Here is a 46,841-nt window from a genome sequence, read left to right on the forward strand (position 1 = left end):
GGCGTCCGGGACATTCGCATCGACACCGAAACCGTGCAGCGCCGCCTCGGCGTGTTCGGCGAGCCCATCGTCATGGGGCTGGCGATCGGCCTCGTGCTGGGCCTTGCCGCCTATGCCGGCAGCGGAGACTGGGGCGCTGTGCTCACCCGCTCGCTCCAGACGGGCGTCAATCTCGCCGCCGTCATGCTGCTTCTGCCGCGCATGGTGAAGATCCTGATGGAGGGACTGATCCCCGTATCGGAAGCGGCGCGCAGCTTCGTGCAGAAGCGCGCGGGCGATCGGGAAATCCATGTCGGCCTCGACTCCGCCATCCTGATCGGCCATCCGGCCGCCATCGCCTCGTCGCTGATCCTCGTGCCGGTCGCCATTCTCCTGTCGCTGATCCTGCCCGGCAACCGCATCATTCTCTTCGCCGATCTCGCCGTCATTCCCTTCGTGGTCGCCATGGCCGCGCCCATCGTCAACGGCAATGTCTTCCGCATGGTGGTGATCGGCACGGTGACGCTGATCCTCGGCTTCTATGTCGGCATGGCGCTTTCGCCGCTGATGACCGCGACGGCCCAGGCGTCGGGCTTCGCCATTCCGCCCGAGGCCAGCGCCATCACCAGCGTCGTCGACGGGTTCCTCTACATCCCCTATCTCGTGATCGAGGCGGCGGAAGGTCTGGGGCTTCTCGGGCTGGGTCTCGTGTTGCTGGCCATTCTGGCGCTTCTCTTCGCCTATCGCGCCGCGCCTCGCGCCTTCGAAAAACTGGCTGGCGCCGATGATCCTGCCGAAGCCTCGAGCGTTTCGGATCGTGTCGCGCCCTCGGTTGCCGCGCGCCGCTAAGGGAGAACCCATGCTGACATCCACACTCGACGCCTCGCTGATCGTTCTGAACGCCAAGGCTGCTTCGGCCGAAGAGGCGATCGGGCTTCTGGCCGCCCGGCTGGAAGCGGCGGGGCGCGTGCGGCCGAGCTACGGCCGGGCCGTGATCGAACGCGAGCGCACCATGCCGACCGGCCTGCCGCTGGGGGCCATCAATGCTGCGATCCCGCATACGGATCGCGAACATGTGCTGGCCCCGGCCGTGGCGCTGGCGGTGCTGGACGAGCCCGTTCCCTTCGCCAGCATGGACGACCCGGACGAGAGGATTCCCGTTCGGCTCGTCTTCGCCCTCGCGCTGACCGACAAGGACGCGCAGATCACCATGCTCCAGTCGATCATGGGCCTTCTTCAGGACCAGAGCGTTCTGGAGGGCATCGCCGCCGCCCACTCGCCGGACGAGGTTCTCTCCCTGATTTCGGCGTAACGCCGGCCTCTCACGAAGGACGACCATCCATGAAGAAGAAGACGGTTCTCATCGCCTGCGGAACGGCTGTCGCGACCTCCACAGTGGTCGCGGTCGCGATCGAAGAAGCCATGCAGGAGCGCGGCATTCCCGTCGACGTGCGCCAGTGCAAGGCGACGGAAGTCAGGAGTCTGGTGGACGACGCCGACATCGTGGTCGCCACGACCCCGGTGCCGGACGATCTGGGCAAGCCGACCTTCAAGGGCCTGCCCTTTCTGACGGGCATCGGCCGCGACAAGCTTCTGGACGATATCGAGGCGGCGCTCAGGGCCTGACGGCGCTCAGGAACGATGCCGGCTCCGGTTCGGCCGGGACCGGGCCAGTGGCGCGTCGATCCGTGAGGCTCGGCCTTGCCGGACCCGGACGTCATCATCCGGCGGATCGGTCACCGTCCCGCAAACGGATCGCGAGCGGCAAACCGATCGGCCTATCGAAGGAGGCCCGACCCGGCCCGGCCTTCGCCTTTACAGCGGCTTGCTGACGGGCCGGCAGGCGAGAGGATTGGGTTCCGTTCCGCACCGCGCCCAGCGCGCTCGATGCGGGTGGGCAGGCTCAAAGTCCGGGGCCGGAGAATTCTCGGGCTCCGCCTTTCGCAACGAAACGTGGCGAACGGGACCCGCCGAACCGGCCCGGTCGAGTTTCCGGTCGAGGCCGGTGCTTGGCCTGATCTCACCTTGTTCAGGTGCGGTCAGAGGGTGTTCGCCCGCAGCCATCGCCCGGCCGGCGAACCGATCCTTTCGGAAAAAAGATCGGTTGGGCCGGGATGATGGCGGGTGGAACAGGCGATCTGGCATCGGAGCAGACCGCCGGACGGCTGGTTCCCAGCCGATCAGTTCTTGCGGGCTTGACGCGCGGCATAGCGCGAGTCGCGCTTGGCCTTCTGCGCGGCCTGATCCGCCAGAGCCTGCGCAATCAGACGCTCGCGCTCGGAGGACGCCGACTGCGCGGCCAATTCTTCGGCAGCGATACGCTGGGCCTCGGCTTCGCGCTGGCGCTCGGCCTGCTCTTCTTCACGCTGGCGACGCTTGGCAGCTTCCCGCTCCTCGCGCGCGGCGGCAACGGCAGCCCGCTCCGCGCGGCGCGCCTGAACCTCGGGATCGTTCTGACGAGCCTTCGCCTTCTCCAGAAGAGCCGCCTTGGCGTCCTTGGTGGTCTGCCTGCGGGTGGTGAAATCCATGTCTGTCTTCATCATTGGTCCTTGTTCAATGGAAATGGCCCGGGCGCGAGGCGTCCGGGCGGTGTCACAGGTTTTTGCCGTATCATCCGATGGCAAAGTTTACACGCTTTGCCGGGGCGGGTTCCAGAGCCTTTCCAGACAAAGCCGCGTTGGCTTTCGCGCCCGGACAAGGCGGGACACGCTCAGATGAGCAAATCCCGCTCAGGCGTTGCGAGCCGCCATATAGGTGTCCAGCTTGCGGCGCGACGGGCCGTAGCGCTTGATGATCGTCTTCGCCTCGCCAGGCGGAATGCCGTATTTCTTGGCGAAGGCTTCCGGCTCGTAGGGCTCCTCGTGAGGAGCGGTCTTGCCGGATTTGGCAGGCGTCTTGGTAGGGGTCGACATGGCAGCGTGTGCCTTTCTCCGCGTCAACTCGCGGAAGAGGAGGAAGTCTCCGGCAGCGTCTCGGACTCGTCGTTCAGGTTGGCCGCAGAGCCGCTCTTGGCCTTCTTGGCGGCGGCCTTCTCGGCCTTCTTGGCGGCCTTGGCCTTATCGCGTTCCTGGCGCTCGAAATTGTAGTTCGGTGTCCGCATCGCGATGGGTCCTTCCGTGCCGAAGACAATCATATGGGGACGATCCGGCGGCTTTGCCCGGGTGATCCCCTTTGTAAATGCTCGAACTCGCCCGGCCACGCCGCCCGAATGGCTTCGAGCGGTGGCGCTTCCGGCCCGCCACGATCTGGCGTCGAGTCTGGACGGAGCCGGTCTTTTGATCCGAGTTCGTTCGCGACCATCCCGGAATGCCGAACGCGGGAAGCGTCCTGCGCATCGCTTGGGCCAAAGACCCCAGGCGGCGGATCGCGGAAAACTCGTTGGAGCCGTGGAGAACCGGGGAACGACGTCGTTCGGGACGCGAGGTCGTTTATTCCGGGTCTAGAATACGGGTCCCCCGCCGGAGTTGCAAGGGCGCGTGGACGGCTCGCCGAAATCCGTCCGGCGATAGCGTTCACCGACCTTGTGACATCGCAGGTCGAGGCGGCGTCACCCTTTCACCGGATACGGCGGCGCCTGATGGATGCGGCGCTCAGAACGGGCGAGGGGGGGACACGGATGCCCGGATGTTCACCGGGTGTCGGGGAGGGGGACGATGCCTCGCGGGTTGGCCCGCTCGAAACGGTGTGACGTCCATGCGCCCCAAAACGACCGCCAACCCGCCGTGCCGCAATGACGCACCGTCCGCCCTTGCGGGATGGTCTCGACGCCCCCATTCTCTTGTCATGTTCAACGGGACGAAAGGAGGTGATCCAATGTCGAGTGATTGTTTGAAGCCGGTTGGGTCTTTGTATCTCACGGGTTCGCTGGAGCAGCCTCTTTCGAACGCCTAAGCGATATGTCGATCCGGCAAGGGTTTGACGACCTGCCGGCATCATCCCACATCACGGAAGGCCGCTCCCCATGGGGAGCGGCCTTTTTTCGTTGAGCCCAACCCGCTTCCGGACGGTCTTTTCGAAAAGTTTCGACCGTCTCCTTTTTTCAGCTCACGCAGACTTGACCAAAAGGGGCGACAGGTTCATGTCCCCTCACGCGCCCCGCCGTTTCGGCCCGGCGCTCCCTTCATCAACTGGTCCCCAAGGATCATGCCCAGTAACGATCCCAGTCGATCGCGCGTGCCGCAGAGCCTGTCGCTGAGCTGATCCCTTCGGCTCGCTGCGCGACGGGTTTTGCGGCCCGTCGTGACAAGTGAGTGAGCCATGAACACGGCCATCCGCCTCATTGCCTATCAGCTCCGCCGCGCCTCCCGGATGCGCGATCCGAACGAGATGTTCAACGATGGGATGACCTTCGGTGATCGTCTGGCCGATCGGGTCGCCAGCGTCGGCGGCTCCTGGAGCTTCATCATCGGTTTCACCGTGTTTCTGGTCGGCTGGGCCGTCCTCAACACGGTGGTTCTGGCCGAGAACGCCTTCGACCCGTTCCCCTTCATCTTTCTGAATCTGGTTTTGTCGATGGTGGCCGCGCTCCAGGCTCCCGTCATCATGATGAGCCAGAACCGGCAGGCTGCGAAGGATCGGCTGGAAGTGCGCCTCGACTACGAGACCAACCTGCGCACGGAAGCCCAGATCAACCAGCTGAGCGAAGAGATCACGAGCCTGCAGGAGCAGATCCGCTTTCTCGTCGCCGCCGAGACCCGGCGCATGGCCCAAAGCGGCCTCGTCGAGGATGACGACACCGCCCTGCCGGCGCTGCGCCATCCGATCCATGCCTGACAGGAAAAGGCCCCGCCGAGCGGGGCTTTTTCATATTTGAGGAACTGCCGGCGTCGGCCAGCCGAACGGGCCTGAAACGGCGACTATCGGTAAAGATCGGCTCGGGTCGGCGGCAGGCCGGACGGGCCTTTGTCGCGCTTCGAAGCCAGCGTCTGGTTGATCATCACCGTGCCGCGCTCGAAGGCCAGCGCGCAGCCTGCCAGATACAAAAGCCAGAGCCGTGCCTGCGGCTCGCCGACCTCGGCCACGGCCTCGTCCATCCGCGCCTGGAGCCGCAGCGCCCAGAGGCGGCAGGTGCGCCCGTAATGCTCGCGCCAATTCTCGACGTCGTGCACCTCGAAGCGGTTGGCCTCCAGCTTCTGGAGCGAATGGCCGATCCAGTCGAGTTCGCCGCCGGGGAAGATGTAGCGGGTCAGCGCACGATACTCGCGCGAGCCTTTCATGAAGGTCTTGACGTCCTTCTTGGCGGGGCGGGCGATCGTGTGATGAAGGTAGAGCCCGCGCGGGCGCAGCAGGCGCTTCACCGCGCCGAAATAGGCGTCATGGTTGGCAAAGCCGACATGCTCGAACATGCCGATGGACGAGATCTTGTCGAATGTGCCGGTCAGCTCCTGAAAGGGCTTCAGCTCGATCGTGATGCGGTCCTCCAGCCCGGCGGCGCGCACGCGGGCGGTGGCGAGATCGAACTGCGCCTGGCTCAGCGTCACGCCATGGCCGGACACGCCATAGGTCTGCGCCGCGTGGATCAGCAGCGCGCCCCATCCGCAGCCGATGTCGAGCATCCGCTCGCCGGGCTGGAGGCGCAGCTTGCGGCAGATCATATCGAGCTTGTCGCGCTGGGCGCGGTCGATATCGTCGTGCCACTCGGTGAAATAGGCGCAGGAATAGACCATGCGCTCGTCCAGGAAGAGGCCGTAGAACTGGTTCGAGACATCGTAGTGGAACTGGATCGCAGCCTTGGTGGAGCCGCTGGCGCCCGCATCCGCGCCGACCTTGGCTTCGTCGGCCTCCGCCTTCGCCGCCTTGCGCAGCGCCAGGAGCGAGGGCAGCGCCTTGGCGATGCGCCATTTGTCGAGCCGCTTCAGGAGCCCGCGCGAGGAGGTCTTGGAGCGCCCTTCCGCAATGTCGAAGATCGTCCCGTTTTCGACGTCGAGGCTCTTGTCCATCCAGAGCGCGACCAGCGTATCGATGCGCGGGCGGAACACGAGGCGCGCCAGCGTGGTGGCGCTGCGGATCGTCAGCACCGGGCCGCTTGCGGGGCCGATGCGCTCGCCCGTCCAGAGGCGCACGGCAAAGCCGGGGGCGAGCGCGGCGACGGCGTCCTTCACGACCTCGGCCAGTTTGCTTTCGGCCAAGGCCATGCGGGAAGAGGAAGAGGTCATGCAGGCTCCCGGTGTTTCACGTGAAACCTTCTAGTCCCCCAATCGGGGCGCGGCCAGTCCCGACGCGTGCCTTATGATGAGGAAGAGAGTTTCATCAGGACGAGTCCGCCGAGGATCAGTGCGGCCGCCAGAAGGCGCATGGGACTGGCGCTTTCGCCCAGTATCAGGATGCCGACCAGAAAGGCCCCGAGCGCGCCGATGCCGGTCCAGATCGCATAGGCCGTGCCGAGCGGCAGCGAGCGCATGGCGAGCGACAGGAGCGCGAAGCTCGCCGCCATCAACGCGAAGGTCAGGATCGTCGGCCCGAGACGCGAGAACCCGTCCGACAGTTTCATGGAAAACGCCCAGCCGACTTCGAGCAGGCCGGCGACGAGGAGAAGGAGATAGGCCATGGGAACACCCCTGGAAAAAGACCGGGTCGTCCCGAAAGCCGAACAGCGCCATCAGCGCGCAAGAGGTCGTCCCCTTGCAGGCCAGAACATAATCGTTTGGGGCAGGGGGACAAGGGTTGGTTGGAACCCGGCTCGTGCTCCCCTGACCGGAAAGGAAGTAACCCCGGATCTTGCCCGCACGCGGGGACGCACCGTCTCACCAGGCCGATGCTCCCCAACCGCAACGGCATTCGGATGCGGCGCGGTCAGCCCTTACCGAGCGGCTGGCCGGGTTTCAGCGCGCCGATCGTGGCGCACCAGTTCCGCCGACGGCCGCCGTCATAGGCATCCACCAGCCCTTCGCGCAGCAGTCGCTGGCCGATATCGGGCTCCGTGGGGCTCGCCAGATCGGCGAGGACGCGGCCGAAATATTTGTCGCCCGAGATGCGGCGCAGCTGCACGAACCCATCGCCCACCAGCTCGCTCATGCGATCGCGCGCATGGCGGGCGGCGGCGCGCTCGGCCTCGCATTCGCCTTTGAGTTCCGGCGCATCGACGCCGCGCAGGCGTACCGCGACGGTCACCGTCTGAAGCGGCCAGATGAAGGCCTCGACCTCCACCGTGTCGCCGTCGCGCACTTTCAGAACGCGCGCATTGACCGGGCCGAGGATTTCGCGAGGCGGCGCCTCTTCATCCGCCGCCAAGGCGGGCGAGAGGCCGAGAAGAAGGAAAAGGCAGAACAGTCGCATGGCAGCGTTCCTACTCCGCAAAGATTAAATTCCTATTCCGCGCTTATGGCAAGAGTCTGGTCACGGAACGCAGACCGAGGGGGGCAAGGCCATCGTCGCCTCCAGGCAACGGTTGGGCGCGCAAAGGGATGCGACGTCGGCAGCGAGCGCGAGCCTGCGGCTGCCTTGGCCGCGATCCAAGGACGGGCGTGCGGCGGCTGGGCAAACCCGCCGCCTCAAACCCGTGCGGTCAGAAGTCGGAGATGATGCCGTTCTTTTCCCAGTCGCCGTAGCGGGCAGGCTCGGGGCCGTTGCGCCCGTTCACCTCGGGCGGCAGGTCGCCCTGCGCCAGCTTTTCCGCCTCGCCGGCCGCGCGGCGCGCTTGCGCCTCCGCCAGGGCGCGCTGGGCGGCCGGCGATAGAATGCGGGTCTCTTTCGGTGCTCCGTTTTCCGCTTCGCTCATGGCAGGGTCCTTTCCGGTCTTGCGAGTGGCGGCGTGTCAGCCGGCCCGCTTTGTTGACGCGAGGGGGTGCGCGCCCACATCTTCTACGGCAGATCGGTCGAAACGGCGCCGACCGCAAGCCCTCCCACGTGTCGCCCGCGCCGAGCAAGGACGCATCGACCCATGAACCAGATCAAGACGGCCATGCTGCTTGCCGGGATGACCGCCCTTTTCATGGGGGTCGGTTTTCTCTTGGGCGGGCGCGGCGGCATGATGATCGCCTTCCTCTTCGCCCTCGGCACCAATCTCTTCTCCTACTGGAACGCCGACAGGCTGGTCCTGCGCATGTACAACGCGCATGAGGTGGACGAGCGCACGGCGCCCGACTTCTACCATATGGTGGCCTCGCTCGCCGCCCGCGCCGGCCTGCCCATGCCGCGTGTCTACCTCATCGAGAACGACCAGCCGAACGCGTTTGCCACGGGCCGCAACCCGCAGAACGCGGCCGTCGCCGCGACCACCGGCCTTCTCAACCGCCTGACGCCGGACGAGGTTGCTGGCGTCATGGCCCATGAACTCGCCCATGTGCAGAACCGCGACACGCTGACCATGACGATCACCGCGACGCTGGCCGGCGCGATCTCCATGCTCGGCAATTTCGCGTTCTTCTTCGGCGGCCACCGCGAGAACAACAATCCGCTCGGGCTGATCGGCATTCTGGTCGCGACGCTGGTCGCGCCCTTTGCGGCGATGATCGTGCAGATGGCGATCTCGCGCACGCGCGAATATTCGGCCGACCGGCGCGGCGCGGAAATCTGCGGCGACCCGCGCGCTCTCGCCTCCGCGCTCGCCAAGATCGCAGGCTCGGCCGGCCATACGGTGAACATGGAGGCCGAGCGCAATCCCGCGACCGCGCATATGTTCATCATCAACCCGCTGAACGGCCAGCGGATGGACAGTCTCTTCTCGACGCATCCCGACACGCAGAACCGCATCGACGCGCTTCTGTCGATGGAAGGCGAGGGCGGGGGCTCTTTCCTTCCTCCTCACATGGGTGTGCCCCCTCGCATGGGCGCGCAGCCGCCTCGCCAAGGCCCCTGGGGCGGTGGTTCCGTACCGCCGAGCGGGCCGGGGCGATCGGATCGAGGCAAGCGCGGGCCGTGGGGATAGGCGGCGCACCGGCTCCCATCGACGCATGGACAGTTCCAACCGAGCGAAGGAGCCGTCATGCGGATCAACCGCCGCCATCTGATCCTCGGCGCGACGGGCCTTCTATGCTCGCCTATGGTCGCGCGGGCGCGGGACCGGATGGAACCAAGCGAGGCCTCTGACATCCTCCCGCTCTGGCCGGATCTCCCGCCGGGCGGCGGCGGGCCGAGCGGCCCCGTCGAGGTGAGCGACAAGGGTGCGATCCGCAACATCGCGGTGCCGGCGCTCGAACTCTATCGGCCGGAGCGGGCGAACGGCATGGCCGTGCTGGTCGCGGCGGGCGGCGGCTACAAGCGCATTCAGATGGAAGGCGAGGCGCGGCCGGCGGCACGCTGGCTGGCGGCGCGCGGTGTCACGGCTTTCGTCCTGCGCTATCGCCTGCCCGGTGAGGGCTGGACCAACGGGCCGCTTGCGCCCTTGCAGGACGCGCAGCGCGCCCTGCGTCTTGTCGCGGGCTCGGCCGGGCGGCTGAAACTCGATGTCGCCAGGATCGGCGTCCTCGGCTTTTCGGCCGGCGGGCATCTCATGGGGCTTGCCGCCACGCGCTCGGCCTTCGCCTCCTATGCGCCCGTGGATGGGCTGGACAGCGGCTCGGCGTGGCCGGCACGCGCGGCGCTGATCTATCCCGTGGTGACGCTGCTGCCGCCCTATGATCACACGTCCACGCGTGTCCAACTGGTCGGGCATCATCCATCGCGCGCCATGAGCGCGGACTGGTCGGTCGAGACGCATGTGCGCGCCCGCTGCCCGCGTTTGTTTCTGGTTCAGGCCGAGGACGATCCGATCTCCGACATCGCCAACACGGCGCTTCTGGAGCGGGCCGCCCGAGAGGCCGATGTTCCGGTGGAGCGGCATGTTCTGCCGAGCGGCGGCCATGGGTTCGGCCTGGGGCGACCCGGCGCACCGAGCGCCGAGTGGCCGGATTGGTACGCCGCCTGGGCGGGGTTCGCTTGAGGGCTCAAGCCTCCGGCTGGCGCGTGGGCGCGAGGCGCAAGACCAGCGCGCCCAGAAGACCGGAGAGGAGCGAGCCCATGAGCACGCCGAGCTTCACCTCGTCCTGCAGGAGAGGCGAGGTCGGGAAGGCGAGAAGGCCGATGAAGAGGCTCATGGTGAAGCCGATGCCGCACAGGAGCGACACGCCATAGACCTGCCTCCAGCTCGCCCGCTCCGGCAGGCTCGCCCAGCGCAGGCGGATGGCGAGGAGCGCCATGCCGAAGACGCCGATCTGCTTGCCGAAGAACAAACCCGCCGCGATGCCGAGCGGCACCGGGTCGCTGAGCGCCGACAGCGAGAAGCCGGCAAAGGACACGCCGGCATTGGCGAAACCGAAGACCGGCACGATCAGGAAGGCGACCCAGGGCTGGATGGCATGTTCCAGCTTCAGGAGCGGGGGCTCCGCCTCCTGCAGGCCGGGCTCGGGCACGACGAGGGGAATGGTGAGCGCCAGCACGACGCCGGCCAGCGTCGCATGGATGCCGGACAGGAAGACCAGAACCCAGAGCACGAGGCCGAGCGTGAGATAGGGCCAGAGCGCCAGGACGCCGCGCCGGTTGAGAAGCGCCAGCACGAGAACCACGAGCGCCGCCCCGGCGAGCGCCAGGAGGTTGAGGCCGGACGTGTAGAAGAACGCGATGATGAGCACGGCGCCGAGATCGTCGATGATCGCGAGCGCGGCGAGAAACACCTTCAGCGACACGGGCACGCGCGGTCCCAGCAGCGACAGGACGCCGAGCGCGAAGGCGATGTCGGTGGCCGAGGGGATGGCCCAGCCGCCCCGGCTTTCGGGCGAGGCGATGTTGAAGGCAAGATAGAAGAGCGCCGGCACGGCCATGCCGCCGAGCGCCGCCAGGCCCGGCAGGATGCGCGCCTGCCAGCTGGCGAGCTGCCCGCCCATGACCTCGCGCTTGATCTCCAGCCCGACCATCAGGAAGAAGACCGCCATCAGCGCGTCGTTGATCCAGTGCAGGAGAGAGAGCGGGCCGACATAGGCATGGAGCGCGGCGAAATAGCCGGGCGCGAGCGGCGAATTGGCGACGATCAGCGCGAGCGCGGCGGCCGCCATCAGCACCAGCCCGCCCGAGGCTTCGCTGGCGATGAAACGGCGCAGAAAGCCCGAGGGGCGCTGGCTGCGGATCGAGATGGGATCGTGCGATGACATGGCTTCGCCCTCCCTCCTTTTCGAAAAGGTTTCGCTTTTCTCCGTCGGTTTAGGGAAGCCCCAGGGCGCACGCAGCACACGCCCTCGATGGGCAAGATAGGCAATCGGGTGCCGGAAGGCGAGACCTGCGCGGTGGCCTGCCTCGTCACGCTCCGGTGTTCCGGTGCGGGCACGGCGATGGCGTCGGCGGCCTAGAACCGGGTGTCGAACCTGCCGGGTCGGCTCGTCGCCGGTGTTTTCTGCGGGGCGTCGTTGCCCGCCGCTGGACTCCACGCGGCATTGGCTTGGCTCTCCGGGCAAGCCACGGGTCGCGCCCGTTCTGCCGGACCTTCGCCGGCAACGGAAAATCCTCGGTCGCTCCTTTGCCGCGAGGTTATGTCCCGGCTCTTGGATAAGGCTGGTGCGGGATGACGCATCGCAAGCGGATGTCGGGGCCTTGGCTCGACTCCCCGCTCGTCCTGAAACCGGGTAAGCGGCTTCGGCGACGCTTGGACTCCGAACCGGTCCGCCGCCCTTTTCCGTAGCGGCGGCAAGCGCGGAAGCAGGGAGATGACGGGACATAGGGTCCAAGGCCAAAGTCTGCCACACCGTCCGATGGTTCGGGGGCGAGCAGCCCGAAACGGGAGATGAGCGCTGCGACCCGCAGTGTCGATCAGCCTCAGTGCGACGAACCGCCGTGACCTTGACCGACATCGGCAGTCTTGGCCGATCGTCCCGTTTCAGAGCCTTTTTCTCGGCCGGCCCGGTACAAGACGGCTTTCCCGTCCGTCGCAACCATCAGTCGGCCTCGCCCAGAAGCGCCGGCGTATCGGCCGCGCCCATGGCCTTGGCGGCACCCAGCGCGGTGAGACCTTCGGGGGTGCGGCGGGCGGGGTCGGCGCCGTGGTCGAGGAAAAGGCGCACCATGTCGGTGCGGTTGAACATGGCGGCCATCATCAGGGCCGTGCGCCCGTCCGGCCCGGCCGCATCCACCGCCGCGCCGCCGGCGAGCAGCGCGCGCGCCGTCGCCGTGTCGCCCTTGAAGGCGGTGCCGGCGAGCGGCGTCTGGCCGCGATCGTTGACGCGGTCGGGATCGGCCCCGTGTTTCAGGAGAAGCTCGCTCGCTTCCGTGTGCCCGTGATAGCTCGCCAGCATCAGGAGCGTGTCGCCCTTGTCGTTGGAGAGGTTGGGCGGCAGGCCGCGCTCCAGCGCCATCTGGAGAAAGCTCGTGTCACCCTCGCGCGCGGCTTGGAAGACCCGCGCCGCCAGCGCCAGCGTGTCCTCGTCGAACGACTGATCCATGCCTATTCTTTCCGATGGTTGGATGCCCGGCTTGCGCCTGCGCGGCCGAGCGGTTTCCGGGAGATAGCGCGCCTTTGGAACCGGGGACAGAACCCTTCGGGTCGGCGGACCGGGTCTTGTTCCCGCCGGGCATCGTTGCCGGTGCTCGTCCATGCGCTGCAGGACCTGCGCTCGGCCCCTTGCCGACGGACACAATCCCGCGCTCGCCCTCCACTGAGTGGTTCTGTTCCCGGTTCTCAGCCGCGTTTCATGCCCAAGGCTAAGGCAGGGAGCAAGGCGCACTTGCTCACCGCGTCCCTCTTGGCCCATATCATGCCCGGATGGATAAGCCCCAGAAGCCCGCCCGCCCCGCCGCCCGCCGCCCCGAGGGCCGCACCCCTCGCCCCCCCCAAAGCCCGGAGCCCGAGCGCGCCGGCCTGCCCGCCCGCCGCACGGCGGCCCGGCTGCTCGCCGCCGTGGTGGACACCAAGACCTCGGCCGACGGGCTGACCGATCGCAAGGGCGGCCATCCCGACTTTCTGAAGCTTCCCGCGCGCGATCAGGGCCTGGTGCGCGCCATTCTTCTGACGGCGCTGCGTCGGCGCGGCTCGATCGAGGCGATCGTCTCCTCCTGCCTCGACCGGCCGCTGCCGAGCCGCGCGGCGCATCTGCGCCATATCCTGCATGTGGGCGCGGCGCAGATCCTGCATCTCGACGTGCCCGATTCCGCCGCCGTCGATCTCGCCGTCGCCCATGCCTCCGTCGATCCGCGCACCGAGCGCTTCAGCGGGCTCGTGAATGCCGTGCTGCGGCGCATCGCGCGCGAGAAGGACGCCTTTGCCGCCCGCTTCGACGATCCGCGCCTCGACTGCCCGCCCTGGCTCTGGGCGCGGCTGGAGGCGGCCTATGGCGAGGCCGTGGCGCTCGACATCGTGTCCATGCATCGCCTGCCCGCACCGCTCGACTTCACCGCCAAGAGCGACCCCGCCGCCGTTGGCGCCATGCTGGGCGGCGAGCTTCTGCCCTTCGGCACGATCCGCCGCGCGCCGGGCGAGGAGGCGGTGAGCGATCTCCCCGGTTTCGAAACGGGCGAATGGTGGGTGCAGGACGCCGCCGCCAGCCTGCCGGCACGTCTAATGGGCGATGTCAGGGCCAAGCGCGTCGCCGATCTCTGCGCCGCGCCGGGCGGCAAGACGGCGCAGCTCGCGGCGGCCGGCGCCCATGTGACAGCGGTCGAGATTTCGCCCTCGCGCCTGCGCCGGTTGAAGGAGAATTTCGCGCGGCTGAAGCTGGAGGCGGAGTTCGTCGGCAGCGATCTCATGCGCTTCGAGCCCGAGACGCCCTTCGACGCGGTGCTGCTCGACGCGCCTTGCTCGTCCACCGGCACGATCCGCCGCCATCCCGACGTCGCCTATACCAAGGATGACGAAGAAGTGCGCAAGCTCGCCGAGGTGCAGGCGCGGCTTCTCGGCCGGGCCGCCGATCTCGTGGCGCGCGGCGGAATGCTCCTGTTTTCCAACTGCTCGCTCGACCCGATCGAGGGCGAAGAGTTGATGCGGGCCTTCCTGGTTTCGCGCACGGACTTCCATGTCGAGCCCGTGCGCCCCGAAGAGGTGCCGGGCTTGGAGGATGCCGTGTCGCCGGAGGGCTATCTGCGCACGACGCCCGCCATGCTCCGGCGCGAAACGCCTGAGCATTCCGGCCTCGACGGCTTCTTCGCCGCTCGGCTGCGCCGCGCGAGCTGACGTCCGGCGGCGTCAGCGCTTGGGAAGAGCCCGGTCCCGGCGGGCTCCCGAACCCGTCTCCAGACGGCTGAAACGGCGTCTTGCGGCGCAAGCCGACGCCGAGCGGCTCGGGCTGGCCTTTGCGCGGGCCAGCCGATCCCCGCGATCGCACCCGGCGCTGCGTCCGCTGGCCCGAAGGACCGATCCCCATGGCGGGCCTGTCTTGGGATGCGCGGCTGCTTTCGGAGCGCGCAAGCTGGCTCCGGCCTGACCCGATCCTGACACCGGGTGGGGAAAAACGGCGGCCGATCGCCGGCGAACAGGCATGGGCGGACCGGCCCGTCCCAGTTTGCAGATCGACGCTCAGGCGCCATTAGCGCCCTGTTAACCCTGATTGCGGAAAACTCGTGGCAAGAGGGGCTGCGAGAGGAACCGATCCGGTTTCGCCTCGCGCGTCCCGGATCGGTGCACAGGGCCGGCTTTGTCGGTCGGGGGACTTGCGATGACGACGGGATTTGTCGATGAGCCACGCCTTGCGGGGCTGATGGTCCGCGAGACGCTTCGCCGCCTGCGCGGCGTGGCTCCGGCCATGACGGCGTTTTCGCCCGTCGCGCGCCGCGCCGGGCGGCTGGTCGCGGTGCCGGCGGACCTGCGCCGGGGCGAGGCCTCGCTGGTCGAGAGCTTCTATATCGGGCGTCTGCCGCTGGCCGGGCATATCGTGGATTTCGGCACGACCTCGCCCTTCGTTCTGCGCACCGCGCCCCGGAGCTGGACTGGGGACCTGCACGGTTTCGGCTGGCTGCGCCATTTCACAGAGGCGGGGGATGCGCTCGCGGCCGAGCAGGCGCGCGTTCTGGTCGGCGACTGGATGCGCTTCGAGCGCAGCCTCCTGCCGCGTCAGGCCTTCGACCATGACGTGGTGGCGCGCCGTATCATCAGCTGGCTGTCGCATGCGCCGATCATCCTGGCGCAGGCCGACACCGCCTTCGTCCAGCGCTTCGAAACCTCGCTGGCGCGCCAGACGCGCCGCCTCGCCCGCGCCGCCTCCGCCGCGCCTGACGGCTTGCCGCGCCTTCGCGCACGCATCGCGCTGGCCTTCGCCGCCCTGTGCCAGCCGAGCCGGCGCTACCATGTGCGCTGGGCCGCCAAGTTCCTGGGCGAAGAGCTGGATCGCCAGCTTTATGCCGATGGCGGCCATATCTCGCGCAACCCGGCGGCAATCCCGGCGCTGCTGGCCGATCTCCTGCCGCTGCGCCAGCTCTTCGCCCATCGCAACCAAGCCATGCCGCGCGCCTTGTTCAGCGCGATGGACCGCCTGTTCCTGGCGCTGCGCTTCTTCCAGCATGGCGACGGGGCGCTGGCGCTGTTCAACGGTATGGGCCTGTCGGATCGGGCCATGGCGCTGGCGCTCCTGCGTTATGACGAAACGCTGGGCGAGCCGGTTTCGGCGCTGCGCCAGTCCGGCTACCACCGACTCTCGGCCGGCGGCACCACGCTTCTGGCCGATACCGGCGTGCCGCCCGCGCCCGCCGTCGCGGGCGAGGCCCATGCCGGCACGCTGGCCTTCGAATTCTCGTCCGGCCGCCATCGCATGGTGATCAATTGCGGCGCGACGGCGCGCGCCGAAGACGCTGGCCGTCGCCTGTCGCGCAACACGGCGGCGCATTCGACCCTCGTTCTCGCCGACCATTCCTCCTCGCGCTTCGCCAAGTCGCCCGTGGTGGATCGCTATCTCGGCGTACCGCTTCTGCCGGGGCCGACCCGCGTGCCCGTGACGCGCGAGGACTCAGGGGAGGGGCAGTTGCTCACCGCCGCCCATGACGGTTACCGCCTGCCCTTCGGCTTCGTCCACGAGCGGCAGATTCATCTGTCGCGCGACGGCGGGCGAATCGAGGGCGTGGATCGGCTTCTGCCCTCCACCGGGCGCGCGACCCGCGCCGCCAGCGAAGAGCCGCTGGGCCTCCTGCGCTTCCATCTCCACCCGGACGTAGTGGCCGATGAGACGCGGACCGGCATCCGCCTGTCCCACGGGAGCGAGGTCTGGTGGTTCTACGGCGAGGTCATGCCCCGGCTGGAGGACTCGATCTTCTTCGCCGATGCGATCGGCGCTCGGCCGACCTTGCAGATCACGATGGTGTTCGATCCGACCGAGCGCACGCAGCTCGGCTGGTGCTTCGAGCGGCAGAACTGACCATCAGCGGCTGACAACCGGGAACAGCCGACCTATCTGACGAGCCTTCAACGCATCCGCACTCCCATAGGGGCCAAGCGGATGCCGTTCGGGAGCCGTCCATGTCTCGCCTTGTCCTTTTATCGGCGCTTCTCTGCGCGAGCCTTGCCGGCTGCGCAGGCATGAACCGCGCCGTGGCCGTTCTGCCCAACACGCTGGACGATCTCGGCCGGCGCACCGAGCCCCTGCGCGCGGGCCGGCAGCCCGGCGACGAGGCCCTGGCCGCCACCAGGCGCTGAAACCCCGCGCACTATCCCTAACCGTGTGGTGTAAGCCGGCTTATCTCTGAAGCCGCCGCTGAAGCGCGGCGGTGGCCGTCACGACCGCGATCGAGATCTGCTCCGGCAGCGCGTCCAGCGCGAACCAGTCGAACCGTTCGTGCTTGTCGGGCTCAACGAGGCGGGGCTCGCCCTGCCATTCCTGTGCGACATAGACCGGCGAAACCCAATGCTGGCCTGCCTCCGGGTCGATCAGGTCCGCGACGCAGAGAAGCTCGAGCGGCCCGACCTCGATCCCCAGTTCCTCCAGCGTTTCGCGCCGCACTGCCGCCTCCGTCGGCTCGAACGGATCGACCTTACCGCCCGGAAAGCTCCAGGTGCCGGCCTCGGGCGCGCGCCGCCGCCGAACCAGAAGAAGCCGTTCGTCACGCCAGAGCGCGATTCCGCAGCCGAGCCTTGCTTCCGGTGTCATGCCCTTCTCCATCTCCCGCATGGCGCATCGAGTTGCATCATTCGTCTTATGCAACGACCCGTCGCGCGACAACATCCCAAGGAGGAGGGTCATCGCGTCGATTGGATTTCTCGACAATACGAAACATCAAGATTCAAGGCGTAAAGTGCCATTGCCGCTACGTTTATAAGGTTAGCTTGCAATGTTGAGCCGTTTTCGGAAAAATAAGGTCAAGCAACTCGCCGAGCGGGTGGCCGACCTGGAGCAGCGTCTTCATCTATTGGACGAAGATTGCGGTGTCGGTCTTTGGGACGCGGTGATCGTCGACGGCGATCCGGCCTCGCCGCACAGCCGCTGGTCCTGGTCGATGGAGTTTCGCCGTCTTCTGGGTTTCACCACCGTCGAAGAATTTCCCAACGTGCTGCAAGCCTGGATGGACCGGGTCCATCCAGAGGATGGGGCCTATGTGTTTGGCGCCTTCGGCGACTTCATGATGGATAAGACGGGCAAGACGGAATATAAAGTCGAGTACCGCATTCGCATGAAGGACGGCAGCTATCGCTGGGTCGCGGCTGTGGGTGGTTGCCTGCGGGATTCGCAGGGCAACCCGATCCGCACCTGCGGCGCGGTGCGCGACATCCACTCCCAAAAGCTGGTGGAGGAACAGCAGGCCCAGATGCAGGCCTCGCAGTCCAACGCCACGGTCGCGGCCTCGACCGCCATGGAAGAGATGGCCGCCAATATCGCTCAGAACGCCGACAACGCGACGCAGACCGACCGGATCGCCCAGCATGCCGCCGAGAGCGCGTTGCGCACCGGGAAGACCGTGGCGGAAGCCGTGACGGCGATGCGGGTTATTGCCGACAAGATTCGTGTGGTGCAGGAAATCGCGCGCCAGACCGACCTTCTGGCGCTGAACGCGGCCATCGAGGCCGCGCGCGCCGGCACGCACGGCAAGGGCTTCGCGGTGGTCGCCTCCGAGGTGCGCAAGCTCGCCGAACGCTCGCAGCACGCCGCAGCCGAGATCAGCGCGCTGTCGGCCTCCACGGTGACGATCTCCGAGCAGGCCGGCGACATGCTGAAGTCGCTGATGCCCGACATCGAGCGGACGTCCGAACTGGTGCGCGAGATTTCCTCCGCATGCCGCGAGCAGAGCGTCGGCGCGCAGCAGATCAACGAGGCGCTCCACGCCCTCGACCGGCACAATCTGGCGGCGGACGAAGCGAACCGTGGCGCAAGCGGCGCTCGTATTCGTCTGGTTGCGTAAGCGCGACGGGACGCAGCCTTCCCAGCTTCGAACCCTTGCGGATCGAAAGGCCGAAGGCCGTTCGCCGTTTGATGGGGCGGGGTCAAATCGATGGTTCGTGAGAGGGCTCGGCGTTTGACGCGTCGGGCCCTTTTCGCGTTGCGACTCCAGTGGCGCGCCTCGCGGTAGAAAATGCTGCGCCTAATGTATGTATTTATTACTATTGTGGCCGATCGAATATGGAAAGATGGCAGCGCTCGTCAATATCGTGGCAGCAAAATAACGAAACGCTGCGCGCCGGAGCTTTCTAGCGCGGCTCTATGAACAACCGTTGCACGAATTAACCGATATTTCAGCATAACACGGAGATATTATAGTTCAGAAGGTTGGGGATCGGTATGCGCGCGACGATAAAGTTGAAGCTTGGGGCCAGCTTTGGCGTCATTCTCGCGATGATGGGCACGGCCGGCTATTTCGGTGTGGCGTCGTTGCGCTCGGCCAATGACACGATGGAAAGCTTCGTCAACCGGCCGTTCGCGCAGAACAAGCGCCTCGCCAATATCATGAGGCAAACCGAAAGCGTCGGTCGCTCGATCGGCGCCCTCTCCTATGAAACCGACGACAGGCTGCGCGCCGCGTTGCGGGACGACAGCGAAGCCCAGATCGGCGCCACGATCGAGGAGCTGAAAGCCTATCGCGCCCAGATCGCCGCGGGCGACACCAAGGCTCTGGCGCAGGCCGCCACGCTGATCGAAGGCTGGCAGCATCTGCACCCGGTGCTGCTCGAAACGGTTCGGCTTCTCGACCAGAATAGTGCGACCAAGGCCGACGAGATCGTCCACATGCAGATCATGCCGACGCTGGATCGTCTGCAGGAAAGCCTGGGTGGCGTTCGGGAACGCCTGATCAAGGTCAATGCGAATGTTGGTGTGCGCGATCAACTGTCGAACCTGCGCGCCATCCTTCCCATGTTGCCCCTCATCGTGTCCGATGCTGCGAACCGCGTCGATGCGCAGACGATGGTTCATCTGAAGCAGCAAATCGACACGTTGCTCGGTCAAGCCGACCAAGGATTTGCGACCCTTTCCACAAGTCTGGGAACAGGGCCCGCAGGGGCGCTGATGAACAAGAGCCTGGGAGAATGGGGTAAGCTGCGCCCCCTGCTCCAGCAGGCCTTTGCCCTGGGCGAGGCGGACCGCACGGTTCAGGCCGCAGCCCTTCTGGCGAGCGGCGTGCGCCCGGCCCTGAACCAGCTCACCGAACAAGCCCAGGCTTTGTCGCAATACGAAGCCGGTGTTGCGAACCAGCTCGCCCAGGAGACGCGCGAAACCTATCTGACGACCCGCATGATTCTGATGGGTGTCGTCGGCGCTTCGCTGGCTCTGGGCCTTGGGGCGGCCGTGTGGATGTCGCTGTCGATCTCGCGGCGGCTGGCGAGCGCGGCCAAACTGTCCAACGACATCGCCGACGGCGATCTGACACAGGTCGCGGACGCGAAGGGCTCGGACGAGATCGGCGATCTCCTGCGCGCCATGAACCGCATGAGCGCCAAACTGTCCGAGATCATGAGCGAGGTCGTCGTCTCGTCCGGCCATGTGGCCACGGGCTCGGCACAGTCGGCGATCACGGCCGAGCGCCTGTCCTCGGGCGCCGCGGAACAAGCCGCGGCCTCGGAAGAGGCCTCCGCCGCCATCGAGCAGATGACCGCCAATGTGCGCCAGAACGCCGACAACGCCTCGACCACGGAGCGGATCGCCACGCAGGTCGCCGTCAGCGGCGAGCAGGCGGGCGCGGCGGTCGCCGCTTCGCTGGAGGCCATGCGCGTCATCTCCGAAAAGATCGCGGTAATTCAGGAGATCGCGCGCCAGACCGACCTTCTGGCGTTGAACGCGGCCATCGAAGCCGCCCGCGCCGGCCAGCACGGCAAGGGCTTCGCGGTGGTCGCCTCCGAAGTGCGCAAGCTCGCCGAGCGCTCGCAGCAGGCAGCCTCCGAGATCAGCCAATTGTCGGCCGATACGCTTCTCACCTCGCAGGAGGCGGGGCGCATGTTGCAGGCGCTCGTGCCCGATATCCGCCGCACGGCCGACCTCGTGTCGGAGATTTCCGCCGCCTGCCGAGAGCAGACGATCGGCACCGAACAGATCAATCAGGCGATCCAGCAGCTGGATCAGGTCACGCAGGCCAATGCCGGCGCGGCCGGCGAAATGTCGGCGACATCGGCGCAGCTTTCGGCCGAGGCGCAACGACTGGCGCAAAGCTCGGCCGCCTTCCGTCTGCGCGCCGGCGCGGCGCGCCCGCCCGTGGTCGCGCCGGCCCGCCAGGAGACCGTACGGGGGCTCCAGGACCGGATCCAGACCCTGCGCAGCCAGCACGCGGCGAACGAGGGCGCCAAGCCCGCCCGTCCCGTCAAGTCAGTCGCGGCCCCCAAGGCCCAGGTTTCCGACGAAATGACGGGCTTCGAGGGCGAGGCGAAGGGGTTCGACCTCGAACTGGACGACAAGGCTTCGTTCGAGCGCCTGAGCGCCTGAGAGGTCAAGGCGCGGTGCCGGCCACCGCGCCGCTGAATGGAACGCGAACGGTCGTAAGGGAAGATTGCGTTATTCGAGACAGGGCGCTCCGAATCTTACGGCACCAAAAGATGAGTCCGATTCACGGATAATTCAACGCCGTATCTCATGATCTTTTTCTTCGGTAAGGTGGGTCTGGCGATGCGTACATCGATCAAGTTGAAGCTTGGCGTGAGTTTCGGCGTGGTGCTCTTGCTGATGGGGGGCGCGGGCTACGAGGGCGTCGCGGCGCTTGGCTCCGCCAACCAAACGATGAAAAACTTCGTGGACCATCCGTTCGCTCAATCTCGCCGGCTGGCCAATGTCGTGGCCGAGACCGAGGCGGTCGGCCGTTCCATGGCGGCTTTGGCTCTGGTCGATACCGAGGACGCGCGAAGCCAGCTGCGCAGTGCGATCACAGGCAAGATCGACGCCACATTGAAGGAATTGCAGGCTTACCGCGATGGCATCACGCCCAGCCATCTGGAGGCGATCACCAAGGCGACGGCGCTGATCGAAAGCTGGCAAGCCATCACGCCCTTGTTCCAGTCCATCGACGCTCTTCTGGAACAGAACACGATCGTTCAGGCTGAGGAGATCAACCAAACCCAGATCGCTCCCCTTTTCAAACGGCTGACGGGCGAACTGCATTCCCTGCAAGAAACGCTGGCGGCCGCCAATGCGACCGGTCCGCTTCGCAACGCGGTATCGGAGTTACGATCGGCTCTGCCGACCCTGGTGGTCTATGTGGAGCGGGCGGGCAAGCGTCCCGACCCGCAGGCCGAAGCGTCCTTGAGGACGGACTATGCCACGCTGATGGAAAGCGCCGGTCGAAACGTCACGGTCCTTGCGGCCGCAAGCGACCCCGCTTCGATGATCGAGCCGGCCAAGGCGGCGGTCGCGGACTGGAACTCCTTGCGGGGATCCTTGGACCAGGCTTTCGTGGCGGGCCTCGGCGATCGATCTCAGGCAGGTGTTGGCCTGATGCTGAGCAAGATGCGGCCCGCACTTCTGCAACTGACGACAAATGCCCGCGAGCTTCTGGCCCATGAGACGGCGTTTGCCGACAAGCTCGCCGCCGACACGGATCAGACCTACGTTTCCACGCGCGCTGTCATGATCGCCACCATCGCGGCCTCCCTCCTGCTGGGCCTCGGAACGGCGGTCTGGATGTCGCTTTCCATTTCGCGTCGGCTGGGCCGTGCCGTCCAATTGACCAACGATATCGCCTCGGGCGATCTCACGCAGACCATCGCGGTCAAGGGCAATGACGAGATCGGCGATCTCCTGCGCGCCATGAACCAGATGAGCGCCAAGCTGTCCGAGATCATGTCGCAGGTCCTGTCCTCCTCCCAGCAGGTGGCAGGCGGCGCCCTGCAGTCGGCCGCGACGGCGGACCAGATGTCTTCGGGCGCCACGCAGCAGGCCGCCGCATCGGAGCAGGCGTCGGCCGCGATCGAGCAGATGAGCGCCAATGTGCGCCAGAACGGCGACAATGCCGCGACCACCGAGCGGATCGCCACGCAGGTCGCTGAAAGCGGCCAGAAGGCCGGTCAGGCCGTCGGCGCCTCGTTGGAGGCCATGCGTGAGATCGCCGAAAAGATCGCGCTGGTGCAGGAGATCGCGCGCCAGACCGACCTTCTGGCGCTGAACGCGGCCATCGAGGCGGCGCGTGCCGGCCAGCACGGCAAGGGCTTCGCGGTGGTCGCCTCCGAGGTGCGCAAGCTCGCCGAGCGCAGCCAAACGGCGGCGCAGGAGATCGGCCAGCTCTCGGCCCAGACGCTGCTGACCTCGGAAGAAGCGGGGCGGATGTTGAACGCTCTGGTGCCCGACATCCAGAAGACGGCCGATCTCGTGTCGGAGATTTCCGCCGCCTGCCGCGAGCAGACGATCGGCGTGGAGCAAATCAATCAGGCCATCCAGCAGCTCGACCAGGTCACGCAGGGCAATGCGAGCGCCGCCAACGAAATGGCCGCCACCGCGCACCAGCTTTCGGGCGAAGCGCAGCGGCTGACGCAGAACACGAGCTTCTTTCGACTTCGCGCAGGGGCCGAACGCCCCGCCGTGGTCGCCCCGTCCCGCCAGGAAAGCGTGCGCGAGTTGAAGACTCGCATCCAGACCGCGCGCGCGGAGCACGCTCCAGCCGCACCCACGCGGGCCTCGACGCGCCTTCGCGCGAATGCCGCGCCGCCGGTCTCACCGGAGCGCAGCGACGCCGGCTTCGCCCTGGATCTGGACACGGAGGCCGGCTTCGAGCGCATGAGCGCCTGACGCCGGTCAGACCGCCGCGCTGCGGCCCGATGGCGGAGAGGGGGCTTTGGCAGGCCTTTAGCCACGCGCCGCCTTGATCGCTCCGGCAGGATCAGCCGCGACGGACTTTTGTCTGGCCACGGCGGACAGGCGGCTGTTTCAACGCCCGCCGGGCCTCCTTGGCGATGTGGTGTCCTTGAGACCCCGCATTTGAAGCAATCCGGCATCGGCCGCATCCGCTGCCGCGCATTCTCACGGAAGCCTTCGCCGACCCGCGTGAGGATGCTTCGAACCCCGCTCGCAAGCGACAGCGATCCCACGGGTGGCTCGTGCCGTGGGACTTGTCGGGTCACGCCCGTTTCCCGCAGCCTCGCTTGCCGCAAGAGCGGGGACGCCCGCTCGACCCCGCCATTCGATGCTCGACCCGATTGACGCTTGCGGTGCGTCCGGAGGGTCCACGCCGCCTCTATCGAACAACCCGGCGGCCCGGCGGGTTTTCGCGCGCATCTTGGCTCGGCTCAGCCGAAACGGATGTGACATCATCGGCGTCGGGCGCTTTGCGGAAGCGAAACACCCATTATCAGACCGTTGCGGGCGAACTGGCTCTCCTGACGCAAGGCGACAAAGCAAGCGCGATCCGAGACAGAACGAAGCGTAGCTTCGCCGGCCATGCGGGGCGGGGCGGTCGCGCGGCACCGCCAACGTTCGCCGGCCGAACGACCGCGTCCCCACCCCGCCGTCTCGATACCCCTTCATCGGCTCGCAACGGGATATCGAACGATGGCCGCGCGGGGAGAGGACGGAATTCGCGCCGAGGCGTTGTTCCCTAGGCGTTTGCGCTCTATGGGGAGGCGATCGTTCCGGGGCTTCTCCCGCGCCCCGCCATCCGCCGCCCCTGCTGCCGGAGTGCCGCCCATGGCCGTCGCCGCCAATCTCTATCCCGCCCCCGATCGCCATCCCGTGCGCCGCGCGCTGCTTTCGGTCTTCGACAAGACCGGGCTCGTGGATCTGGCGCGGGGCCTTGCCTCGCGCGGCGTCGAGCTGATCTCCACCGGCGGCACCCGCGCGGCGATCGAGGCGGCCGGCCTGCCGGTGCGGGACGTCTCCGACATCACCGGCTTTCCCGAGATCATGGACGGGCGCGTGAAGACGCTGCACCCCAGCGTCCATGGCGGGCTTCTGGGCATGCGCGCCGACCCGGCGCATCAGGCGGCCATGGACGAGCACGGCATTTCGGGCATCGACCTTCTCGTGGTCAACCTCTACCCCTTCGCGCAGACCGTCGCCTCGGGCGCCGACAAGGCCGCGATCATCGAGAATATCGACATTGGCGGCCCGGCCATGATCCGCGCCGGCGCCAAGAACCACGCCTATGTCAGCGTTCTCACCGACCCTTCCGACTATGACGGCTTCCTCGCCGCCATGGACGAGAGCAAGGGCGAGGTCGATCTGGAGTTCCGCCGCCGTCTCGCGGGCAAGGCCTATGGCATGACGGCGGCCTATGACGCGGCCGTTTCCTCCTGGTTCGCGGGCGTCATGCAGGATGTCGCCCCGGCGCGCCGCGCCTTCGCCGGCACGCTCGCCTCCTCGCTGCGCTATGGCGAGAATCCGCATCAGAGCGCGGCCTTCTATCTCGACGGCTCCAACCGCGCGGGCGTCGCCACCGCTCGGCAGGTGCAGGGCAAGGAACTCTCCTACAACAATATCAACGACACGGACGCCGCCTTCGAGCTGGTGGCTGAGTTCGACCCGGCGCGCACGGCCGCCGTCGCCATCATCAAGCACGCCAATCCGTGCGGCGTCGCCGAGGGCGGCAGCCTGATCGAGGCCTACACCCGCGCGCTCGCCTGCGACCCCGTGTCGGCCTTCGGTGGCATCGTGGCGCTGAACCGCAAGCTGGATGCGCAGGCGGCGGCCGAGATCGTCAAGGTCTTCACCGAGGTCATCATCGCGCCGGAAGCCGACGAAGAGGCGATCGCGCTCGTCGCCGCCAAGAAGAACCTGCGCCTTCTTCTCACCGGCGGCCTGCCCGACCCGCGCGCGCCGGGACTTCTGGTCAAGTCCGTCGCGGGCGGCCTCCTTGTCCAGAACCGGGATTCCGGCACGGTGGATGCGCTCGACCTCAAGGTCGTCACCAAGCGCAGCCCCAGCGCGCAGGAAATGGCCGATCTCCAGTTCGCCTTCCGCGTCGCCAAGCATGTCAAGTCGAACGCCATCGTCTATGCCAAGGATCTGGCAACGGTCGGCATCGGCGCGGGCCAGATGAGCCGCGTCGATTCTGCCCGCATCGCCGCGCGCAAGGCCGAAGACGCCGCGCAGGCGGCCGGCGGCGAGGTGCTGACGCGCGGCTCGGCGGTTGCCTCCGACGCCTTCTTCCCCTTCGCGGACGGGCTTCTCTCGGCCGTCGCGGCGGGCGCGACGGCGGTGATCCAGCCGGGCGGCTCCATGCGCGATCAGGACGTGATCGACGCCGCCGATGAGCATGGCATCGCCATGGTCTTCACCGGGATGCGCCACTTCCGCCACTAAAGACGAAACCGGGCGAGGCGGCAGCGCCTCGTCCGCGCTCATGTCTGCGTCAGGGGGCAGCGCGCCCTTTCACGATCTGCCGGGGCAGAAGCGCGAGACCCGCAACGAAAAAGAGCGCGATCACGGCCATGCCGATGCGCGTGGCGGTGGTCGGGCCGGTCGCGAGGCTGGCGAGCGCTGTCAGCACCGCGACCAGCAAGGGCGCAAGAAAGCCCGTGGCCCGGCCGGCCAGCGCATAGAGGCCGAACCAGCGCGCCGCGTCCTCTGCCGGCACGGCCATGGCGAGCGCCGAGCGCGACGAGGCCTGAACCGGGCCGAAGGCGATGCCGATCAGAAGCCCGTAGAGAAGAAACGCCTTTTCGGCGGGCGCGGCGAAGAGGCCGCTGGCCCCCGCTCCGGGCGCGAAGGCGAGCGCGCCGAACAGAGTCGAGTCCGGCCCGGTCGAGACGATGGCGATCGTGGCCAGCGTCAGCATCGAAAGGCCCGTCAGAAGCACCGGGCGCGGGCCGAAACGCCTGTCGAGAAAGGCCGCGCCCAGGCACCCGAGGCTGGCCGCGACCGCCAGAAGCAGGCCGAACACGCCGCTCTCCGTCACCGTCCAGCCGAAGGTCGCCGCCGCGAAGGCCCCGCCGAGCACCAGCAGCGCGTTGATCCCATCCTGATAGAGCATCCGCGCGGCGATGAAGCGGGCGAGACGCGGATGATCGCGCAGGTCATTGAGCAGCGTGCGCCAGAAGGCGCGCACCGCGCCCCCGCTCGCTGGCGCTTTCAAGGCTGCCCGGCGCGGGCGGTCGGGCACGAAGAGAAACATCGGCCAGACAAAGGCAACATACCAGAGCGCGGCGAGCGGCCCGGCCGCGCGCGCGCCCTCGAACTGGGCAGGATCGAGCCCGAACCAGGGCGTGAGGCCGAGCAGCGTCAGGCCTCTTTCGGGATCGCCCGCCAGACCGCCCAGCGTGACCAGAAGCGCCAGAATGCCGCCGACATAGCCGGTGCCCCAGGCGATGTTGGACACGAGCCCGAGCGAGGCGCGGGGCACGAGGCTCGGCAGAAGCGTGTCGTTGAGAACGACCGAGAGTTCGGCCGCGACGCCCGCCAGCACCACCGCGACCGCAACCGGCCCAAGCGCCGAGCCGGGCGCGGCCCGCCAGAGCGCAAGGCAGGCGAGAACCTGCACGAGACCAAGGGCGAGAAGCATGGGTTTGACCGGCCCGCGCCGGTCGGCCCATTGGCCGACGACGGGCGAGGCGATGGCGATGCAGAGCCCCGTGAGGCTCGCGGCCAGCGCCCAGGTCGATTGGCCTTCCGCCGGATCGCTCGCCAGATGCGCCACGAAATAGGGGCCGAAGACGAAGGTGAGCACCACGGTAAAAAAGGGCTGCGCGGCGAAATCGAAGCCGATCCAGCTCCAGACGGAGATGCGCTTCAAGGGCGAGGCGGGGGGCTGTGCACCGTCTGAGGCCTGTGCCGGGATCGCGGACGGGGGCTCGGTCATGGCAGGCTCTCATGAGGACGCAGCGCGACCGGTTTAGCCGAGCCTTGCGGCCTTTCCAAATTGTCATTCCCATAGCGCGACGAAACGGCTTGTGGAGCCTGAAAATTCGGCCCACAAAGCTCGACCGATCGTCGGTTCGACGCCTGGACGTCCGGGCGCGGCGGTCTTGTGGAGGACGAGATGGCCAAGGGTCAGATGCGCAGCAACAAGGAAACCCGCAAGCCGAAGGCGGACAAGACCAAAAAGGTCGATCCCGTGGCGACCGGCGTTCCCGGCAAGTTCGCCACGCCCCAGAAAGACACCAAGAAATGACCACTGTCGGGCCGGCGGCCGGGGCGCTGCCGGTCCGATCCGTCAGGACGATCGGCTGATGGAATAAGGCATCGCGATCGCCCCGCATGGCATCTCGCGCCGGATGGCATCGTCCATTCGGCAAGCCCTGGTGGGCTTTTACGTCTCATGCGGACCAGAGACCCGCCTCGTGTCGGGTGGCCTTGCTCATCTCTCTATGGGCGAAACCGCTTCGACCCGCTGCGCGCCATCGGCCTTGGTCATGGCGCTAGGCCAACCGTCCCTACGTTCTGTCTGGTAGATGGCATAGGACGGGGAAAAACCTGCTCCCGGTCCAAATCAGGCGTTCAGGTTTGGGCTGCGGCGTTCGCCGGCAGACGGTTCACCGTCTCACGCCCGTTCCAGCCACGCTCGCGCAAGGCGCGCTGAAGCGGTTGCTCCACAAGGCGATAGGTCAGCCATCCCGTCACGATTGCAGTGGAGATCGCGGCCAGGACCCAGAGGCCTTGCACCAAGGCAGTTCCATCCGCGACGCCGAGGCGGCGTCCGATCTGGCGAAAGCCGGTCAGCACGAAGGGATGGGTGAGGTAAAGCGAATAGGAGGCGTCCCCCATGTCGTGCAGCCACCGGCTGGCGAAGAGGCGCCCTCTGCGCTCGAAGACGAGACCGGCCAACAGGATCAACGCCGCGCCCGATCCGAACCACAGCACGCGCGAGAACCCGTCGCCGCCCCGCCGTTCCATCCCGAGGGCGATGAGGCCGACGCCTGCCAGAAGGCAGAGGATCGCCAACCCGCTCGGCAGCCGCGTGAAACGCTCGGAGCGGAAGGCGGCGCCGATAGCTGCGCCCGCCAGAAACTCCAGGAGGAAAGGATGCGTATAGGTCTGCAACACCGGGCTTTCCGGCGCGCAGAGGGCACCGAGCGCCACGAGGCTGATGATGAAGGCGCAGAGCAAAGGTATTCTGCGATGGGGCGTCGCCCAAAGCGTCAGCGCGAAAAGCGCGTAGAAGAAGATCTCATAGACCAGCGTCCAGCCGATCCTCAGCACCGGCGCATCGAAATGCGCGATCAGCAGGAGCGACAGGATCGCGTGGCCCAGACTGGCCGAGCCATCGATAAAGGCGGACGGTGCGATCACGTAGAGCGCGAGGCTGGAGAGGGTCAGCAGCCAGTAGAGCGGATAGACTCGCAAGAGCCGGTTTCGCAGGAAAGACGCGGGTTGGACCGGGCGGCCGAGCGTCGTGTGCATCATGATGAAGCCACTGATGCAGAAGAACAGATCGACGCCGGAATAGCCGAAATTTCTCGGAACGCCCCAAGCATATCCCGCGAGATAGACCTTGGTGTGGAAGTAGACGACCATCAGCGCGGCGATCCCACGCAGATACTGAACGGAGATGATCGTCGTTCCCATCAGGCATCTCGCAATCTATGGATGCATAATCCTTATGGATTTGCAGCCATTGAGGGAAGATGGCGGGGGCTGGAAATCGAACAGAGCGATGTGGCCGTATCAATTCGGCATCAGGAGAGCACTCGAAAGCCATGTCTTCGCAGCGGATGTTTCCCACGATTTCGCACGAGCCGCGCTTCCCCTTGGGAATGATGAGGGGCTGATCCGCAGGGACGGGGCGGTGTTCCTGGCTGAGACGCTTTGGAAGGAGTGTTGATCGAGGTGGGGCGGACCATCATTCCGGTGGTCGCTCGAACTCGGTTTCCATCAGAAGAAGGGCTGGGCCGTTCCCGCAGGAACGGCCCAGCCCTGTCATCGTCTCAGTGGCCGAGGTCTTGCAGCAGGCCAGCAGCGAGGGTCAGGCGCGAGACGGAGGTTTCGCCGGTGCCGGCGAGGCGCGCCATCTGCTCGCTGGCGTCGCGCAGCGCGTCGCCCTGGCTGGCGAGCCAGGAGCCGACCGGGTCTTCGCCGCTGCCGTTCCGCATCGCCAGAACTGTCAGGCGGCGGCGCTCGCGGGCGATCTGGCTGGCGGCGCGCTCCAGCGCCAGGGTCTCGTAGTAGTCGGTCGGCCGGAGCGTCCCGAGCGCGTTTTCGAGTTGGCCGATGCGCAGGGCATGGGACAGTTCGAACAGAGCGCGCACGACGGCTTCGATCGGCTGCGATGTTTCACGTGAAACGGCGTCCATATCGGGCACCAGCGCCAGAAGCGGCAGGAGGGCGAGGTCGGTGGCCAGATCCTGCGGGATGCCACGCTCGACAAGGCCGGCTTCGGCCGCTTCGAAGGCCTGACGCGCTCGCTCGCTGGCGAGAGAGGCCAGTTGCGGCTTGAGAAGACGCACGCGCTCGCGCAACGCCCCGACGGCGGGACCGAGATCGCTCGTGCCGGCCCGCACGAGGCCGACCGTCACGCGCTGAAGGAAGGTCGAGACCGAGGCGTAAAGCTCGTTCTGAACTTCGCCGGGCAAGGCGTTGTCGAGCGCGTCGATGCGCTTGAGAAGATCGTGCACCTCGAAACCATCCGCCGCCAGGACGAAGCCCTGGCAGACCGCGCTGGCATTGCGCCCCGTCGCGTCCCGCAGCACCACGGCGAAGCTCGGGCCGAGCCGGTTGACGAGATCGTTGGCAAGGCGCGTCGCCACGATCTCGCGGCGCAGGCGGTGCCCGTCGATCTCGGCCGCGAAACTCTCGCGCATGGCCGGGGGGAAGTAGGAGACGAGCCGCTCGTGGAGATAGGAATCGTCCGGCAGCGGGCCGGAGACGATGCCGTTGAATAGGTCGATCTTGGCATAGGCGAGCAGGACGGCGAGTTCGGGCCGCGTCAGGCTCTGACCCTTGGCGCGCAGATCGGCGATGGCCGCGTCGCTCGGCAGGTTCTCCACCGCGCGGTCCAGCGCGCCGGTCTCTTCCAGCACGTTCATGAGGCGCGTCTGGAGAGCGAGGCGCGAGGTGCCGGCGCGCTGCTCCAGCGAGAGCGCCAGCGTCTGCTCGTAATTGTTGCCCAGCACAAGGCGCGCCACATCGTCCGTCATGGAAGCCAGAAGCCTGTCGCGGTCGGGGCGCGACAGGCGCTCGGCCGCCATGGCCGCGCGCAGCGCGATCTTGATATTGACCTCGACGTCCGACGTGTTGACGCCCGCCGAATTGTCGATCGCGTCGGTGTTGAGGCGCACGCCCGCGCGCGCCGCCTCGATGCGCGCCTGCTGGGTGAGGGCGAGGTTCGCGCCTTCGCCCACGACCTTGGCGCGGATATCGCGGCCGGTGATGCGCACCGCGTCATTGGCGCGGTCGCCGACATCCTGATTGGTCTCCGTGCGGGCGCGCACATAGGTGCCGATGCCGCCGAACCAGAGAAGATCGACAGGCGCGCGCAGGATGGCCGAGATCACCTCCTGCGGGGTGCCGGAGCGCTTGTCCCAACCGATGGCCTCGGCCGCCTCGACTGAGAGCGTGATGCGCTTTTCGCGGCGCGAGAAGACGCCGCCGCCCGCCGAGATTTTCGCGCGGTCGTAGTCGTTCCAGGAGGAGCGGGGCAGGTCGAACAGACGCCGACGCTCGGCATAGGAGGCCGCCGTGTCCGGCTGCGGGTCGATGAAGATGTCGCGATGGTCGAAGGCCGCGACGAGGCGCGTCTTTTCCGATAGCAGCATGCCATTGCCGAACACGTCGCCCGACATGTCGCCGCAGCCGACCGTCGTGAAGGGTTCGGACTGGATGTCCCAGGCCTTGTCACCGGAACCCATCTCGCGGAAATGCCGCTTCACGGCCTCCCAGGCGCCGCGCGCGGTAATACCCATGGCCTTATGGTCGTAGCCAGCCGAGCCGCCGGAGGCGAAGGCATCGCCCAGCCAGAAGCCGCGCGCTTCGGCCACGGCATTCGCCGTGTCGGAGAAGGTCGCCGTGCCCTTGTCGGCGGCGACGACGAAATAGGGATCGAGATCGTCGAGGCGCACGACGCCGTCCGGCGTCACCGTTTCACCCGCCGCATCGATATTGTCGGTGACCGACAGGAGCGAGGCGATGAAGACGATATAGGCCGAGCGACCGGCCTCGAACCAGACATCGCGCTGCGCGGGGTCGGGCAGGCGCTTGGGGTAGAAGCCGCCCTTGGAGCCGACCGGCACGATCACGGCGTTCTTGACCTGCTGTGCCTTCACGAGGCCGAGCACTTCGGTGCGGTAGTCCTGGGACCGGTCGGACCAGCGCAGGCCGCCGCGCGCCACCGGGCCGAAGCGCAGGTGGACGCCCTCGACGCGCGCGTCGAAGACGAAGATCTCGCGATAGGGCACGGGCGCGGGCACGCCCTCCAGAAGATGCGGATCGAACTTGAAGGCCAGCGCGGGATCGACTTGGGCTGGCCGCGAGTTCGGATCGGCCGAAACCTTGGTCACGGCGTAGAAATTGGTGCGCAGCGTCGCGAGGATCGCGGAGAGAAGCCGGCGGGCCACGCGGTCTTCGTCCAGCGTTTCCAGCGCGTCGAGCGAGGTGCGCAGGCGCTGGAGAATGGCGAGCGCCCCGCGCTTGGCCGCGCGCTCGGCCTCGCCGTCGCCCTTCAGATCGTCGGGCAGCGCATCCTCGCGGCTGGCCTTCGACGGGTCGAAGCTCGCGGTGAAAAGCTCGGCCAGATCGCGCGCGATGGCCGGCTGGCGCTCCAGAACCTGCGCGATGAAGGCGTCCGTATAGGCAAAGCCCGTCTGCCGGATATAGCGTGCATAGGCGCGCAGAACATTGGCCATGCGCCAGTCGAGGCCGGCGGCGAAGATCAGCGCGTTGAACCCGTCATTCTCGATGCGCCCGTCGGTGACGGCGGCGAAGGTCGCCTCCAGCGCCGCGCCGCCATCGGGAAGCGTGATCGCGCCGCCCGCGCGCAGCACCAGCTCCATGTCGTGCAGCCAGACCGTGGTCTCGTCCGGCCGGCGCACCTCGAAGGAGCGCTCGGCCACCGCCGAGAAGCCCATGTTTTCGAGGATGGGCACCCGGCGCGAGAGCGAGAGCGGCTCGGCGTAATTGTAGAGGCGCAGGCGCAGGACATCCGCGCCGTCCGTTTCGCGCCGGTAGAAGTCGGCGGCCAGACGCTCTTCATGCGAGAGCGCCAGAATATGCAACGCGTCGCCCACCGCCTCGTCGGGCGGCACGAGATCGCGGTAGCCGTCCGGCAGGCCGGGGGCCAGCGCCATCAACGCGTCATAGCGGCCGGCGGCGGCGCTGGAGCGCTCGAAGCCGAGCATCCAGTCGCGCGCCAGATTGGCGATCTCGGCTTCGAGGTCCGCCGGGTCGGGCTGCGGCGTCACCCCGCCGCGACGGCCGATGATGAAATGGATCGAGGCGAGCGAGCCTTCGGGGAAGGCGGGATACCAGGCCGAGACATGGCCGTCGTAGCGCTCGGCCAGAAGCAGGCCGATTTCGTCGCGCAGCCGCGCGTCGTAGCGCTCGCGCGGGACGAAGACGAGAACCGAGGCGAAGCGGTCGAACCGGTCGATGCGCGGCAGAACGCGAATGCGCGGGCGCTCGCCGAGCTCCGTGATGACGCCGATGAAGCGCTCCAGAAGATCGGTGTCGATCTGGAACATCTCGTCGCGCGAATAGGAATCGAGCGCGACGCGCAGCGCCTTGGCCGAGTGCGAGCGGGGCGAGAAGGCGAACCGCTCGATCACCGCCTCGGCCTTGCGGCGCAGAAGCGGGATGCTGAGCACGGAAGCCGTGTAGACGCCGGACGTGAACAGACCGACGATGCGGGTTTCGCCGACGAGGCGGCCCTCCGCGTCGCGCCGCTTGATGCCGATATAGTCCATATAGACGCGGCGATGGACGCGCGAGCGCGCGTTCGCCTTGGCGACGATGAGCGGGGCGGGGTCTTCCAGAAAGGCGCGAACCTCGGCGCTGGTGGCCGAACCCGGCGCTTCTCGGCGGAGAACGCGCACGTCCGGGTTGGTGAGGATGCCGAGTTCGGTGCCCTCGTTGCGGCGCAGCGCTTCGCCTTCGGGATAATAGGTGAAGTCGCGAAGGCCGAAGAAGATGAAATTGTCGTCGCAGAGCCAGCGCAGGAGCGCCGCGCCCTCGCGCTCGTCGCTCGCGCGCTGCGCGTCGCTCTCGCTCGCCGCGCGCGCTTCGATCTCGCGGGCGGCGTCTTCCACGCGGGCATACATGGCCCGGTGGTCGCGATTGACGATGCCGACCTCGGTCAGGATGGCTTCGAGATCGCCCGCGAGCGCGGCTTCGGCCTTGGGCTCGGCGGTGGGCTCGATGGCGACCTGGATCAGGCTGACGCGCTCGCCGCCCGAGCCGTCACGGCCGGCGGCGTGGAATTGCGTGATCGCGCCGGTGGCATCGCGCGTCACGTCGAGAACGGGATGGGAGACGGCGTGGATGGCCGGCGCGCTGGTCGCGATGCAGGCGGTCACGCTGTCGAACAGGAAGGCCATGTCGTCATGCACGAGCGTGACGAGCGTCACGCCCTGGCCGAGGCGCGCGCCCTCCGACAGGCGCTCCACCACCACGGTGGATTGGCCAGGGCGGTGGCCGGCGAGAAGCTCGGACGCGCGCTCGGCCATGCGGGCGAGGAAGGCGGGATCGAAGGGGGCGAGGTCTTCGGCCGGCGGCCGCGCGAAGAGGAGTGGCGCAAGCCGAGCGGCCGGGCCGCCGGGGCCAAGCCGGGACAGGACGGCTTCGAGGATGGCGCGCTTCTCGCCAGTCGTTTCCTGCATGGTGTTTCCTCGTTCTGGGCCATGGAGCGTCGGGCCGCTCCGTTCGACGTTCAAGGGCCTCGGCGGCACCGCCTCCCGGGGTCCGGTCGAAGATCGGACGGCGCAGCTCCCCCGCGTCGCGACGGGGCTCTTCTACAACAGCAACGGTCTATAATGCGTTCGCGACAAGACGATTGCGGTTCGGGCCGGAGCGAAGATTGCGCAGGCCGCTCAAATTTCCACCAGACGGTCGGGCAGGGCGTTGGGCCGCTCGGGGTCGGGTGGAAAACGCGCGGCAAGCTGCGCCCCGCAGCGGCCAACCGCCTGCTCGAAGCCTTCCACCAGCCGATCTTCGCGCGCGGCTTCCGTCAGATGAGCGACGATCGCCTCCCATTCGGACGGGTCCACGGCGGACGCGATCCCCTCGTCGGCGATGACTTCGGCATAATGTTCCGCCTCCGAAACGAAGAGCAGGACGCCGGTGCGCTCGGGCGTGCGATGCAGATTATGGGCGAGGAACTGCGCCCGCGCCAGCCGCGCCGCGCGCATCCGCGCCAAGGCCGGTGGCACGAAGAGCATGGTGAGCTGCGAGGAGCGCAGAAGCGCGAACAGAAGCGCCGCGCCGACGAGCTGCGCCGTTTCCACCGCCAGCGCCGGCACGGCAAGGCCGGCGAGAGAGGCGATCACGGTCGCGACCCAGCCGAGCGCGAGCGACAAAGCCAGCGCGACGCTCGCCGCGACGAAGCGGTAATCGTCGCTCGACCGGGCGAAGACGGCGTAGATTTCGCCGCTCGTCTGGCGCTCGGCGGCCGCGATGGCGCTGGCGATGCGCGCGTGATCGTCCGGTGTGAAGCGAAGCGCCATCCCCGTCTCCTACCAGCTGCCCGAGGCGCCGCCGCCCCCAAAAGACCCGCCGCTGCCTGAAAAGCCGCCCGACGACGAACCCCCGCCGCCCCAGCCCGAGCCCATGCCGCCGCCCCAGACGGGGCCGACGGGCAGGGCGCGCCGTCGCCGTCGCACGGGCAAGGGCGTGCCGCCGCCCGGCCCTCCGCGCCCGCCGCCGCCGAACAGGCGCGCCAGAAAGGCGAGGACGAGCGGGCCGATAGCCACCGCAAGGATGAAGAGAATGACGCCGAGGGTCAGCCAGCCGCCGCCATCGCCCTCCTGCCAGCCGCTGTTGCGCTCGGCCCGCGCTTTCACCTCGGCTGCGTCGCCGCCAAGAATCTGCAGGATCGCCTGCGTCCCGGCCTTGATGCCGCCGGCATAGTCGTTGGCGCGGAAGCGGGGGAGAATGTCCCCCTCGATCACGAGACGCGACAGGGCGTCGGTCAGCGTGCCTTCCAGCCCGTAGCCGACCTCGATGCGCACGCGCCGGTCACCGCGCGAGACCAGAAGGATGACGCCATTGTTCTCGCCCTTTTGCCCGATGCCCCAGGCACGACCGAGCCGGTAGCCGTAATCCTCGATCTCGTAGCCTTGGAGGTCGGGCACAGTGGCGACGACGACCTGATCGCTCGAACGTGTCTCGAACGCTTCCAGCTCGCGCGTCAGCGCGGCTCGGGTTGCGGGGTCGAGCAGGCCGGCGGCGTCCACCACGCGGCCGGTCAGGGGCGGGAAGGTCTGGGCTCCGGCCGGCGAGACGAGAAGGATCGCGGCGAGGAGCACCAGCGCCGCCGCCTGAAATCGCACAGCCAAAAGCGCGATGGGACGTGGGCAGACTTGAGCCGAAGACTCGTCGGCCGGGCGGATGTCGCGCCTCTGTGCGCTCCGAAGCGGCACCCCACTTCGCCCAGCCGCAAACCATCCCCGGCCGGCTCCCCGCCCAAAGGCGTCGGCTGGTATGTCACGCAAGGCAAAGGCGCGCATTACCGCCGCGCCTTATCGCGTGAAGGAGACGGGCGGCGGCATCTCGGCCCCCGTGCGTGCCTCGAAGACCTGCATGGGCTTGGCGTCCGAATAGAAGATCGCCGCGATCCAGCGGCCCGGAATGGTGCGCAGCTCCGTGTTATAGGCCTGCACCGCCTCGATATAATCGCGCCGCGCCACCGCGATCCGGTTCTCGGTGCCTTCGAGCTGGCTTTGCAGCGCCATGAAATTGGCGTTGGACTTCAGGTCGGGATAGCGCTCCACCGTGACTAGAAGGCGCGACAGCGCCCCGCCGAGCTGCTCCTGCGCGGCCTGATAGCGCTGCACGGCGGCGGGGTCGGTCAGCTGGTCGGCGCGGATCGTGGTCTGGCTCGCCTTGGCGCGGGCTTCCGTCACCGAGGTCAGCACGTCGCGCTCCTGCGCGGCATAGCCTTTCACGGTCTCCACCAGATTGGGGATCAGGTCGGCGCGGCGCTGATACTGGTTCTGCACCTCGCCCCAGGTCGCCTTGGCGCGCTCTTCCAGCGTCGGCACGTTGTTGATCCCGCAAGCCGAGAGAACAGGCGCCAGAAAGAGAAGCACCACGGCGAGGCGAAGCCGCGCCAGGCGCGGGCGGGCGGGCAGACAGGCGACGGAAGCGGACATGGGCGCTATCCCTTGGCGGGCTGATAATATGGTGGCCCATATGGGGCAGGATGTCGCGCCGGGCAGGGTCGGAGCGACGCGATCCTCGTCGCCATCCAACACCTTGGTTTTTTGCGAGGAGGCTGGAGCGGCTCGTCTTGCTCATGACCGGCTTTTGGGTCAGGTTCGCGGCCATGACAGGACGATCCGACGACGAGCAGCGCCGCGAAGAGGCCGAGGCGATCCTGCGCCGTGTGCGCCAGGAAACCGAGCCGCAAACCGGGGCGGGCGTGGAGCGGATGGTGCTCGGCGCGCGCCGCCACTTCTGGGCCGGCGATGCCGACCCGGCCGACCGGATCGAAGTCTGGGGCACGCGGATCGGGCGGCTGGCGGGGCTTGCCGCCTTCATCGTGCTCGCCTTCGTCCTGGTCGGACAGCTTATGGCGGAGTGAACCAGACCTTCATGTCCCAACCCTCCTCCGCGTCGGACGAAAAACCGGCCGTCATCTCCATTTCGTCCCATGTCGCGCGCGGCACGGTGGGCAACCGGGCCGTGGTCTTCGCGCTGGAAACGCTGGGCTATCCCGTCTGGTCGGTGCCGACCGTGACGCTACCCTGGCATCCCGGCCACGGGCCCTCGACGCGCATCGTGCCCGAGCCCGGCACGTTTGCGGCCTTCATGCAGGATCTCGCGAACGCGCCTTGGCTGGGCGAAGTCGGCGCGGTCATCTCCGGCTATTTCGGCGGGGCCGAGCAGGTGGAGGCCGCCGCCACCTTGGTCGAAGCCGTGAAGGCGAAGAACCCGCGCGCGCTGTATCTCTGCGACCCAGTGCTCGGCGATGGCGGGGCGGACGGGGCGGGCCGGCTCTACCAGCCGCGCCCGGTTCTGGAGGCGATCCGCGATCGTTTGATCCCGCTTGCCGACATCGCCGTGCCCAACCGCTTCGAGCTGGAGTTCCTCACCGGCCTCGAATTCTCCGGCAATCAACATCTGGTGGAAGCGGCGAGCGCGCTGGGGCCGCGCTCGGTCGTCGTCACCTCGGCCTATCCGCTCCTGCGCGGGGGAATCGGCAATCTTCTGGTGGAGCATGACGCTGCCATCCTCGCCGAGCATCGGCGCATCGAGGGCGTGCCGAACGGGCTCGGCGATCTCACCGGCGCGGTGTTCCTGGCGCGCAAGCTCGCCGGCTTGTCGGGCGAAAAGGCGCTGCAATCCACCACTGCCGCCGTGTTCGAAATCCTCGCCCGCACCACCAAGCGCGGCAAGGACGAGCTGACACTGGAAACCGACGCCGACAGTCTGAAGACGCCCATGGCCATGGTGCAGATCCGCCGTCTCGCGACGGGTGGACGGCGCGCGTGATTGCGTCCCACTCCAACGGCGAGTTAGCCGGCAAAGCTCAGGTGTGACGGCGCGTCGATGCCTCGTCGGCGTCGATGGGTGCCGCGCCGGCTGGATCGCGGCGATCGAGCACGAGGATGGGCGCGCCGAGCTTCGTACCACCTCTCGCTTCGACGCGCTCCTCGCTGATCTGCCCGATGACGCGCTTTTCGCCGTGGACATGCCGATCGGCCTGCCCGAGCGCATCATGGGTGCGGGGCGCGAGGCCGAGATCGCCGCTCGCCCGCTTTTGTCGCCCAGCCGGCGCTCCAGCATCTTTTCCATTCCCGCCCGCGCGGCGGTGGAGACCGGAGCCGGGCCGTTTGCCGGCGAAGCGCATCGCCGGGAGGTGTTCGCCCGCGTCTGTGCGCTGGCACGCGCCACCTCCGATCCGCCCCGCGCCGTGTCGATTCAGGGCTTCGGCCTGTTTCCCCGCATTCTGGAACTCGACGCCTTGCTGCGCGCCGACGCTGCTCTTTCCACGCGCGTCTTCGAAAGCCACCCCGAGATCGCCTTCGCGCAGCTCAATGGCGGCGAGGCCATGCGCCATTCCAAGAAGCGCGGCGGGCGGCCGTTCGAGGACGGCATGGCGGAGCGCCGTGCCCTGCTCCTTTCCTGCGGCCTGCCGCCGGAACTTCTGGCCGAGCCCCTGCCGCGCGGCGCCGGCGAAGACGACAGGCTGGACGCCTGCGCCCTTCTTCTCGTCGCGCACCGTCTGCGCGCGGGGCAAGCCGTCAGCCTTCCCGATCCGCCGGGACGCGACGCCTTCGGCCTGCCCGTCGCGATCTGGGTTTAGAACCGGGGACAGAACCCTTCGGGTCGATCGACCGGGTCTTGTTCCCGCCGGGCATCGTTGCCGGTGCTCGTCCATGCGCTGCATGGCCTGCGCCCGGCGCCTCGCCGACAGAAACAATCCCTCGCTCGCCCTCCGCCGAATGGTTCTGTCCCCGGTTCTTAGAGCCGGATCGGTTCCCTCGGGCTGGGGCCTCCCCCCTGGCTGGTTGGTCGCCCTTTCGGGCGACGGACGAAGGGAAACCTCGATGGGCCTATCGGAAAAGGGCGATTCAACGTCGATTTCCGCTTCATAAGAACCGTCAGCCGCCTATGTGAGCAGATGCAAAAAAGGTTAGAGACGGTCCGAACTGGGGCTGATTCGCACGCTCGGCCCCTCGCGTCATCAGATATGGAGCGCCCGATGTCCCTTCTTCCGACGCCCCTCCTTCAGGGCTACCGCACCTTTGTGGAAGGCCGCTATCTCCAGGAAACGCAGCGCTACCGCACCCTGGCACGCGAGGGGCAGGCGCCCGAAACCATGGTGATTGCCTGCTGCGACTCGCGTGCGGCACCCGAGACCATTTTCGGCGCGGGCGCGGGCGAACTGTTCGTGGTGCGCAACGTCGCCAATCTCGTGCCGCCCTACCAGCCGGACGGTGATTTCCATGGCACTTCCGCCGCGCTCGAATTCGCGGTTCAGGCCCTCAAGGTCAAACATATCGTCGTGATGGGTCACGGGCGTTGCGGCGGTATCAAGGCCGCGCTGTCGCCCGATGCCGAACCGCTGTCGCCCGGCGATTTCATCGGCAAGTGGATGAGCATTCTGGAGCCGGTCGCCGCCGCCGTGTCGGCCAACGAGCTTCTGACCTCCGGCGAGCGCCAGACCGCGCTGGAGCGCATTTCCATCCGCACCTCGATCGGCAATCTGCGCTCCTTCCCCTATATCGCCGAGCGCGAGGCGGCGGGCGATCTGACCCTGCACGGCGCCTGGTTCGACATTTCGACGGCCGAACTTTGGGCGATGGATCCTGAGAGCGGCGATTTCCAGCGCCCGCTGGTGGATCTCGACCCCGAGCCGGGCGACAGCATCGCAGAAGGCGACCCGATGCACCGCGCCGGCGAGAGCGAGGAGATCGGTGAGGACGCTCTGTCCGAAGGGGCGAACTGACGCGAGGGGAGTATGAGGCGGGTCCAGTAACCCGCTTCCTGGCTTGAGACGCTGCCGGTCGCCTTGGCCCCGATGGGCCGGGGCGCGGCTCCCCGTTTCATGGGCCCCTCAACGCAACCGATACGGGCGGCAGGTCCCAATCATCCCAAAAGGGTCGGCTCTACCTCTGCGCGTAGAGGGATAGGGTTAGCGAGGGCCGGTGCACTCAGTCGCCGCCCTGTCAAACCGGCAACGGAATCGACGCCTCGCAAGGAAGCTCGCCTTCGCCCTTGCGTGGCCGCGCCGACACAATTTACCTTGCATTTTAATGAAGACATCCCGTTCCCGCTTGCGAAATCGGGGGACGGCCCCTTTTAACGGTTAAGAAACGGCGCGCAGCCTCGGCGGCGCGGCTTGGCGGATGCGAACGAGGATCGGGCACGCATGACCCAGTGGATGAAGACGGGCGTGGCAATGGCGGCGCTTCTGAGCCTTGCGGGGTGCAACTCGGTCGCCCCCAGCTTCGGCGGCGGTGGCAATCTGGGCGGCGGCGGCGTTGCCCCCGTGCGCGCGGCCCCGGCCGGGCAGGTCTATGCCAGCCAGTTGCCCCCGCCGCCCCCGCCGCCGGCAACGCCCGTGGCGCAGACGCCGCCTCCGGGCCAGACCCCGCCGGGCCAGACACCCGCCCCCGGTGCGCAGCCGGCAGCCCAGCCGACCAAGACGGCCTCCGCCGCGCCCGTGACCCGCGAAGGTCTCGTCGGCGCGTGGCGCGTGTCCTCGGGCGGCGGCAACTGCCAGATCTTCATGGCGCTGACGCAGTGGACGGGCGGCTACCGCGCGGCCTCGCGCGGCTGCCCCGGCCAAGTGGCCGACGTGTCGGCCTGGGACGTCTCGGGCAGCCAGGTCGTCCTGAAGGATTCGGGCGGCTCCACGGTCGCCACGCTCTCCAATGCCGGTGGCACCCGCTACGAGGGCACGACCAGCGGCGGCCAGTCGGTCAGCCTCTACCGCTAAGGCGGACGCGTTTCCGAGCCGGGGATCGGCCGGGAAGATTAGCTCGTGAGAGACGCCGCGCGGTTCCGATCGCGCGGCGCGTTGGCCCGAGGCGCGCCGAATGTCCGATCAGCGTCAGGATGGCCAGCCTCTTCCTGCTAGCCCAAAAGGCGGGCCGAAGGTGTCACGCCGCTCCATTCTGCCGCCGTTGCGGCTCTGAGTGGGCGGCGTTTTTGCGGTGCGGCGGCGGCGGTGCTATGAGCCTTGCCCATGCATACCGGCCAATGCGCGCGATCGGGCTCGATACCCTTTCCTCCTCTGCCATCGGCCGGCCTCCCGCTTCTTTCGAGGTTGATCCGACATGCCTGATGCGAAGGGTTACGGAACGCCGGGGTCCGAGCGCGGACCCGTGCGCAGCGAGCTGGAGCGGCGCGTGCGCGCCGGCGACATCCAGCCCGACCCGATCCAGGCGGTTCTGGCCGATCGGCTGGATCGGCTGGAGCGCGAGCTGAAGCTTCAGGCGCTGCCGGCCAAATCCAGCGCCCTCGGCTGGCTCTTCGGCAAGCGCGAGAAGCCTGCCGCCCCACGCGGCCTTTATATCCACGGCTCGGTCGGGCGCGGAAAGTCCATGATGATGGACCTGTTCTTCCGCCTCTCCTCCGAGCCGCGCAAGCGTCGGCTGCACTTCCACGAGTTCATGCGCGAGGCGCATGAGCGCATCAACGCCCATCGCGCGGCGGTGAAGGCGGGAGAGGCCAAGGGCGACGATCCGATCCCGCCGGTGGCCGAGGCGATCGCGGCCGAGGCCCGTCTCCTGTGCTTTGACGAGTTCACGGTGACCGACATTGCCGACGCGATGATCCTGTCGCGCCTGTTCGACGCGCTCTTCGCGCAAGGGGTCGTCCTCGTGGCGACCAGTAATGTCGCGCCCGATGATCTCTACCGCAACGGGCTGAACCGCCCGCTCTTCCTGCCCTTCGTGGAGACGCTGAAGTCGCGGGCCGACGTGTTCTTTCTCGACGCGCCGACCGACTATCGCATGGAAACGGTGGGCGGAGACGATGTCTATGTGACGCCGCTCGGCCCCCAGGCGGAAGCACGCATGGACGCGCTCTGGCGGCAGGTGCTGGGCGGCGCGAAGGAGGGGTCTGAGAGCTTCGAGGTGGCGGGCCGGCGCATCGCCGTGCCGCGTGCGGGCCAGGGGGCCGCGCGCTTCGCCTTTGCCGATCTTCTCCAGCGACCGCTCGGTGCCAACGACTATCTGGCGCTCGCCGCGCGCTACCATACGCTGGTTCTGGACGGCGTGCCCGTCATGACGCAGGATCAGCGCAACGAGGCCAAGCGCTTCATTCTTCTGATCGACACGCTCTACGATGCGGGTCGGCGCATCATTCTGTCGGCAGCCGCTCCGGCGCATGAACTGTACCGCGCCAATTCGGGCACCGAACTCTTCGAGTTCGACCGCACCGTCTCGCGCCTCACCGAAATGCGCTCCGACGAGTATCTGGCGCAAGCGGCCGCCAAGGCCACGAAGGCGGCCTGACGCCCGCTCGAGGGCGGGGGCCGAACGCTGGCACCGTGCCGTCGGCCTTGCAGCTTCTCGGATGACGCGTCCTGCGCCTTTGCGGCTGTGTTGAAGCGCGGCCGATCCGCGAAGCCCCGCGCTCCCAGCAGTTTGCGAAAAAATTCATCAAAGGCACCTCGCTCCGGCTTTCCTGTTGGGAATGCGGAGCTTTGTCATTGACCTTTACGTAAGTCCCACATGGTCTAACCGGTTGAATCTGCTGGAGTGCAAAAAGCAATGATTGCACTTTCTCCGGGAGGGGGGTAGTCAGCCGGCAACAACGGCGACGAGCAGGGCTCAGGGCCGGGCGTGCGAGGCGCGATCGCTTCCTACGATCCGGGTGTTGAGGTTCGGTTCGCGCTGTGGATGCGAAACGAGGCGTCATGGCGCGATTGCGCACGATCCTGGCTCAATCTTCGCGCGCTATCCGCGCCGACGGATGGCCATGGCCGACGCCCTTGTTCTCGCCTGTCGCTTCGCAGCCTGCGGCGGCCGGGTCTCCCACCCGCCCTGCCGGCTGCGCCGATCCCGCTCTCAACGAGATGATCCCATGAACATTCACGAATACCAAGCCAAGCAGGTTCTCAAGGGCTTTGGCGCGCCCGTCGCGGGCGGCGTCGCCATCACGAGCGCCAGCGAGGCCGAAGCCGCCGCCAAGCAGCTGCCGGGCCCGCTTTACGTCGTGAAGTCGCAGATCCATGCCGGCGGTCGCGGCAAGGGCAAGTTCAAGGAACTCGGCCCCGACGCCAAGGGCGGCGTGCGCCTCGCCAAGTCGATCGAAGAGGTCGTCGCCCACGCCAAGGACATGCTGGGCAACACGCTCGTCACCGCGCAGACGGGCGATGCCGGCAAGCAGGTGAACCGCCTCTATATCGAGGACGGCGCCGACATCGCCCGCGAGCTTTACTGCTCGCTGCTCGTGGATCGCTCGGTCGGCCGCGTGGCCTTCGTGGTTTCCACCGAAGGCGGCATGGACATCGAGGCCGTCGCGCACGACACGCCCGAAAAGATTCACACGATCGCGATCGACCCCGAGACGGGCGTGACCGAAGCCGATGTGGCCAAGATCTCCGACGCCTACGGCCTCGACGGCGCGGCGCGCGAGGACGCCAAGTCGCTCTTCCCGGCGCTCTACAAGGCCTTTGCCGAAAAGGACATGGCGCTTCTGGAAGTGAACCCGCTGATCGTCATGACGGACGGCCACCTGCGCGTTCTCGACGCCAAGGTCTCCTTCGACGGCAACGCGCTGTTCCGCCACGACGACATGCGCGAACTGCGCGACGAGACCGAAGAGGACGCCAAGGAAATCGAGGCCTCCAAATGGGACCTCGCCTATGTCGCGCTCGACGGCAATATCGGCTGCATGGTGAACGGCGCGGGCCTCGCCATGGCGACGATGGACATCATCAAGCTCTACGGCAAGGAGCCGGCGAACTTCTGCGACGTCGGCGGCGGCGCCGGCAAGGAGAAGGTCGCGGCGGCCTTCAAGATCATCACGGCCGATCCGCGCGTCGAGGGTATCCTCGTCAACATCTTCGGCGGCATCATGAAGTGCGACGTCATCGCGGAAGGCGTGATCGCCGCCGTGAAGGAAGTCGGCCTCAAGGTTCCGCTGGTGGTGCGCCTCGAAGGCACCAATGTCGATCTCGGCAAGAAGCTCCTCAACGAGTCGGGCCTCGCCATCACGGCGGCGGACGATCTCGACGACGCGGCCAAGAAGATCGTCGCGGCGGTCAACGCCTGAGACTTATGATGGCCCTCCAGCCCATGCCGTCCGACCTTCATTTTCGCCTGAGCGCCTTTGTCGGCGCTTGGGACGGGGAAGAGCATGTCGCGGCGTCCGCTTGGGCCAAGGAGGGACGCGCAACGGGGGAAGTTCAAGCCGAGCTTGTTCTCGGCGGCTTCTTCCTGGAGCAACGCTACCGTCAGAGGCGGGATGGCGCTGTCTCGTTCGAGGCGCGCAATCTCATCGGGTTCGATCCGGCAGACCAGCTATACAAGCTCTATCCGTTCGACACCGTGGGATTCGTTCCGCCCGCGCCCGCTTCCGGCGCTTGGCAGGAGGATGGACTCGTCTTCACGAGGACATCCCCGCGCGGCAGGCAGCGCACCGTATTCACTTTTGAAAATGAGGACCGCTACCGGATGGGCGTAAGCTTTTCGCCCGTGGGCAGCGATACCTGGCAGGAAGTCGTCAGCGGCGTCTATCGCCGTGCGGCCTCCCCCTCTTCCAACCTCATCCAAAGCTAAGGGCTCGCATGTCCATTCTCGTCGACAAGAACACCAAGATCATCGTGCAGGGCCTGACCGGCAAGACCGGCACGTTCCACACCGAGCAGGCGCTGGCCTATCACGGCACGCAGATGGTCGCCGGCATTCACCCCAAGAAGGGCGGTGAGACCTGGACCGGCTCGAAGGGCGAGAGCCTGCCGATCTACGCCACGGTCGCCGAAGCGCGCGACGCCACGGGCGCCAATGCTTCCGTGATCTACGTGCCGCCCGCCGGCGCGGCCGACGCCATCATCGAGGCGATCGAGGCTGAAATCCCGTTCATCACCTGCATCACCGAGGGCATTCCGGTGCTCGACATGGTGCGCGTGAAGGCCAAGCTAGACAAGTCGAAGTCGCGCCTTCTCGGCCCGAACTGCCCCGGCATCATGACGCCGGACGAGTGCAAGATCGGCATCATGCCGGGCTCCATCTTCAAGAAGGGCAATGTCGGCATCGTCTCGCGCTCCGGCACGCTGACCTATGAGGCGGTGTTCCAGACCACGAACGAGGGCCTCGGCCAGACCACGGCCGTCGGCATCGGCGGCGATCCGGTCAAGGGCACGGAGTTCATCGACGTCCTGGAGATGTTCCTGGCCGACGACGAGACCAAGTCGATCATCATGATCGGCGAGATCGGCGGCGCGGCCGAGGAAGAAGCCGCGCAGTTCCTGATCGACGAGGCCAAGCGCGGCCGCAAGAAGCCGATGGCCGGCTTCATCGCGGGCCGCACCGCGCCCAAGGGCCGCACGATGGGCCATGCCGGTGCCGTCGTCTCCGGCGGCAAGGGCGATGCGGAGTCCAAGATCGCGGCCATGGAGGCGGCGGGCATCCGCGTGTCGCCCTCGCCGGCGCGTCTGGGCAAGACGCTGGTGGAAGTCCTGAAGGGCTGACGCATCTTCTTCCGGCGAGGCGGGTCGTTTCTGCCCCGTTTCGGCCGGATTGAGGTTCGACAAGGCGATGCCGCGCGGCTCCCGGCCCGCGCGGCTCTTGCGCAGAAGCTCCTCTTCAGAGGTCTTCGCGCAAGAATGGCCGGGTAAGACGCGTTTCGAGTGAACGGCGAAGTGACGGTCCTTCGCCACCTTCCAGTTTTCAAGGAGACGGCGCCCGACAAAAAGGGAGCCGCGTTTTCAGATCATGGCACGCAACCCGGCGAACGAATCCTTCGCGCAGACCTCGTTCCTCTATGGCGGCAACGCCGACTATATCGAGGAACTGGCGGCCGCCTATGAGCGCGATCCTGCCTCCGTGTCGGAGGAGTGGCGCTCCTTCTTCGGCGCAATGGCCGACGACAAGGCGACGGTGGTCAAGAACGCCGAAGGCCCGTCCTGGCAGCGCGCCAACTGGCCCATCGCGGCCAATGGCGAACTCGTCTCCGCGCTGGACGGAAACTGGGGCCAGACCGAGGCCCGCATCGAGAAGAAGCTGCGCGACAAGGCGGCCGAGGCGCCCAAGGGCGCTGCCGGCCCGTCCGAAGCCGACATCCTTCAGGCGACGCGCGATTCCGTGCGCGCGGTCATGCTGATCCGCGCCTACCGGGTGCGCGGCCATCTCCACGCCAAGCTCGACCCGCTGGGCATCGCCAAGTCGGCCGACGAAGACTACAACGAGCTGAGTCCGGCCAATTACGGTTTCACCGAAGCCGATCTCGACCGCAAGATCTTCATCGACGGCGTGCTCGGCATGGAGTTCGCCTCGATCCGCCAGATCGTCGACATTCTGGAGCGTACCTACTGCTCCACGATCGGCGTCGAGTTCATGCACATCTCGAACCCGGTCGAGAAGCAGTGGATTCAGGAGCGCATGGAGGGGCTCCACAAGGGCGTCGCCTTCACGCCCGAGGGCAAGCGCGCCATCCTGAACAAGCTGATCGAGGCCGAAGGCTTCGAGAAGTTCATCGATATCAAGTACAAGGGCACCAAGCGCTTCGGCCTCGATGGCGGCGAATCGCTGATCCCGGCGCTGGAGCAGGTCATCAAGCGCGGCGGCCAGATGGGCCTCAAGGAGATCGTGTTCGGCATGGCCCATCGCGGCCGTCTGAACGTGCTCGCCCAGGTCATGGGCAAGCCGCGCCGCGCCATCTTCCACGAGTTCAAGGGCGGCTCCTTCAAGCCCGAGGACGTCGAGGGTTCGGGCGACGTGAAGTACCATCTGGGTGCCTCGTCCGACCGCGAGTTCGACCAGAACAAGGTCCACCTCTCGCTGACGGCGAACCCGTCGCATCTGGAAATCGTCAACCCGGTGGTGATGGGCAAGGCCCGCGCCAAGCAGGACCAGATCGGCGGCGGGCGCACCCGCACCGAGCCGG

The 46,841-nt window shown here is 67.4% G+C and carries 38 protein-coding genes and 3 pseudogenes (1 of these 41 only partly in view); 25 read left to right on the plus strand and 16 right to left on the minus strand.

Going from position 1 to position 46,841, the window contains the following annotated elements; translation table 11 throughout:
* The 3 genes in view from AUL28_RS00760 to AUL28_RS00770 are tightly spaced (at most 29 nt apart) and all read left to right on the plus strand, a layout consistent with a single transcriptional unit that may run on beyond the window.
* Positions 1–828: the 3' portion of a PTS galactitol transporter subunit IIC gene (locus tag AUL28_RS00760; RefSeq protein WP_062230249.1), read on the plus strand. Its footprint begins 615 nt before the window's first position; 828 of the gene's 1,443 nt are visible here — the last part of the coding sequence; the start codon falls outside the window, past its left edge; the stop codon is at positions 826–828.
* A 10-nt stretch (positions 829–838) separates the two neighbouring features.
* Positions 839–1,291: a PTS sugar transporter subunit IIA gene (locus AUL28_RS00765; RefSeq protein ID WP_062230251.1), complete on the plus strand. Its 453-nt coding sequence runs from the start codon at positions 839–841 to the stop codon at positions 1,289–1,291.
* Positions 1,292–1,320: 29 nt separating this feature from the next.
* Complete coding sequence (locus AUL28_RS00770) at positions 1,321–1,605, plus strand: PTS sugar transporter subunit IIB (protein WP_058602192.1); 285 nt, start codon at positions 1,321–1,323, stop codon at positions 1,603–1,605.
* Positions 1,606–2,159: 554 nt separating this feature from the next.
* On the opposite strand, the gene AUL28_RS00775 is transcribed toward AUL28_RS00770, so the two are convergent.
* The 3 genes from AUL28_RS00775 to AUL28_RS22945 form a co-directional block, all read right to left on the minus strand.
* Positions 2,160–2,519: a DUF6481 family protein gene (locus AUL28_RS00775; RefSeq protein WP_244493367.1), complete on the minus strand. Its 360-nt coding sequence runs from the start codon at positions 2,517–2,519 to the stop codon at positions 2,160–2,162.
* Between the two features lie 189 nt (positions 2,520–2,708).
* Positions 2,709–2,891, minus strand: coding sequence for a DUF3606 domain-containing protein (locus tag AUL28_RS00780; RefSeq protein WP_058602190.1), 183 nt, complete (start codon positions 2,889–2,891; stop codon positions 2,709–2,711).
* 23 nt (positions 2,892–2,914) lie between these two features.
* Positions 2,915–3,079 (minus strand): hypothetical protein, encoded by a 165-nt coding sequence (locus AUL28_RS22945; RefSeq protein WP_192843365.1) that lies wholly within the window; start codon positions 3,077–3,079, stop codon positions 2,915–2,917.
* Positions 3,080–4,236: 1,157 nt separating this feature from the next.
* Between AUL28_RS22945 and AUL28_RS00790 the strand changes: the two genes are divergently transcribed.
* Positions 4,237–4,752, plus strand: coding sequence for a DUF1003 domain-containing protein (locus AUL28_RS00790; protein ID WP_058636333.1), 516 nt, complete (start codon positions 4,237–4,239; stop codon positions 4,750–4,752).
* Between the two features lie 83 nt (positions 4,753–4,835).
* On the opposite strand, the gene AUL28_RS00795 is transcribed toward AUL28_RS00790, so the two are convergent.
* From AUL28_RS00795 to AUL28_RS00810, 4 genes are all read right to left on the minus strand, one after another.
* A complete protein-coding gene (locus AUL28_RS00795; protein ID WP_082640144.1) occupies positions 4,836–6,134 on the minus strand; it encodes an SAM-dependent methyltransferase in 1,299 nt (432 codons plus the stop codon).
* Positions 6,135–6,205: 71 nt separating this feature from the next.
* A complete protein-coding gene (locus tag AUL28_RS00800; RefSeq protein WP_058602186.1) occupies positions 6,206–6,526 on the minus strand; it encodes a DMT family transporter in 321 nt (106 codons plus the stop codon).
* Between the two features lie 245 nt (positions 6,527–6,771).
* Positions 6,772–7,254: a thermonuclease family protein gene (locus tag AUL28_RS00805; RefSeq protein WP_058602185.1), complete on the minus strand. Its 483-nt coding sequence runs from the start codon at positions 7,252–7,254 to the stop codon at positions 6,772–6,774.
* Between the two features lie 229 nt (positions 7,255–7,483).
* Positions 7,484–7,696: a DUF1674 domain-containing protein gene (locus AUL28_RS00810; RefSeq protein ID WP_062230256.1), complete on the minus strand. Its 213-nt coding sequence runs from the start codon at positions 7,694–7,696 to the stop codon at positions 7,484–7,486.
* Positions 7,697–7,858: 162 nt separating this feature from the next.
* Between AUL28_RS00810 and htpX the strand changes: the two genes are divergently transcribed.
* A complete protein-coding gene (htpX, locus tag AUL28_RS00815; protein ID WP_058602183.1) occupies positions 7,859–8,845 on the plus strand; it encodes a zinc metalloprotease HtpX in 987 nt (328 codons plus the stop codon).
* 57 nt (positions 8,846–8,902) lie between these two features.
* Positions 8,903–9,838: an alpha/beta hydrolase gene (locus AUL28_RS00820; protein ID WP_202814872.1), complete on the plus strand. Its 936-nt coding sequence runs from the start codon at positions 8,903–8,905 to the stop codon at positions 9,836–9,838.
* A 4-nt stretch (positions 9,839–9,842) separates the two neighbouring features.
* Here the strand turns inward: AUL28_RS00820 and nhaA are convergent, their stop codons facing one another.
* Together nhaA and AUL28_RS00830 are read right to left on the minus strand one after the other, a co-directional pair.
* Positions 9,843–11,042, minus strand: coding sequence for a Na+/H+ antiporter NhaA (gene nhaA, locus AUL28_RS00825; protein WP_062230257.1), 1,200 nt, complete (start codon positions 11,040–11,042; stop codon positions 9,843–9,845).
* Between the two features lie 777 nt (positions 11,043–11,819).
* Complete coding sequence (locus tag AUL28_RS00830) at positions 11,820–12,323, minus strand: ankyrin repeat domain-containing protein (protein WP_062230259.1); 504 nt, start codon at positions 12,321–12,323, stop codon at positions 11,820–11,822.
* A 320-nt stretch (positions 12,324–12,643) separates the two neighbouring features.
* On the opposite strand from AUL28_RS00830, the gene AUL28_RS00835 reads away from it, so the two are divergent.
* The 3 genes from AUL28_RS00835 to AUL28_RS22455 all read left to right on the plus strand — a co-directional run bounded on the left by AUL28_RS00835 (position 12,644) and on the right by AUL28_RS22455 (position 16,495).
* On the plus strand, positions 12,644–14,047 hold the full coding sequence (locus AUL28_RS00835) for an RsmB/NOP family class I SAM-dependent RNA methyltransferase (protein WP_062230261.1): 1,404 nt from the start codon (positions 12,644–12,646) through the stop codon (positions 14,045–14,047).
* 481 nt (positions 14,048–14,528) lie between these two features.
* Positions 14,529–16,217 carry a heparinase II/III family protein gene (locus tag AUL28_RS00840; RefSeq protein WP_156419846.1) on the plus strand — a complete coding sequence of 563 codons (1,689 nt, stop codon included), beginning with the start codon at positions 14,529–14,531 and terminating at the stop codon, positions 16,215–16,217.
* A gap of 101 nt (positions 16,218–16,318) precedes the next feature.
* Positions 16,319–16,495, plus strand: coding sequence for a hypothetical protein (locus tag AUL28_RS22455; protein ID WP_156418315.1), 177 nt, complete (start codon positions 16,319–16,321; stop codon positions 16,493–16,495).
* A 40-nt stretch (positions 16,496–16,535) separates the two neighbouring features.
* On the opposite strand, the gene AUL28_RS00845 is transcribed toward AUL28_RS22455, so the two are convergent.
* Positions 16,536–16,946, minus strand: coding sequence for an NUDIX domain-containing protein (locus tag AUL28_RS00845; protein ID WP_062230328.1), 411 nt, complete (start codon positions 16,944–16,946; stop codon positions 16,536–16,538).
* A 346-nt stretch (positions 16,947–17,292) separates the two neighbouring features.
* Here AUL28_RS00845 and AUL28_RS23210 point away from each other — a divergent pair.
* From AUL28_RS23210 to purH, 5 genes and pseudogenes are all read left to right on the plus strand, one after another.
* Positions 17,293–17,580: pseudogene (locus tag AUL28_RS23210) on the plus strand (PAS domain-containing protein); the annotation flags it as partial.
* 6 nt (positions 17,581–17,586) lie between these two features.
* Positions 17,587–18,165, plus strand: a pseudogene (locus AUL28_RS23215) (methyl-accepting chemotaxis protein); the annotation flags it as partial.
* 404 nt (positions 18,166–18,569) lie between these two features.
* Positions 18,570–20,699 (plus strand): HAMP domain-containing methyl-accepting chemotaxis protein, encoded by a 2,130-nt coding sequence (locus AUL28_RS00855; RefSeq protein ID WP_062230268.1) that lies wholly within the window; start codon positions 18,570–18,572, stop codon positions 20,697–20,699.
* Positions 20,700–20,879: 180 nt separating this feature from the next.
* The gene (locus tag AUL28_RS00860) at positions 20,880–22,988 is read left to right on the plus strand and encodes a methyl-accepting chemotaxis protein (protein WP_082640150.1); all 2,109 of its coding nucleotides are present in this window, start codon (positions 20,880–20,882) and stop codon (positions 22,986–22,988) included.
* Between the two features lie 894 nt (positions 22,989–23,882).
* A complete protein-coding gene (gene purH, locus AUL28_RS00865; RefSeq protein ID WP_058602166.1) occupies positions 23,883–25,496 on the plus strand; it encodes a bifunctional phosphoribosylaminoimidazolecarboxamide formyltransferase/IMP cyclohydrolase in 1,614 nt (537 codons plus the stop codon).
* 49 nt (positions 25,497–25,545) lie between these two features.
* Here purH and AUL28_RS00870 read toward each other — a convergent pair whose 3' ends face one another.
* Complete coding sequence (locus tag AUL28_RS00870) at positions 25,546–26,991, minus strand: MFS transporter (RefSeq protein WP_062230272.1); 1,446 nt, start codon at positions 26,989–26,991, stop codon at positions 25,546–25,548.
* A 180-nt stretch (positions 26,992–27,171) separates the two neighbouring features.
* On the opposite strand from AUL28_RS00870, the gene AUL28_RS23480 reads away from it, so the two are divergent.
* The gene (locus tag AUL28_RS23480; RefSeq protein WP_275477513.1) at positions 27,172–27,303 is read left to right on the plus strand and encodes a hypothetical protein; all 132 of its coding nucleotides are present in this window, start codon (positions 27,172–27,174) and stop codon (positions 27,301–27,303) included.
* A 326-nt stretch (positions 27,304–27,629) separates the two neighbouring features.
* Here the strand turns inward: AUL28_RS23480 and AUL28_RS00875 are convergent, their stop codons facing one another.
* The 5 genes from AUL28_RS00875 to AUL28_RS00900 all read right to left on the minus strand — a co-directional run bounded on the left by AUL28_RS00875 (position 27,630) and on the right by AUL28_RS00900 (position 36,427).
* On the minus strand, positions 27,630–28,697 hold the full coding sequence (locus AUL28_RS00875; protein ID WP_062230274.1) for an acyltransferase family protein: 1,068 nt from the start codon (positions 28,695–28,697) through the stop codon (positions 27,630–27,632).
* A gap of 359 nt (positions 28,698–29,056) precedes the next feature.
* Positions 29,057–33,937: an NAD-glutamate dehydrogenase gene (locus tag AUL28_RS00885; RefSeq protein WP_062230278.1), complete on the minus strand. Its 4,881-nt coding sequence runs from the start codon at positions 33,935–33,937 to the stop codon at positions 29,057–29,059.
* 210 nt (positions 33,938–34,147) lie between these two features.
* Positions 34,148–34,780, minus strand: a complete 633-nt coding sequence (locus AUL28_RS00890) for a TPM domain-containing protein (protein WP_062219885.1) — start codon at positions 34,778–34,780, stop codon at positions 34,148–34,150.
* A 9-nt stretch (positions 34,781–34,789) separates the two neighbouring features.
* Positions 34,790–35,695, minus strand: a complete 906-nt coding sequence (locus tag AUL28_RS00895; protein ID WP_244493368.1) for a TPM domain-containing protein — start codon at positions 35,693–35,695, stop codon at positions 34,790–34,792.
* 99 nt (positions 35,696–35,794) lie between these two features.
* The gene (locus AUL28_RS00900) at positions 35,795–36,427 is read right to left on the minus strand and encodes a LemA family protein (RefSeq protein ID WP_062230280.1); all 633 of its coding nucleotides are present in this window, start codon (positions 36,425–36,427) and stop codon (positions 35,795–35,797) included.
* A 173-nt stretch (positions 36,428–36,600) separates the two neighbouring features.
* Between AUL28_RS00900 and AUL28_RS00905 the strand changes: the two genes are divergently transcribed.
* From AUL28_RS00905 to AUL28_RS00950, 10 genes and pseudogenes are all read left to right on the plus strand, one after another.
* On the plus strand, positions 36,601–36,858 hold the full coding sequence (locus tag AUL28_RS00905; RefSeq protein ID WP_058602176.1) for a hypothetical protein: 258 nt from the start codon (positions 36,601–36,603) through the stop codon (positions 36,856–36,858).
* Between the two features lie 11 nt (positions 36,859–36,869).
* On the plus strand, positions 36,870–37,769 hold the full coding sequence (pdxY, locus tag AUL28_RS00910) for a pyridoxal kinase PdxY (protein ID WP_062230332.1): 900 nt from the start codon (positions 36,870–36,872) through the stop codon (positions 37,767–37,769).
* 43 nt (positions 37,770–37,812) lie between these two features.
* Positions 37,813–38,583 (plus strand): DUF429 domain-containing protein, encoded by a 771-nt coding sequence (locus AUL28_RS00915; RefSeq protein WP_062230282.1) that lies wholly within the window; start codon positions 37,813–37,815, stop codon positions 38,581–38,583.
* A 399-nt stretch (positions 38,584–38,982) separates the two neighbouring features.
* A pseudogene (locus tag AUL28_RS00920) lies at positions 38,983–39,624 on the plus strand (carbonic anhydrase); the annotation flags it as partial.
* 528 nt (positions 39,625–40,152) lie between these two features.
* Positions 40,153–40,722 carry a protease inhibitor Inh/omp19 family protein gene (locus tag AUL28_RS00925; RefSeq protein WP_062219913.1) on the plus strand — a complete coding sequence of 190 codons (570 nt, stop codon included), beginning with the start codon at positions 40,153–40,155 and terminating at the stop codon, positions 40,720–40,722.
* A 340-nt stretch (positions 40,723–41,062) separates the two neighbouring features.
* Complete coding sequence (gene zapE / locus AUL28_RS00930; protein ID WP_082640146.1) at positions 41,063–42,244, plus strand: cell division protein ZapE; 1,182 nt, start codon at positions 41,063–41,065, stop codon at positions 42,242–42,244.
* Between the two features lie 571 nt (positions 42,245–42,815).
* Positions 42,816–44,009 (plus strand): ADP-forming succinate--CoA ligase subunit beta, encoded by a 1,194-nt coding sequence (sucC, locus tag AUL28_RS00935; RefSeq protein ID WP_062219915.1) that lies wholly within the window; start codon positions 42,816–42,818, stop codon positions 44,007–44,009.
* A gap of 8 nt (positions 44,010–44,017) precedes the next feature.
* Positions 44,018–44,515: a DUF1579 family protein gene (locus AUL28_RS00940; RefSeq protein ID WP_062230337.1), complete on the plus strand. Its 498-nt coding sequence runs from the start codon at positions 44,018–44,020 to the stop codon at positions 44,513–44,515.
* An 8-nt stretch (positions 44,516–44,523) separates the two neighbouring features.
* On the plus strand, positions 44,524–45,426 hold the full coding sequence (sucD, locus tag AUL28_RS00945) for a succinate--CoA ligase subunit alpha (RefSeq protein WP_062230286.1): 903 nt from the start codon (positions 44,524–44,526) through the stop codon (positions 45,424–45,426).
* Between the two features lie 244 nt (positions 45,427–45,670).
* Positions 45,671–46,841, plus strand: a 1,171-nt coding sequence (locus AUL28_RS00950) for a 2-oxoglutarate dehydrogenase E1 subunit family protein (RefSeq protein WP_244493369.1), incomplete at its 3' end; no start/stop codon positions are given.

The organism is Aureimonas sp. N4 (assembly GCF_001463925.1).
Classification (GTDB): Bacteria; Pseudomonadota; Alphaproteobacteria; order Rhizobiales; family Rhizobiaceae; genus Aureimonas; species Aureimonas ureilytica_A.

Coding starts and splice junctions, on each gene's coding strand:
- AUL28_RS00765 (WP_062230251.1), top strand. CDS start 839: ATGCTGACATCCACACTCGACGCCTCGCTGATCGTTCTGAACGCCAAG.
- AUL28_RS00770 (WP_058602192.1), top strand. CDS start 1,321: ATGAAGAAGAAGACGGTTCTCATCGCCTGCGGAACGGCTGTCGCGACC.
- AUL28_RS00775 (WP_244493367.1), bottom strand. CDS start 2,519: ATGAAGACAGACATGGATTTCACCACCCGCAGGCAGACCACCAAGGAC.
- AUL28_RS00780 (WP_058602190.1), bottom strand. CDS start 2,891: ATGTCGACCCCTACCAAGACGCCTGCCAAATCCGGCAAGACCGCTCCT.
- AUL28_RS22945 (WP_192843365.1), bottom strand. CDS start 3,079: ATGCGGACACCGAACTACAATTTCGAGCGCCAGGAACGCGATAAGGCC.
- AUL28_RS00790 (WP_058636333.1), top strand. CDS start 4,237: ATGAACACGGCCATCCGCCTCATTGCCTATCAGCTCCGCCGCGCCTCC.
- AUL28_RS00795 (WP_082640144.1), bottom strand. CDS start 6,134: ATGACCTCTTCCTCTTCCCGCATGGCCTTGGCCGAAAGCAAACTGGCC.
- AUL28_RS00800 (WP_058602186.1), bottom strand. CDS start 6,526: ATGGCCTATCTCCTTCTCCTCGTCGCCGGCCTGCTCGAAGTCGGCTGG.
- AUL28_RS00805 (WP_058602185.1), bottom strand. CDS start 7,254: ATGCGACTGTTCTGCCTTTTCCTTCTTCTCGGCCTCTCGCCCGCCTTG.
- AUL28_RS00810 (WP_062230256.1), bottom strand. CDS start 7,696: ATGAGCGAAGCGGAAAACGGAGCACCGAAAGAGACCCGCATTCTATCG.
- htpX (WP_058602183.1), top strand. CDS start 7,859: ATGAACCAGATCAAGACGGCCATGCTGCTTGCCGGGATGACCGCCCTT.
- AUL28_RS00820 (WP_202814872.1), top strand. CDS start 8,903: ATGCGGATCAACCGCCGCCATCTGATCCTCGGCGCGACGGGCCTTCTA.
- nhaA (WP_062230257.1), bottom strand. CDS start 11,042: ATGTCATCGCACGATCCCATCTCGATCCGCAGCCAGCGCCCCTCGGGC.
- AUL28_RS00830 (WP_062230259.1), bottom strand. CDS start 12,323: ATGGATCAGTCGTTCGACGAGGACACGCTGGCGCTGGCGGCGCGGGTC.
- AUL28_RS00835 (WP_062230261.1), top strand. CDS start 12,644: ATGGATAAGCCCCAGAAGCCCGCCCGCCCCGCCGCCCGCCGCCCCGAG.
- AUL28_RS00840 (WP_156419846.1), top strand. CDS start 14,529: ATGACGACGGGATTTGTCGATGAGCCACGCCTTGCGGGGCTGATGGTC.
- AUL28_RS22455 (WP_156418315.1), top strand. CDS start 16,319: ATGTCTCGCCTTGTCCTTTTATCGGCGCTTCTCTGCGCGAGCCTTGCC.
- AUL28_RS00845 (WP_062230328.1), bottom strand. CDS start 16,946: ATGACACCGGAAGCAAGGCTCGGCTGCGGAATCGCGCTCTGGCGTGAC.
- AUL28_RS00855 (WP_062230268.1), top strand. CDS start 18,570: ATGCGCGCGACGATAAAGTTGAAGCTTGGGGCCAGCTTTGGCGTCATT.
- AUL28_RS00860 (WP_082640150.1), top strand. CDS start 20,880: ATGCGTACATCGATCAAGTTGAAGCTTGGCGTGAGTTTCGGCGTGGTG.
- purH (WP_058602166.1), top strand. CDS start 23,883: ATGGCCGTCGCCGCCAATCTCTATCCCGCCCCCGATCGCCATCCCGTG.
- AUL28_RS00870 (WP_062230272.1), bottom strand. CDS start 26,991: ATGACCGAGCCCCCGTCCGCGATCCCGGCACAGGCCTCAGACGGTGCA.
- AUL28_RS23480 (WP_275477513.1), top strand. CDS start 27,172: ATGGCCAAGGGTCAGATGCGCAGCAACAAGGAAACCCGCAAGCCGAAG.
- AUL28_RS00875 (WP_062230274.1), bottom strand. CDS start 28,697: ATGGGAACGACGATCATCTCCGTTCAGTATCTGCGTGGGATCGCCGCG.
- AUL28_RS00885 (WP_062230278.1), bottom strand. CDS start 33,937: ATGCAGGAAACGACTGGCGAGAAGCGCGCCATCCTCGAAGCCGTCCTG.
- AUL28_RS00890 (WP_062219885.1), bottom strand. CDS start 34,780: ATGGCGCTTCGCTTCACACCGGACGATCACGCGCGCATCGCCAGCGCC.
- AUL28_RS00900 (WP_062230280.1), bottom strand. CDS start 36,427: ATGTCCGCTTCCGTCGCCTGTCTGCCCGCCCGCCCGCGCCTGGCGCGG.
- AUL28_RS00905 (WP_058602176.1), top strand. CDS start 36,601: ATGACAGGACGATCCGACGACGAGCAGCGCCGCGAAGAGGCCGAGGCG.
- pdxY (WP_062230332.1), top strand. CDS start 36,870: ATGTCCCAACCCTCCTCCGCGTCGGACGAAAAACCGGCCGTCATCTCC.
- AUL28_RS00925 (WP_062219913.1), top strand. CDS start 40,153: ATGACCCAGTGGATGAAGACGGGCGTGGCAATGGCGGCGCTTCTGAGC.
- zapE (WP_082640146.1), top strand. CDS start 41,063: ATGCCTGATGCGAAGGGTTACGGAACGCCGGGGTCCGAGCGCGGACCC.
- sucC (WP_062219915.1), top strand. CDS start 42,816: ATGAACATTCACGAATACCAAGCCAAGCAGGTTCTCAAGGGCTTTGGC.
- AUL28_RS00940 (WP_062230337.1), top strand. CDS start 44,018: ATGGCCCTCCAGCCCATGCCGTCCGACCTTCATTTTCGCCTGAGCGCC.
- sucD (WP_062230286.1), top strand. CDS start 44,524: ATGTCCATTCTCGTCGACAAGAACACCAAGATCATCGTGCAGGGCCTG.